Raw genomic sequence first — 53,361 nt, 5'->3', positions numbered from 1 at the left:
CCCGCTGATTAACGACTATGGCTTTGCCATGGAAAAGGCGCGCACGGAGCAGGAACTGCTCAATGCCGCCCAGAAAGCGGGTGTTGCGCTCACTCCGGAATTGCGGGCGCAGATTGCCCAGACTGCAGACCAGTGGGCATTAGCCAGCGCAGAGGCTAACAAGCTTGCCGAGGCGCAGAACCGGATAAAGGAAAGTGCCGAGGATATGGCGGCTTTCCAAAAAGATCTAGTTGGTGGGATTGCTGATGACTTCCTAACCGGCGCAAAGTCCGCCGAGATTTTCGCAAATGCTCTTGGTCGCATTGCACAAAAGCTAATCGATATCGGCCTTGCGAACATCTTTGATACCGACAAAGGCGGCTTCAATATTTTCGGCGCACTGGGCAGCATCTTCCGTAAAAACGGTGGACCGGTAAAGCGTGCTGGCGGTGGCATTGTTCGTGGTCCTGGCGGGCCACGTGGCGACAAAATCCCGGCGATGCTGAGCGATGAGGAATTCGTCGTCAATGCGGCAGCTACAAAGCGCAATCGTGCACTGCTCGAGGCCATCAACAGCGGTCGTGTCATCGGGCTGAAGGATGGCGGCTCACCTTTGCGCGCTCCATCGATGCCGATTCTGCGCTCATCTGCTGCGACGCAGCAAGCGCAATCGGGCATCGCCGACGTTCGTGTCTTTGTGGATCGCGACGGCAACTGGCAGGCCGAAGTCGAACGCATCTCGCAGCGCAACGTAAAGCAAGGTCTGGCTTCCTACGATAAGTCGGGAGCCGTCCGGACCGCGCGTGATCTAAGGCAGGTGAACTCTAGAGGACTGGCAAAGTAATGGCTGAACTACTTCCGACTGGTCTTCGATATCAGCCGACTTTCCCGGTCCTGAATCGCCCGGTTTCCATGTCTCAGTACGGGGATCGGGCGATTTCAGCGATTGAGAACGGCGATCCGTTCTGGACGTGGACTGCGAAAATTACCGACTTGACGAATGCCAAGCGCAATTTGCTCGAGGCGTTCATTGATCGTTGTCGGGGTGGGCAGGTTACGGTGCATTACACACCGAAGCACGTTTGCATACCGCAAGCCTACTGGGGCGACGCGAACAACCCGGCCATTACCGGAACGGCTTCATTGGGCGCCATCAACAGCAACACGCTCACGCTTAACAGCGTGGCAGTCGGTCTTAAGCTGATGAACGGTGATTTGGTTGGCTTTACGATCGGCGACTACAACTTCATCGCCCGCATCGTTGCTGATGCCACAGCAGCCAGCACGAGCGTGCAGGTGAAGATCGAGCCGTTCTTACCGTCATACATCACTGTCGGCGCGACGGTGCGGTTCAAGAACCCAGTAATGAACATGCGGCTAATGCCGAAGACGTGGGAAATTGGCGATGGCAAGTTTCCCGATGCGTCGTTCCAGCTTATCGAGGTGCCGAAGTGAAGGAGAAGATGATGGAAAAGAAAGAAAAGGCGGGTAAGAGCCCGCCAAATGCAGCTAGCGCAGAACAGATTGTTTCTATCGTAGTCGATGCAGATAAAATCCGTTCAACTCAGATCGACTATGACCGATCCACTTTATAAAACGATTCAAGGAACTTCTGTCCTTTTTGTCCTTGCTCGCCTGCCTTTAGCAGTTCGTTCATAGCATTGGCGATTGTCTCCTTCGTCTGCTGCTCTGTAAGAACTCCCGAATTCTTCAGGGTTTCAATCAATTTTCCCAGCAGAACGAATGTTGCCATTGATGCGTCGGCTACGTCGTGAGCCATTTCAAGCCTCCCGTTGTTGACGAGAGCATCAAAGCCGAGTCGCAATCGTAAGTCGATACGCGCCTACCGCTGTCGCCGTGCCCGAATAGCACGAACCCATGTATTGTTGAACATGATGGCCCCGATGACCAACGCGATAGCGCCGAGGACTATCATGCCAATAGCTACGCCTTGGTCTCCGAACTGCTGATACAACCAGCCCGTTTTTTCTACTGCTTGTGCTGGATTTCCAAGGCGAAGAACGCCTTGAATCAAGGCGCCAAATCCGACAATCAACATGCAAACGCTTCTAATCATGCCGGCCAGATATCAGCTGGGAGCGGTTGAATCCAGCCTACTTGCCTATGGCTCGGCTTTTTCTGGTGTGGGTGGGTCAGACTTGAATATGAATGGCACCCGCACCTTACCCACTATCGAAGTCTTGTATGGCTGGCATTTTTGGACGGCCACTATCGCCGCCAACCCAACGATATAATTGGTAAATCCACCAGATTTCACCAACTCAACATCAGTTGCCTTGCCGTCTTTGTGAAGCCTGAACTCAATCACCGCGTTGCCGGTCTGGTTGAGAGGCATCCTAAAACACTTGCGAACTTGATTTGCCAAACGGAAGGCTTCTTCGCGGCTAGGCGGTTCCTTTGCCGTCGAAACACTGGGGGCGAGCGCAATGAGCAATGCGGCGCAGTATTGCAAAATCTTCATACGAAAGTCCCTCGGTGTAGCCAATCGGCGAGCGGACCTTAGCGACTTGACTTTAAAAAGGTAAGGCCATGGCTTTTCCAGCACGTCTACAGCAATTGCTCGACGAGGGCAGGGGCAAGATCGCCTCTGCCGTCAAGTTCGAGTTCGGCACCGGCATCTACGGTTTTTTTTCAGGTAAGGGTAGTGTTGACTATGGCGGCCTGACCTATCACGGCAACACTATCATCGACATTGATGAGCCGATGTACGCGCTCGGCACGGCAGCACAGCCTGTGACGATGCGACTGCCGGCCGCTGCCGACTTCGGCCTGACCCCAGACAAACTCGGCCTAATCGAGCAGGAAGATTACAAGAACCGTCCTGTGACGTTCTACGACTTCTATTTCGATCCGGACAACAACGCTTTCCTTCATGCTGAGCCGACTTGGTACGGCTATGTCGACACGATCGATCACCGGGAGGAAAGCGACGAAGTCTGGCTTGAAGGCCATATTGAGACCGGTGCCGTCGACAATTTCCGCGAGGGCTATCGCTACGCCTCACATGAGGATCAGCAGCTTGTTTCACCCGGCGACATGCTTTTCGAGTACGCAGCAAGGACCAAGAATGAATTCTTCAAAATCAAATTCGGCTAGGGTCCCCGGCTGGGATCGTGCGCTGGAAGACCTTGCGACATCTCACGTGTCAATCTTGCCGGAGTGGGGCATTTCAGACTGTCTGATGACGGCAGCCGACGCGATTGAAGCCGTTACCGGAGAAGACCCGATGGCCGAGTTCCGTGGCAAATACAAAACCGAGGCCGGCGCCGCTCGCAAGATGCGCGCCAATGGCTGCGAGAACGTCAAGGACGTGCTCGAAACTTACCTGCAGTTTGAGCCGGTTAATCGCCTCTCTGCTCGCCGTGGCGACGTCGGCGTTATGCTCATTAATGACGAATATGTCGCCGGATTCATTTGCGGCTCTGGCTTTGCGGTCAAGCAGCCGCACGGGCTCACGTTCTATCCGGTGACCGACATCGAGCAGGCCTACAAGGTCGGCCTGTAACCACTTCGACAATTTGCGCCCTTGAAGGTCCGCCAGCAGCGGGCCTTTTTTGTTGCGCCTGCATGAGGCCTTCGCATGCCATTTTTAGCGCCCATCTTCACTGCTATCGGCGGTATCGTATCGAGCGTGGCCGCATGGGCCGCAGCGAGTCCGATCCTTGCCGGCATCGCGCAGACAGCTTTCGGCATTGCGCTCAAATATGCCGTCAACGCGCTGTTCCCTCCAAAGACGCAAAGCCGCGCTTCGGAGCTGGAAACCCAGTACGGCGCCAATATTCCGCGTTCGGTCATTCTTGGTACCTGTGCGACCGAAGGCCATCACATCTATCGCAACAGCTATGGTAGCGGCGGGCGTTTGATACAGGATGTTTTCGTCCTGTCGAGCTTCCGCATCACTGCTGTGCCGCGTGTTCGCTACAATGGCGAATGGCGTTCGCTCGTGCAGCAAGATTCCGATGGCTACTGGTTGGTGCCGAATGAAGGCACGAGCGGCGACGATCACGACAATGTCCGGGTCAAATTCTATTACGGCACGATGGATCAGCAGGCAGAGCCGACGCTGATCAATAATGCCCGTCCAGCTGGTCGCTGGACAGCGAACCATCGCGGTGCAGGCGTTGCCTATGCCATCGTGTTTTCGGAACTGCGTAAGAACGGCGATGGCCTGACCTCGCCGGCAAAGCTGCTGTTCGAAGTCGTCGGCGCGCCGCTTTACGACTGGCGCAAAGACAGCACGATGGGCGGCGCGGGAACGCATCGCTGGAATGACCAGAGCACGTGGGAATATTCCGATAATCCCCCGGTGCAGATATACAATCTGGAGCGCGGTTTCTTCAACGGAACCCAGCGTATGGTCGGCAAGGCCGTTCGTGCAAGCCGCCTTCCATTGGCAGAATATACCCAGGCAGCGAACATCTGCGATGAAGTCATGTCGGATGGCTCGAAGCGTTATCGCGCTCATGCGATTGCCAAGGATGGCCCCGGCGCTAACCACGATGCGAACCTTTCACCGATCCTCGAAGCCATGTGCGGATCGTGGGTCGAGCGCGTCGACGGCGAGTTTCCGATTGCGGGCGCACCGCAGGCCATTGTTGCGACGATAACCGATGCCGACATCAAACGCGGTGCACCACTGCGTTTCAGCGCGAAACGCAAGCGAACGGAACTGATCAACACGGTTGCGGCCTCTTATGTCTCGCCGGATGACTTCTACGAGACGAAGGACGCGGCTACCCGCATTGATGCTGGCGCACTTGCTGAAGATCGTGAAACGCTTGCCAGCGCCATTCCTTATGCCGCCGTCACTGACGTCAGGCAGGTGGACCGGCTGGCAGACATCGCCATTCGTGGCGCTCGCTATCAGGCGTCGGCAGAGATTGTCGTTCATCCGAAATTCCTCGACACAATCAAGGAAGGCCGGTGGGCTCGCTGGAACAGCGCCAAATACGGCGACCGCACATATCAGGTACTGACCCGGCAGCTTGGCGGGATCAATACGGATGGCGCCCGCGATATCTCGATTGCGCTGCAGCAGATCAGCAATGGGGTGTTTGATCCGACAGCCTACGAAACCAATCCGCCGAATATCATCGTTGTACCGCCGCCACAGTATCTGGCAGAAGTGCAGAACTTCGACGTGATTCCGACCATCGTCAAAGCCGATGGAGCTGGAGAACTGCCGGGTGCGCGATTGCTGTGGGATACGATTGACGACATCTCTGTTGTCGGTGTCGATATCGAGTACTGGCCAGCCAACGATCCAAGCCAGGTATTCAAGCGCTTCGTGACGTGGGACGTGGTGAATGTTCTTCTGGTTGAAGGGCTGACATCGCTGACTGACTGGTTTGTTCGGACGCGCTTGCGTGTCGATAATGGGCGGGCTGTGGCGTGGGCTGCGGCAAAACCGTTTAGGACGCTGAATGCACAGGGCGACCAAAACCCGATCGACTACGAAGGTCTGTCGGATGACCTGAAAGGTTATCTGGGCTGGATCGGGCCGCAGGTGCGCGAACTGATCCGTCTCAGTCAGGAACTGGTGACGCAGATCGCTGACAATCATGCGAATAGCTATGAAGATCGGCAGATGCTTGTTCGTCGGCTTGAAAGCACGTTCGGCAGCGCTCAGGCTCAATGGGAAGAAGCTATCTTCGTTGCCACCGGGCCAAACAGCGCTATCGCTCAGCAGCTGACGACAATCAATGCCCAGCTGTTCGATGTGAACGGTGCCAGCATCATTGAGTTGCTACAGGTGCGGGTCGATGGCGTCGAGGAGGATGTGGAGGCGCAAGCCAATCTCATCACTCAGCTTTCCTCCAATATCGGCGAAGTGTCAGCCAATGCCACCTTCCGGATGGGCACTTACAATGCCCCATCGGGCTGGAATGCGCGTATCGGCATGGAGGTGCGTGGCGGCACGACTGACAGCTACAAGAGTGCTGGACTGTTCCTTGACGTGACCAGCACTCAGGCGCGTATTGCCCTTATTGCCGAACAGATCGTGTTCTCGAACGGAACGGAGTTCTTCAAACCTTTCGTCATCCAGAACAACGTGATGTACGGCGAAGGGTTCGTGATGGATTGGGCGAAGATCGTGAATGTCACGATCGGGTCCGCCCAAATTCAAGACGCGGCAATCACATCAGCCAAAATTGGCAACTTGCAGGTGAAAACCAGCAATCTTGATTTCGGTTCGGTGACTGAAGCCTCGTCGGCTCCGTTCAATCAGCAGGTTATCACCTCCAACCCTCCTGTCGCGGCACTCGTTGTCGCAAATCCGGTCGGCAACAAGATTATTGCCGGTGCTAACCTCTCCATGACGTTCGGCACCGGAGCCGGCGGCGGCACGATCACGCTCAAGCTGTCCATCATCAACAATACGACCGGCAAGGAAATCATTTCCAATACCGGAACAGTAAAAGATGGAACAGCGACGCTTACGCTTTCGGGCAGCAATGTTGATTTCAGCTCAGTCGCCGGAAACAACGTCTATGCCGTGAAGTTGGAAGTTCTGAACAGTAGCGGAACGACCTCCGTGAACAACGTCATTGGTACGGTCCAGGCCCTCGTCTGGAAGCGCTGATCTTCATCAAAATCTAAACGGAAAGAACCGCGTTCACAGCGCGGGGAGGTAAATTCATGGCGACTCTGTCGGACTATACCGATGGCACGATCACCGTCACCAATGGATCGGTCGACTTCACCGGCACGAATACTCTCTGGCGAAGTGCCGCATTTCGGGAGGGTGATACCGTCCTTTTGCAGGGTTTCACCGGAGTGATCGCCGGTACATCGGAGAATGATCCGCTGATCTTGTCCAATACGACAGGGCAATTTACCGAGCCATGGCCCGGTGCAAGCGGTACGTTCTCCTATCGGATGCGCTATCAGCCGGACAATGCCCGGTTTTCGGCTAAGAGCACGGCTCTGATCAATCTTCTCGCGAATGGTATTCTGCGCGGGATTGCCGATGTGGGAGTTGAAAACGGCAAGCTTCTGATCGGCAACGTTGCCGGTCTTTATGACCTGATTGATAAGTCAGAGCTTGGCGTACCGGACCCGAACGGAAATCTTGCCGAGCTGGCCGCGCTGACGCTCGCTGCGAATAAAGCGCTTGTAACAAACAGCAGCGGGGAAATTGCCCCTATAGACCTCGGCACACTAGGCCGTGCATTGCTCGCTCTCGCATCCGGCACGAGCGCGCAATACGTGCAGGGAGATGGCACACTGCAGGCCAAGACCGGACTGCCGGTAAGTTCAGCAACTCAGTCGGCATTGGATGCGAAGGCAAATACAGCTGGCCCGACCTTAACCGGTACGACAACCATCCTGGCGCTACGCGTTGGTCAGGGTTTAACGCCCGGCAAGATACAAATCTGCAATAACAATGGTGTTTATGTTGGGGAAATTGGCGCTGGGACGGGAACGGGAAGCCTAAACAAAGTCGGTTTCTATAACAGCGTAAACGCCGGTTGGTGGTTTAATGGCGATGTGCAGGTCACAGGGGCGTTGTCAAAAGGCTCCGGCACCTTTCTGATCGATCACCCGCTAGACCCGTTCAATAAGAACCTTCGTCATGGCTTCGTGGAAGCTCCACGCTATGACCTGATCTATCGCGGCGCTGTGCAGCTTGTGAATGGCCGCGCCATGGTCGATATCGATGCTTCCAGCAATATGACTTCGGGCACATTTGCCGCTCTCACCACGAACGCTGTTGTAACCAACCTGCAAAATCAGGACGGTTTTGCGCGGCTGAAGCCGGGGGCGATTAACGGCGGTTCGTTCGAAATCATCTGTGAGGATGAGAACTGTACCGATGTTGTGTCGTGGGTCGTGATTGCGGAGCGTAATGACCCGTTCGTCAAATCTGACCTTGATCAGAATACGGATGGCGATGGCCGGTTCATTCCGGAGTTCGACAAGGAGGATGCATAATGCCGAATACAAAAACAGTCGTGGATAATGCGCGGGTCGGCAAAAAGGGGTTCCCGATGCATTATGCAGCACTCAACCTTGAGCCGCCGATGAAAACGGTCCCGGTCGAGAATGGTGCGCCCCAAAGTGATCACCCCGGAATGACGCTGGCGGAATATGCCGCAGCCAAGCGATGGGAACGTGAAGTCAGCGGAACCGTCTGGAATGGTTGGCCAGTCCTGTCTGACCGTGAAAGCCAGAGCAAGATCATTGCCGAAGCTGTAGCCATCGAAAAAGGCGAACGTGCCGACGGCGATCCGTGGAAGTTTGCGGACGGCGAGTTTCGCCCACTTACCAATGAACAAATGGATGGTCTTGCCGCAGCCGTTCGCCTTCATGTGCGCAACAGCTACGGCATTGAGGCGCAAGTGCTGACCGCAATCGAGGCTGGAGCTATCACTACGGAAGCCCAGATAGACGCTGCTTTCGACTAATCGAATTCGCTACATCGACCCATACGGGTCCTAAGATTCAACCAATCTTCTTCTTGTATGGCACTTGCATTTCCATCCAAGACCGCGATGGTTGGTTGATTCCTCGTTCAAAACAAGCGAGCGTGCACATCATGCCATTCGCCTTTTTCGCCCACGTACGTACGATCCTCTTTTCGAACGGACGAGGTAAACAGATCCACGGCATCTTGGAAATTTAACCACACACCTTGGATATCATTTCCAAAAATACCTGTGTTAAGCCCGTTGAATTTCCAGTCAACGTGCCGCCCCTCTAAATCGTTATGTCGGGAATAACACCAATTCTTGTTGCGTTGCGGCAAAACGGCAAAGTTTTTGTAACCTGCTGCCCGTAAGTCGTGAAGAGTATTAACCCCGTACTCCTCGACACTAATAAAAATCGGTTTCATCAACTGGTTTCTAAGGTCCAGCAGTATCAATTTATCGGCGCCTTCGACGTCAATCTTCATATAGCGGGGAATGCCAAAACTGTTGATCAAATCCAGTATAGTAAAGCATTGGATGTCAATGACTTCGAAATTGGTGTTATTTCTGCAACCGTATACTGGATCAAAAGAGCTCCAATGGCTGTTGTCCATATTCTTGTAAAATGGTAGAATCTTTTTTTCATTCCAGAGGCCAATATTAAGTAACGTGTATTGGCCTGACGATATCTCTTCGGAAAACTTACTTGCTACGTCGTATGCGAGGTCAGGGTTGGCCTCGACTCCGATTACACGAAATCCTTTCTTCAAGTAAAAATGGCTATCTAATCCATCGTTCACACCAATATCGAAAATGAGATTCTGGTCTACCTGTTTAATCCAGGCGGTCACTTTCCAGTCTTCAAAGGCATTCTTATTATGGAGTGTGTGTTCAAGCGATGAAATTCTATCAGATAAACCTGAAAGATTCTCTATGGCGTCAGTGTGTTTTTGCTCGTTTTGAATGGTATGGCTTAAGATGCTCTGGGTAAAATCATGTGTGGTATAAATTGTTCTGGTGATGCCTCTTAGTTTAGAAATAATATTCCGCACGTTCACACTCCCTGAAAACGAAATCTCGTTGTTTCTTAGAATTACATGCGAGTCATTTCGCCCCAGAGCCAATAAGGATCCGCTGCGTTGACAAACTTTAAACGAATAAGACGAGTTCTTGTCAACTATGGCGGCCCGCCGCCCGCTGTTGCGGTTTTTTCTTTGCCAGGTAAAGAAAAGGCCCCACTAAGGTTTCACTGAACTGGGGCTGCGCTCTTCGGGCATAAGAAACCCCGGCAACGTGCGGTTACCGAGGCTACACCGACCAACCAGTCAGGTCAGAAGGTTGGACAGTGCGTTTCAATACTACGCGAAAACAAAATTAGAAAAACCCCGGAACGACCCGGGGTTGTTTTTCTCACTTGCCGCCTGGCTTCTGGTCGGCAGCTCGCCCACCGCACGAAGATCCATCACTGGCAGTCTGCCATGAATGATCACAGCTGCCAGCCATTGCACTAGAAGAAACTGCTGCAGCAAGCAGCAGGCCCAGAATAACCTGTTTCATGAGTATCCCCCAAAAGGCGCAGTAGTTGCGCACCTCATAGAAGCACATTTACTTGCACCGAAGAAGTCAAACTTTAGTTGATCTAATCTGGCTCGCTAGGGCCATCTTTCTTTCCAGGACATCTCCATGAACAAAACAACGTTCTTCGCGTATGCGAGGCGCGCGCCTTTTGGCGGGCGTTTGAGCCAGGCGCAGGTCGACGGCACGTCGGCAATTCTGGCTGAAGCTGAGCGCCGAGGCCTGCCTGACGGGCAGACCGCTTATGTGCTCGCAACGGCATTCCACGAGACTGGCGGCAAGATGCAGCCGATCGAAGAAAATCTGAACTACACCAGTGCGGCACGCATCAGACAGGTCTGGCCGTCGCGGTTTGCGTCTGTCGCCGCCGCCCAGCCTTATGTGCGCAATCCGCAGGCCTTGGCTAACAAGGTTTATGGTGGGCGCATGGGCAACGTTGGCGCTAATGATGGCTGGCGGTTCCGTGGGCGCGGACTGGTGCAGATCACCGGACGCGACAATTATAAAAAGTACGGCCTTGGCGATAACCCCGACGCCGCGTTGGAGGACGGCACGGCTGTCCGCATCCTGTTTGACGGAATGATCAACGGCAAGTTCACAGGCAAGAGGCTGGCTGATTACTTTGGCGCCGGTAACGCTAACCCAGAAGGCGCCCGCGCTATCGTCAACGGCAGTGACAAGGCCAGCCTCATCGCTGGCTATTACCGCAACTTCCTCGACAGTCTTGTGGCTGCCCGTGAGATGAAGCCTGCCGTCGCCGAAGACGCCAAGCCTGACGATGTGCCGCTGCTTCATGACAAAACCGTGCAGACGATCGTCGCGGGTACGGGCGGCACACTTGTTACCGGCCTTATCGGCGCGGTGTCGAACCCATGGGCGTTCGCAACTGTCGCGCTCCTGCTGGTCGCAGCAGGCGCGGGCTTCTGGCTCTGGAAAAGCGGTAGGCTCGAACTGAAGAGGGCGGCGGCGTGAGCCTAACAAGGATTGCCATTGAATATGACAGCGACGCGGGAACGGCCACGGTGAGGATCGATAACGGCTCGCAGCAATGGGACAACGCCAAACTCACAGTCTGCGATGCCGTCGAGACGCGCGACGGCTACTTGCTGCCGCTCACAGGGCAGCAGCGCACGCTTATTTTGACGGGAGTGCCAACATGACAAAAGACGAATTTGTGAACTTGATTGCAGACATCGTTGCCAAGGAATTGGAGCGGAACCAGGACATAATCATTCGAAAAATTATGCGATCAATTCAGGACTCAGGGCGCCGCGGACTCCGCCGATGACCTGGCTCCTATCCCTGCGCTCCAAGATCACAGGCAGGGCCGTGGCAATCGCTGCGGCCCTTGCGATTCTGGCGGGTGCTTACCTCAAAGGCAGGGCGGATAGCGCGACGAGCGCAACCGTCGACCGGCTGAAAGCCGCCAACAAAGCAAGGGAAATCGAAGATGAAACCAGCAAGCTTGGCGGCGGTGATGTTGATGCTGCTCTGTCTCGGTGGATGCGTGACAGCCGGTAGCTACTGCGATGTAGCGCGGCCAGTCCGACCGAGCGTCGAGGACAGCCTGACTGACGGCACGAAGCGCCAGATCCTCGCGGAGAATACAAAACTGGAAAAACTATGCGGGGTGAAGCCGTGAGGGCGCAATGGTGGCTGACGTGCCTGTGGCTGGGTGTGGCAGCAAGGGGGATTATCGGATGACCGGCGCTGAAATCATGGCCGTCGTCGGCTTTATCGTGATGCTAATGGGCTTTCTGTTCGGCCTCTGGAAATACGTCGAAAGCCAGATCGCGAAAGCCGAAACGCGCAATGCTGCGAAAGCGGACGCTGCAACGGCTCTTGCCAGCCTGACGCGGCAGGAGCTTTCCGACTACAAGCTGCGGGCGGCGGAGACGTTCGCCACGAAGGCAGGTATGCAGGAACAGACGTCCCAGATCATGCGGGCCATTGAAAGTGTGGCGCACCGTATCGACGGGCTAACCGAGCGGATTGATAACATCATGGCGACGAGGACGACGACGCGGGGAAGGGGTTAATGCACCCACGGGCGTGGGTTTTTAATTCGTCGCCGCTGCCCGCCCAGAATTGCTTGAAGGCTAGAACATTGAGGCAACAACGTTGCATAGTCCTTGAGTCCGGTGAACTCGTCTTTTCGTACAATCGACTTGCCCAGAATGTCGAGCCATTCTGGATTACTATTAAGCAGTTCAATACACCCATCGAGCGTTTCAGCAAAATAGTCGCTAATGCGGCCTTTAGTATTGTGTGAAATTCGAAATGTGCAGGCTAAGTCTAAATCGTTCGCGAAGTCGATTATAGCAAAACGTAAATCGTCGGCGTTATCTTCTTCGTTGGCCTTCAATATAGCACTGGAATGAGAATTTAATTTTTCAAGCAATGAAGTCGTCATTGTTGCATAATTCATCTCAGATGAAAGTGAGAATTGCCTCGCAGTGTATAGCAGTGCTGCAATACTTACAATCAGTGATAGTACAGCAATTAATGGGGAGAGGTAATCAACTTCTCCCCAGTTTATTGTAACGTTTATCATTTCCCATTAGGCTTTGGCGCTGCAGTAGTTGCCGCTGGGGTTGACGACGATGCTGCTTGCATGCGAGATAAATTAGCACCCTTTTCGACCCACTGCCCCTGAGAGGCCGTCTGCAGCTTACTTAGGTTCGCACCATCGAAAACACTTACTCTTTCGACTTTCTTCTCTACCATTATTTCCCCTTTTTCCCTTTGCGCTCGTCTTGGCCGAGTGCGGAAGCGTAAACTGATTTCTGTTCTGCTTTAGTCAATTTGCCACCCGCAAGCCCTTTTGCGGCAAGGGATGACACCTTATCACTCGTGGTTTTTTTGGCCATTCCGTTTCACCTGTGTTGGCTGCCCGATCTGTAACCGTAGGTAGCGATAGCTCGCCACTCAATCAATCTGCTAGAATCACTCGCCATAGTCAATATGTAGTTTTATCGATTGTAGATGACACTAGATTTTGTGTTTTGATTGTGAATAACGGGGATAGTCTTTCCTTAAGACTCTCTGCCATTAACACCACATTTATTGAGACATTCCATACTTCCTTTTGCGCCGCTCACCACGGCTACCAACCAAACACGAGGAGACTGTATGTCCCATGACAGACAGGGCGCTATCTCTTCCGACGGCGGCAGCACGAGCTATTACGAACTACCGCCACAAGCGACCGAACTGAACGATCTCATCGAGCACAAAGGCATGTCCTTCGCGCTCGGCAACATCTTTAAGGCTTGCTATCGGTTCGGGGAAAAAGACGCGGCCAGTCGGATGTATGATCTGAACAAAATCATATATTTCGCGGAGAGGCTTAAGAAAGTGGAGGAGAGGCGGGCGGCCTAAAAAAGAACCCCGCAGCGGAATCGCGCGGGGTGGAAGTCATGTCTCATCGGCATTTGAAATTTTAATCAGACGAGAGGAAAAGTAAAGTCCCGACTTCACGCATTGGTTTAAACAGCGAGCGCTCAGAAGAATGGGGCTCGTTGCACGGCGATTGTAAGGAGTATGGCTGCTGGTAAGGCAACCGACATACCAGCCAGCGCGGTCGATGATGCTGTTCGCAGCGATTTGCTTAAATTTGCGGATGTCATTTTTTACCCTCCTTTGAGGAGATAAAAACACATCGTACCAGGTTCAGTAAACCCGTTTCTAGCAGGGATGAAACTGCAAAAAAAGCCCCGCAGCGTGATCGCGCGGGGCTAGATGGAAGGTGTCATATGCCTGCGGTCAAAATTTTATTCAGACGAGACAAAAAGTAAAGCCCCGACGCTTTCGGCAGGCGTCGGGGCCGCGCTTGGCAAATGAGGTGCATGTCCTTGCCAGCGCTATCGTTCGAGTGCCCTACATCCCGAACGATCTCAATTCCATTGGTTAGGCCGTATAGTCAGCCCCGCTGCTTCGGCGGCTTTGACGAACGACTCTCTGGCTGTATTTGGCAAGCCCTCCATATCGGCCAGGCAAGCCTGCAAGGCTGCTTCGTATTCCGGGCCGTGGGCGTCTTGGGGCCAATCGTTTAGCAAGCATTTCGCTGCCGTCTGCGTATCAGGCACGACACGGTATTTCCCAACACCGTACAGCTCAACGTCAACTGGTTGCTCCCAAGACATGCAAGCCTCCCGAAGAAAAATGCCCTGCCTTAGGGACAAGCCAGGCAGGGCTGCGTCCGCGACGTTTCTAGTGGTGACAGAATTGCGCTGACGCGAGGTGGTATCGATGCATTGCGTGAAACGCCGTCGAAGCAGATTTGTTCCCGCTGTAATCTAGTCTTTGTTGGCTGCCTCCATGTTGGAGTTGGCAGCCGGGAAACTGTCGTTCGGATGGCGGAACTGATATTTTTGATGAGCCAACCGGGCAGCCAGTTCGGTGATGTAGCTGAGGTCGCGAAGCCCGCTCTCATAGAGCATAAGGATTGTGCTAGACAGATCGACGGCAGCATAGTCAAGGTCATCCTCTTCAAGCGTGGCTGCTGCATTCGAATAGCAGCGTCTCATGAAATTCACTTCTTCGAGCGTGTATATACGGCTCGCTTCATTGAAAAACGGCATAGTCAGCCTCCCTCCAGTTGTGAACCAAAGTAAAAGCCGTTACGGCGTTAAATCGTGTGATGGTGGTTAATGCATAAAAGCAGAGAAGGTTTCTGAAAAAATTCCAGCATGCATGAGCACGACTTATTCGACCGGATCGATCGACGTTTCTGTGTCATCGCCCAAGTAGCGACTGCTATTCACGTTGGTTGAAACCCGCCAAGCCTGCAGCTTGTTTTCGTTGGCCGGAACCAAAAGATCCTGACGCGGCTCTGCTAGCCAACGCAGCCAGTTTTCTTCGTCAAGAATGACCGGCATACGGTCATGGATTTCACCCATGAACGTGTTTGCCGAGGTCACGATTATCGTGCAGCTCTGGATATTCTCACCTGTCTTGTCGTCGTGCCAGGTGTCGTAGAGGCCAGCGAAGGTGAGGGGGCGTTTGTCCTTTGCGGAAATGAACCACGGCTTTTTCTGGCCGTCTTCCTCGGTCCATTCAAAGAAACCGCTTGCGGGTATCAGGCAGCGCGTCCGCTTGAATGCATTCCGGAACATCGGTTTTGTGGCGACGGTTTCGGCGCGGGCATTGAATGTGGCCGGAACGCTCTTCAAATCTTTCTTCCACCAATTCGGTACGAGCCACCATCGCATTTCAGAATAGCTGAGATTGTCTCCGTTCTGTGTGACAACGCCAACCTGTTGCGTCGGGCAGATGTTATATCGTGGCTGGAGGTTACGGGGCGTTGCCGGAACAAGATTGTACATCGCGTGGATCTCAGCCCACGTATAGTTCTGGGTAAATCGTCCGCACATGCACGCCTCCTCGTTACGAAGAGAATAGCGCGGTTATTTCCGCCGTCCAGTGAGCGCGTCTTCGCCCTCCTGCTTGTGTGCGCGACAGAACCAGAGTTGGCCATACGTCGTCTTGTAACCGAACGAACCCCATTCCTTGCAGCCTGTTGCGTCGCAAAGATGCACGAACAAGCTGCCAGCCTTGGCAACGTGTGCGTTGTCGTTCTTGTATCCGCTCATTTGTACCAGCACTTCCCATCATTCCACATATATGGTCGCCGAAATTCCAACCGTTTCGTATCCCGCAATTCTTCAAACATCCGCTTCACGAGGCTTACGGCCTCTCCCTTGTCGTCACATATACCATAAGGCAAGTCCTGAAATGGGCTTCGTGTGCAAACCAAGGCCCACTCCCAAGTGCCTGCGCTCGGGCCAAAGTCGCGTCTCAGGATGCGGCAGAACTCACCCCATTCGGTATAGGCGATGAAATCACCGGGGTGCGTCTCCCCGCCGATGAGCGTTCTACGCCATTTAAGTTGCATCATTTCTCAGGCAGTCCGTAGCTGATGAAGTTGCCAGCCTTGTTCCCGCACTTGCTGCAAACCAGTCGAGGCTCGATCTCTTCGAGCGTTACCCACTCCCCGAAACGGGCTGCCATAAGCGGGGCTGTCTTTTCCAGATAATGCCGACAACGCGCACAGCTAAAGCGCACCACATTACGCGGGCGCAGTTCACGCAGTACCGTTCGCATTTCACTTCACGAACACCGTCGGCTTCCAGCCACGTGCAAAGCCCATCGACATAGCCAGACTGGCGTACTCGATTTCCTTCACGAGAAAGTCTCTGTCTTTCAGAAGCGCCTCTATTGCAGCCCGCGCATCGCCCTTGTGGTAGGCGAGAACCAGTTCAATTTCGTCTTCGTATTCATTTTCCTGCGCAACCGCGTTCATTGTTCTGCTCCAGTGAAGCAGACACACACGCCACCTAGCGTGTCTGGATTTCATCAGCGCCGCTCGCTGATGTTCCTAAAATGTTCTCATTTGAAATGAGAGTCAATCGCGATCTTGAAGCTGTGGAAAGCCGGTGGATTGTCTGTGGATTTCCTGTGCACTCTGAAAGCGGAAAACGACGACGTTTGTGAGGTGGACGCGGGCAGGGAAAGGGCTAAGAAAGCGGGGCTTCGGCTCCGCTTTTTTACTGCTGCGACCAATCGGGAGTGATGCCGTTCTTCCCCATGATGCCGTAAGTTCCCCCTGTATTAATGAACCAAACGCTGAAAATTGCGCAAAGGAATAAGAATACGGATGCTGAGACGGTGATACGCGTTTTCCTAGGGCTCCGTCTCAATAAGAGATAGATGCCTACGCCAACGGCAGCGGATGAAACATAGGCGACGATCATATACAACCCTATCGGGAAAAATGCGGAAGCCGAGTAATGCGACGCGAAATTCTTACTCGGCGATTGGTGCTGGGAGGGCGGAAGAAACCCGTCTGCATCTTTCGAAGCCCCAGCTAGTCCACTTGCCAAGTCTTTCCTTCCGGCTTGGCTAAGCGCTTGTCCAAGATACTGACATTAAGGTTCGACATCAACAGCCGTCGCCTTCGGGTGGCGGCTTTCTATTCTGTCGCTAATTCACTTGGATCAATTATGCGGGAGCCTTCGAGCGGGCGATCTCCGATCTGTGCCACGAGAAATGTAGTAGCTACGGACAGCACTACGAACGTGAGAACCGATACAGAAATGCGCGATACTGGTTTCAGTCGCCCGCTAATCACATAAACAATTGCGCCGACTACACCGGCCAAAACATATCCAAAAATCATCAATCAACTCCAATCCGGCCGAGGTTAGCATCTTTCAGGCGGATTGGTTACGTTTTCAGCCCCGCCATCGAGCGGGGTTTTTCATATCGAGGAGATGCCAAGGCCATCAATTAGCTCTGGTCGCCCCAGCGTGTTCAACGCTTCCTCAACCGCTCGGCGTTCGTCTATCGGTCCCTGCTGGATCTCCGCAGCAATGGCTTCCAAGGCTTTCATGTCAGCGTCAGCATCGCTGACTTGGTCTTCGATGTGGCAAATAGCGATAGCCAAAGCGGTGGCGAGATGCTGCATTTCACTGACTTCGCTCGACCGCGAAGCTTGGGGCATCTTCGCCTTTCCCTTCCTGCAGAAAGTCCATCAGTTCGCCCATTAGAACCTCGGCGACCGGCTTTATCATACCAAGCTCAATGACACCCTTATCGGTCTTTATACTGAGAATTCCGAGCAATGGGTCTTGATTTAGAACCTTGTATTTAGCGCCCAGCAGTTTGTCGAATTCATATGGCCCAAACTTAGACATTTAATTTCCCTTCGAATGGCATTTCCCTGCACATCATAACAGGAAGGCGGGACGTCCTTCCTCTCTTTTTTACCCAGCGGCACAACCCGCTGTCACAATTAAAATACAACCAGAAGTAAAGCGTAAGTGAAGTGCGTAGAGTTGGTTTTAGATGCTTCAACTCTACGCAAATGCACGCTGCCTTATCGGTATGCAGCCACCCTACACGGCGATCAATGCCATCGCTCTTTGATAGCTGCAATTCGAGTGAAGATACCATCGGCGCCGTCCCTGAATGGATCGAGGTCTGCGAGGTGCTGTCTTGCCCAATGAAGCCATTCTGAGGCTGGCCGATCGTCTATTTCAATCGACGGGTCGTCCATGCGTCGTTCAATCTCGGCAATAAAGTCAGTCAGAAGATCGTATTGTCGCCAGCCTTTGGCATTCTTTATGAATGTCTGCCAACGCTTGTCATCGATTTCTTTTAGTCTCTGCTGCTCGTATTTCTCATGGCGCTCTCGTTCCCACCGTTCTTCGTCAGCCTTGCATTTTAGTCGCCATTGGCGGGCGGCCTCAACAAGAGGCGGAATATTGGCAACGACATCAGAAATAACTTCACAGAATGTTATGCGATTATCCTCGACCCATTCGGGCTGTTTTCCTGATTTCCACGTTAGCAACTTTACACGTAGAAAATCTGTTGGCTGCAGACCTGGGCGGACATTGTTTCTGATAGCGGTCCAACTTTGATCCTTGAAACCTGGAGATTTCTTCATCTTTTCGACAATGCGAAATTCGAGTTCGATATCATCCAGCCGAGCGTTAATATCACCTTGCAACCATGCCGCAGTCAGCACGCAGCCAGACTTCTCGATTGCGTGACAAAAGGTGCTCATCGCCCTTATGCGCCTTATGTCCATTGCGGTGAAATCAGGATGTGGATTGGGATGCGCAGTCCGCCCCTGTTGAATGTATAGCCATATTTCGCGCAGTCTCTCCGATTGTAAATTGACGTAGTCGTTAAAATTCTCCCTGACTAAAGGATGCAACTTTTTAAGGTCATCCAGACCAGAATCATCCCGGTCTAATGCTACAATCATGGGCTTGATTGGCTTCGATTTGGCTGTTGGATTTTTGCCAGTTAAGCTTTCAGTAGGTCGCGGCAGGGCTATTTTCTTGGCTTTGCAAAACCGGATCAATCGAGGAAGCGTTAATCCAAGCTCTCGAGCAACATCCTCCAAGGGATGATCGGTGACGAGACGCTGCACTTCGTCGGTTGAAACAGAGTACAGCTTGATCGGGTTCTTTTTCATTGCCGCCTCGCTGCTAAGCTGTCTGTAACGGCCTCACAAAGGTTGCGGCACGCTCACCACTCGGACATCAGGAGGGCTAGTTGGTTTCGCAACCTCTGCTGCCTCTCCATTCTCAATGTCAATTACCGCATCATACGGAATACGATATAAGCGCCCCACACGGAAGCATCTCAGCTTTTTACGATTAATGAGATCCCGTATGTGTTGAGCGCTGCATTGCCAGCGTGCGGCCAAAGTTTCGGGCGTAAAGGGGATGTTATCTGTGGCCACAGTGGCTAACTCCGATCCAAGCCGACGCATGATAGCATCATTCTGACCGATCTTCGCCGCTTTCTAACAAGGAAACAATAGTGCCGATCGGTTGCCGTGCCCAATGTGCACACGCCCGCTGGAGCAATTTATTCGAATGTGGTGGAGATAAGGAATTTCAAACTCTTCAATCGGTCGTGCGATTGCTTCGATTTCATCGAACCGTCGTTTTACGTTCCGAAATACCGCATCAATTTTGGAAGGGCTGCGGGCAGCAATAGCCACGTCGGACAGCCTCACTAGGTCAGGATCGCATGTTGCAAGGTGATTGAGAGCAATACGGAGGTTTTCTTCTTCTCGCCCACTGCATGCTTCAATTGCCTCTACAAGAGGCAAGAGCAGTGAAACCTCAATCATGAGGGATCGTCGCGGACGCCAGCCACGGATACTCCACGCGAAGCTCACGAATAGCTGTTTCTAAGCTATCGAATATAGAGCCGCTGTCAGTGAAGGCAGCCCAGTATTCAGCGTGATAGTCGTACTCCGGTACATCATCAATCCAGAATTTTTCCGCGGTGTAGCTGATTGCGCCATCAGACCGCTGGAAAAACACTATTCTTGTTTGTTCGTCTGGACTTAATGCTTGATAGAGGACTGTACGCGTCATGGTTGGCGGTTGCGCAGGCGAACGCCGTAGCCGTTGCCATTCTGGTCAATGAAGATGACACCAGCGGCCTCAAGAGCATTGCGAATCGCGTCCACTGTGCGAGGTTGGGCAGCAAGTTCGCCGCGCTGCGTTTCAAGACGCTTGATCGACGGTAACGACACTCCGCATGCGTCAGCAAGTTCCTTTTGTTCCCACCGCAATAACGCTCTCGCCGCTCGCACTTGTTCACTAGTTAACATTTTTAATACCTCAGGTATTGACGATGCCTCAGGAATCGAATAATACCTAGGGTATCAAATTGGCGCAACGCAAACCGCCGATCATAGTTACCAGATCGTTACCTAGGAGACCACAATGCCACGCACACCAGCGCAGGCAGCCGCTAGAGGCTTGCCTAAAGACCCTTTAGAGGCCGCCAGAGAAGTTTTCTTCGCGCTGGACGACGCTCTCGGACGGATGGAGAGCGCCATTAGGGTAATGGACATGCTGACCGATAGTACGCCGCAAAATCATGGCGTGGCGGCTTTATTCGACAAGCACCGTGAAATCGATGCCATGGTTAGGCAAGCTTGGCCAATCGTCGTGGGCCGTCCGGGTTGTGTGGTGACAGCATGAGCAAAATCCGCGCACTTTACGTTTTGGCATGTGCTTGCAGCGACGAGGCGAAAAGCCAGTCTGATAAGGTAAATGACGAAATCTGGACGGCTGTTTGGCACCTTAAAGAAGCCATCCTCAATCTCCGCGCGCAGTCACGGGCAGACTTGGACGTCAAAATCGCCATTTGGACTGAGCTGGTCGAGGACCCAATGCGCATCCTCGATTCTCATCAGGAGCATTGGCGCGCGATGATGGCTGACTTTTCACTATTCATGCACGCCGCCGAACACCCTGAGCGATATCCAGAATTAAGGGTGGCGTCATGATCGAAGCAGAGCTTAACGCACGAGTTGAAGATGCAAGGTCCGAGCTCTTCATCCTGACGCTCCTTGTCCGAGATGGCATTGAAAATGGCTTCAATAACAATGCTCTTGAGCTGCAAAGCTCGCGCGCTGAAGACGCGCTCGAAGCAGTTAAGGAGATATCGGAATGATCGACCTAGCCTCTTTCGTATTTGGCGTCGTCAGCGGTGTCATAGGCTCTTGGGCTGTCATAGCCGTTATCGTCTACACCGACCCGCACAGGCGGTGACAAGTTTGCCCGCGTATCGGTCCCGCCTTCTAAGCGGGTAGCCGTAATGGATGATGCAGGTTCGATTCCTGCGGCGGGCTCCAATATCCCGGTCACCAGCCGGGAAGGTAATGTGAACTTTTTGCACATTACTGCCACAACACGAGGAGACCCATCCGGCCTCACCAGCCGGGTCAGCAGTATGCATTTTATGCATACTGCTTCCAAAACACGAGGAGACAGACCCCTGCCAAAATTGGGCAGGGGTAGCCCGACCGGCCATGGCGCTGGCGTAAACCATCCGGCGGTCATCGGTCGGGCGAGAATCTAAATGGATCATGCGCCATCCATGTTCCACCGAATCCCCGCCAATGCTGGGAAAACTGCGGAAAACCCCGTAAACGTGGGAAAACGCATGGCGCATGACTTTCTAAGCCTGTGCGTCAGCGCATTGCGCTAGTTCTTTGAATTTGTTGGATGATTTTGGTGCCCCCAGAGAGACTCGAACTCCCGACCCCCTGATTACAAATCAGGTGCTCTACCAACTGAGCTATAAGGGCACTTGCGCCCGATTAGCACAAATGCAGCGCGTGTAAAACGAAAATTCATCGCTAGCAGGTCATGGCAACCGGGTTTTTCATGTGATAGCCAATAGCGGGTTGGGGAAAAAGTGGCAGCCTTGTCAGAGTTGGCCAGATTCGGGACTGTAAATATGGAAGATAAATCGCTCGCGCTGCATTTTCTGTCGTCGGGAACCGAAGAATCACTTGTCGCACAAAAAGAACTCGTTGCCCGCTACGGTCACGTGGCTGCTGAAGATGCCGATATCATCGTTGCGCTTGGCGGCGATGGAACCATGCTTCAGGCGCTTCGCGATTTCATGAACAGCGGCACGCCGATCTATGGCATGAATCGCGGCTCTGTTGGCTTCCTGATGAACGAATTCAGCGTGGATGACCTGCCGGAGCGCATTCTGGCCGCGCAGATGGAAACCATTCGCCCGCTTGTCATGGTCGCCGAAACAGAATCCGACCAATCATTCGAGGCTTTGGCGATCAACGAAGTTTCCCTTTTCCGTCAGTCCTATCAGGCTGCGAAGATTCGGATAACGATTGACGGCAAGGTGCGTCTGGACGAACTCGTCTGCGATGGTGTGATGGTCGCGACGCCTGCAGGTTCCACCGCCTACAATCTTTCAGCACAAGGTCCCATTCTGCCACTTGAAGCGCCACTTCTGGCGCTGACTCCGGTGAGTCCCTTCCGTCCGCGCCGTTGGGGTGGGGCGCTATTGCCGAAGCACGTAACCGTTCGCATGGATTTGTTGGAAACCGAAAAACGCCCGGTCAATGCGGTCGCGGACAATAATGAGGTCAAATCGGTCAGGGCTGTTACCGTGCGGGAAGCACCGAACAGCCAGGTGGCCATCCTCTTTGATCGAAATCATTCCTGGGACGAGCGCATCCTGACAGAACAGTTCAGGCATTAGTTTCAGCGTATAAGTGGCGCGCAAATTCAGCTGTGCAAATGCTCTTTAGCTTTTGATAATTTGAGTAAATTTGTTCAAGTTCCGCTTTGATTTCGATTGTTGCAGCACAATTAAAGCAATTTGATATCTTTCGATGGTATTTTAGTTGACTTTTGCAAGCTGTGGACGTAGGCGATGCTGCAAGAAAACGCATATTGCGTTGCAGACGCCTTATTCTGCCTTGGTTCCTGCGCCCGATGACGCGGCTGCAATGACAGGATGGGTGGAAATCATTTCCAAACCAAGAGAGCTGCGCCTCCATTGACGACATTTGCCGAACTCGGTCTTTCCCCGAAAGTGCTCGCTGCTGTAGAAGCGGCGGGATATTCTGCGCCTACACCCATTCAGGCAGGAGCCATTCCTCCAGCCCTTGAACGCAAGGACGTTCTCGGGATCGCGCAGACGGGAACCGGAAAGACGGCTTCTTTTGTTCTGCCGATGCTTACGCTTCTGGAAAAGGGCAGGGCACGGGCTCGTATGCCGCGTACGCTCATTCTGGAACCGACCCGTGAACTCGCAGCTCAGGTTGAGGAAAACTTCACCAAATATGGTGTCAATCATCGGTTGAACGTTGCTCTTCTAATCGGCGGTGTTTCGTTCGATGAACAGGAGCGCAAGCTGGAGCGCGGTGCCGATGTTCTCATCGCAACCCCCGGTCGCCTGCTCGATCATTTCGAGCGCGGCAAGCTACTCCTAACCGGTGTTGAAATTCTCGTCATCGATGAAGCCGACCGCATGCTCGACATGGGCTTCATCCCGGACATCGAGCGTATCTGCAAGCTCATCCCGTTTACGCGTCAGACGCTGTTCTTCTCGGCCACCATGCCGCCGGAAATCACCAAGCTGACCGAACAATTCCTGCATTCGCCAACGCGCATTGAAGTTGCAAAGGCCTCGTCTACGGCCAAGACTGTGGCCCAGCGTCTGGTGAAATCCAGCAAGAAGGATTGGGACAAGCGCGCGGTTCTGCGTGATCTCATCCGCGCTGAAGGTGATACGCTCAAGAATGCAATCATCTTCTGCAACCGCAAGAAGGACGTGTCTGAGCTTTTCCGCTCCTTGACGCGGCATGAGTTCAATGCGGGTGCCTTGCATGGTGACATGGATCAGCGTGCACGCATGACCATGCTGGCGAATTTCAAGGAAGGCAAACTGCAACTGCTGGTCGCTTCCGATGTGGCAGCGCGCGGCCTCGATATTCCTGATGTGAGCCACGTTTTCAATTTTGATGTTCCTATCCATTCAGAAGATTATGTTCACCGCATCGGCCGTACCGGTCGTGCGGGACGTTCCGGTAAGGCATTCACCATCGTAACGCCTTCGGACACGAAATATCTGGCCGCTATCGAGAATATGATCGGCGAAAATATCGAATGGCTCGATGGCGATCTGTCGACACTGCCGGCTTCTGATGAGGCAGACGATCAGCGCAAGGGCAGGAACGCGCGCGGCAAGGGCAAGGATGCCAAGGGTAAGGAAAAGCCGAAAGACAAGGTAAAGGCAAAGCCTGCCGAAACTCTTGATCCTGCCGAACAGCCGCAGCCTGTGATCGAAGCCACCGAACGCCGCGATGCGATCCGCGCTTCCAATGACGAGCGCCGCGGCAAGCCGCAGCACGAACAGAAGCGCCGTCGCGATCGTGACGATGACGGCCCGGCGCCTGTTGGTTTCGGCAACGACATTCCGGCCTTCATGCTGATTCCGACCGGGATCTGACAGAAGCGGTAGGGCAATGACCAATCGGCTACGAAGCTAACGCTTCGTAGCCGATTTCTTTTTGGGCTTGGTTTTTTCGCTTCGTAGCGCCGCATCATATGCAAGGCGCGCCCAGTGCGTCATAATTTCGGGATCGTCGAAAGCCTCGCTTGGAACGCTCCAGTATGGCATTGCGATGGGATCGCCGCCCTTGCGACCTTCATAGGTCCACTGGGTTGCGCCTGCGTCGATAAAATCCGGGATAGTTATTTCGTCAGCCTTGAAGAGCAACTCGTCGCGAACGACGAGCGCAAAGATCAGGCCCTGATGATAAATGCCCTTGCCCCCAAACATGCGGCGGATACTGATGGGGCCGAAGTTCTGCAACAAATCGCGAAGAGCTTCGTCATCCATTAGCTGGCGGACCTTGTCTTGAGTTAGGCTGCGCCCTGCATCTGGCGAAGGCTCTCTGGGGAGGCAGCCTTGATTTCGACGGATTCGCCACAGCCGCAAGCCGATGTCTGGTTCGGGTTGTTGAAGACAAAACCCGTCCGCAGCGTCGTTACTTCAAAATCCATCTGGGTGCCGAGCAGGAAAAGAACGGCTTCAGGCGCGATGAAGACTTTCGCGCCATCCTTCTCGATCACATCGTCGCCTGCCTTGGCTTCGGTAACGAGATCGATGGTGTATTCCATTCCGGCGCAGCCACCTTTTTTCACACCCACCCGGATACCAAGAGCGCCGTCCCGCGATGCGATGATCTCGCGAACGCGATCAGCTGCCTTGTCAGTTAGCGTCATGACTGCGAAACGGCCCATTTTCTCTCTTCCGGTATCGTGCTGGCATATGGACGAAGAATCGTCCAATCGTGTCGCAACAGGCTGAGTTTCCTCTGCGCCTGCCACGTTTTCACTATAGTTAGTGTTGTAACATCATTACTGCAATACACCAAATCGGGAGCGCCCCCGACGCGCTCCGCAAAAACTTTGCTGGGAAGAGGAGAAGCGAATGTCGAATGACCGGATGAAACCTCTGATGCTGGCTGCTGTGATCGGCTTTCTGGGCACGGGGTTGGCTGGCTTTTCGGACGGAAGCGCTCTGGCGCAAAATCGGCCGAAGGCCGCGCCCGAAGAAACGCCGAGAAACGTTCAGGAAAAGCATGACAACGCTTCCAAGCCTGTGGAGGAAACCGAGCCTTCCGAGCAGACGCAGGATGCTGCCGGAGGCGTGACAGTTCCGGATTATCGCGACGATCGCTCGACGCCACAGGCTCTGATTGAGTCCTATTACAATGCGATCAACCGCAAGGAATATACCCGAGCCTACGGTTATTATTCCGAGGAAGGGCGTGAGCCGGACTTCAAGACCTTTGTTAAAGGCTATGAGAATACCAAGAGCGTGCAGGTCGCGCTGCGCAAGACTGATCCCGATCCAGGCGCCGGACAGATCTACTGGAGCCAGCCACTGGCCATCGAAGCCGAAACGGCGGATGGCAAGAAGGAAGTCTTTACAGGCTGCTACACGATTCACCTCACAAATCCGAGCATGCAGGAAGAGCCGCCATTCAAGCCGATGCAGATCATGACAGGGTCTTTGACCAAGTCACCTCTGGAATTGGAAAAGAGCGTGCCAGAGACCTGCGAAGCGCCATAAGAAGAAAGGTAGAAAAGCCCTTGACCTTACCATGATGGGAAGCCTCATCTTATGTTCAGTCTGAAAGGAGTGACTGAGTTGATGAAGTTTTCCATTCCCAAGATGAAGTGCGGCGGTTGTGCCGATAACATTACCGTCGCACTGCGCAAGCTCGATACAACTGCGCCAATCGAAATCGATCTCGACAACAAAGAGGTTGAATTCGACAGCACGGTTTCACAGGATGCTGTGCTTTCTGCACTGGCGGCAGCCGGTTATCCGGCATCGAACGCTCAATAATGTGATTTCAGAGGTGCTTGTTTCAAAGCGCTGCGAGCGATAGAGCCCGTCCCGAAAAGTGTGAAACGGTTTCGGGCAGGCTATGTGTTAAAACAGACGCAGAGATGCCGGGAAGCGGAAAGTTTTCCGGCATTCTCATATCCAGATGCCGACGACTGTAGTGGGTATCAGTGAGCATAAATGCCGCAAATGCTGTGTTTCATTGACTGGACCCGCGATTTTTGCCACATCAACGGCAAATCTCGTTTATGGTGCTCTTTGTGCGTCCAAAAGGATGCACGGGGCTCCAATGGCATGAAACATCGCATTCCGCGACAAGGAAGGGTTTAGGGCTATGGCAGCCGATTTCCAGGATCTTCGCACAAAGATGGTCGACAACCAGATCCGTACGACGGACGTAACCGATCTGGCGGTTATCGATGCTTTCCTGACCGTCCCGCGCGAGGCTTTCGTTCCCGCAGCCCGTCAGGTTCTCGCCTATATCGATGAAGACCAGCTTCTTGAAAGCGAAGGCAAGCAGCCGCGCTATCTCATGGAACCTTCGCCTTTCGCCAAGCTCGTGCAACTCGCACGCATCAAGAACACCGACGTGGTTCTCGATGTCGGCTGCGGCACCGGATATTCGGCAGCCATCCTTTCCCAGCTCGCTGGTTCGGTGATCGGTCTGGAAAGTGATTCCTTATTGTTGGCTGCTGCGACTGCCCGTCTTGCTGAATTCGGCTATGACAATGTTGTGATCGTTTCAGGCGAACTGCAGACAGGTTATCCGTCAGAAGCCCCTTACGATGTGATCGTTATTGAAGGCGCAGTCGATTTCGTTCCGGACGCACTTCTCAGCCAGTTGAAGGACGGCGGACGCCTCGTTGCCGTTGAAGGCAGGGGGAATGCCGGAGTTGCGCGGATTTACGTTAAAGAAAATGGTGTTGCATCGGGACGTGGTGTGTTCAACACTGCGGTTCGTCTGCTGCCGGGATTCGAGCGCGTTGCGCAGTTCGAATTTTAATTTTAGTGGATGATACAATTCTGCAACGCTGCGGAATTTGTTTGTGCAAGCTCTGGCGGGGGCAATGGAAATAACCGATTTTAGAGGTTATTAGGATTTGCCCGAACCGATCGGTTCGATAGTTGGATTCGTTTGTTCTTAATATGAGGTACCCGGTGTTCAAAACGTGCAAAGGACTGGTAGCGGCCGCAGCATTGTTGTCTGGCACCATTTTAACGGGGCAGGCGGCGTTCTCGGAGACGTTAACCGGCGCTCTCGTGAAGGCCTACAAGAACAATGCTAACCTGAACTACTCCCGCGCAGGCGTCCGCGTCACGGATGAAGGTGTGGCCATTGCCAAGTCCGGTTATCGTCCGCAGATTACCGGTTCTTATAACGTAGGGCGTGGCAAGACACCTTCAAGTCAGGGTTATCGCACAACAGGCACGTTCGGCATAGAGCTGAACCAGATGCTGTTCGATGGGTTTCAGACCAAGAACAATGTCGCCGCCGCAGAAACGCAGGTCTTCGCCCAGCGCGAAAACCTGCGTAACGAAGAGCAAAACAGACTCTATGAGGCGGTAACGGCCTATATGGATGTCTATCAGGCTCGCCAGATCGCTGTTCTGCGTGAACGCAACCTTGCAGCCCTGAACGAGCAGGTTCGTGCGGCCCGTGCCCGTCTCGACGTAGGTGAAGGTACGCGTACCGACGTTGCGCAGGCAGATGCCAGCCGTTCGACGGCTGTAGCGGCGTTGAATTCTGCCCGTGCGGATGTCAAGTCGGCAGAAGCAACCTATGTGCAGGTTATCGGCGTTCAGCCGGACAGGCTTGCGACTGCAGCCGCAGCCAAGAACCTGCCGAGCTCGCCAAATCAGGCTTTCTCCATTGCGACTGCCGGACACCCAGGCATTCTTGCCACCCAATATGCCGTTAATGCCGCTGGATATAACGTGAAGGCCAAGGAAGGCGCTCTGCTTCCGTCCGTCGGCCTTACGGCAAGCGCCAGCCACCTTGATACTTATTCCGGCGAGGGCGGCTCGCAGACCGATGGCAACTCGGCGTCCATCGGCGTCGGTGTCAGTATCCCTATCTATACCGGTGGCCGTAGTTCGGCTCAGGTTCGCCAGTCCAAGGAACAGCTCGGTCAGGCTCGCATTGAAGTTGACGTCGTTCGCGATCAGGTTCGTCAGGCTATCGGCTCTGCATGGTCGCAGCTTGAAGCAGCCCGCGCATCGGTCAAGGCAAATCGTGACGGCATTTCCGCCGCACAGCTTGCTCTCGACGGTGTCATCGAAGAGCGCAAGGTTGGACAGCGCACGACGCTGGACGTTTTGAATTCGCAAAACGATCTGATCAATGCACAGATCGCCCTGGTCGAATCCGAGCGTAACGTTGTTGTCGCCAGCTATGCTCTTCTCAATGCGACCGGTCGCATGACTGCCAGCCAGATGGGCTTGCAGGTCGCTCAGTACAAGCCGGAAGAACATTACGAAGCCGTCAAGGACAAGTGGTTCGGTCTGCGCACGCCGGACGGTCGGTAATTGCTTGCAAGCATAGTGAGAATTGAAAAGGCGCCTTCGGGTGCCTTTTTGTTTACTCTCGATTCGTTTTTTGCGACGTCAGCAATTCTTAACAAATCCATAAAGCTGTGAGTTTGATCCAGCTTGCCTTGGCCGGGGATTCTCAAACGGATGATCGTCCGCTACCCTTAATCCATTGATTCTCTGTCTTTTGCAGACAATGTCGCAATACAGGAAAGCGGATAGTAGCCATGGCACAGACATCCAGCGCAGCGCGTGAACCATCGATGGAAGAGATTCTCGCTTCCATCCGCAGGATCATTGAAGATAGCGATGTCACCCGCCAGCCAGCGCCGGTGGCAACGGCATCTCCGGCTCGTGGAGAGGTTGCCGAATTCCGCCGTCCAGTCACCGAGCTGCCCGTTGCACAGCCTGAAAAGCCTGCAATGATGCGCAACGTGTTCCAGGACGAACCGACGTTGCGCGGTCCGATTGGCGAACCGGCGCAGGCAGCACCAGAGCCTGAAATCGAAGCCGATGACGAGGATGAAGTTGTCCTCAATGCGGAGAACGATGATCATTCCGACGCCAAGGCTACGTCATCCTTGGAACTGCCTGCCGAGGCGGAGATATCTCTGGAGGAAATCGACTTTTCCGTCGAGGCGGAAATTGCCGAAGCAGTCGATGCGTTGCTCGAACCTGAACTCGATACGGACATGGAGCAGGAGCCTGCAGATATAGCCGAGCCGGAAATCCCGGTTCAGCCCGAGGCGGTAGCGCCAGTTACTGAGCCCGTTGCAAAGATGCAGCCTGCTGCTCATATGCTGTCGCAGATTGCCGAACGTCAGGTAGCTGCCGCATTTCAGGATTTGAACCATGCGGTTCGGGCCGAGCCGCGCCGTTCATTCGATGATATTGCTGCGGAACTGTTGCGCCCTATGCTGCAGGATTGGCTCGACAATAATCTGCCGACGCTTGTTGAGCGGCTTGTCCGGGAAGAAATCGAACGTGTGGTGCGTGGCGACCGATAAACGGTATCGAGCTGATCCATTGAAATGTTCCCGTCTGTGCAGCAGGCGGGTTTTCACTTTAAAAGTGACCGAAAGTGGCGCTGTCACTTTTAAAGTGATTTGTCAGCTGTTAGTTGCTATTGAGCCTTCAATCCATTCATCGCGCATAAAGACCGGATAATTCCATGCTTGAGAAGACCTATGACGCCGCGGCGATAGAGCCGAAAATTGCTGAACGCTGGGAAGAAGCGGGTGCATTCAAGGCGGGTGCAGGCGCGAAGCCGGGAGCCGATCCGTTCGCTGTGGTTATTCCTCCGCCGAACGTTACCGGATCGCTGCATATGGGCCACGCGCTCAACAACACGATCCAGGACATTATGGTTCGCTTCGAGCGTATGCGCGGCAAGAACGTGCTGTGGCAGCCTGGCATGGACCACGCGGGCATTGCAACGCAGATGGTTGTCGAACGCCAGCTGGCTGAACGGCAGGAGCCAAATCGTCATGCCATGGGCCGCGAGAAGTTCATTGAGCGTGTCTGGCAGTGGAAAGCCGAATCCGGCGGGATGATTTCCAACCAGTTGCGCCGTCTCGGCGCCTCGTGCGACTGGTCACGCGAGCGCTTCACCATGGACGAAGGACTGTCGCGCGCGGTTCTGGAAGTTTTCGTCTCGCTGTACAAGCAAGGTCTCATCTATCGCGACAAGCGTCTGGTCAACTGGGACCCGAAGCTGCTGACGGCAATTTCCGACATCGAAGTCGAGTCGCGCGAAACGAAAGGTCATCTCTGGCATTTCCGTTACCCGCTTGAGAACGTTCCATTCGATCCAGAGAATCCGCATACCTACATCGTCGTTGCGACGACGCGACCGGAAACCATGCTTGGCGATACCGGCGTTGCGGTCAATCCGAAGGACGAGCGCTACCACGCTCTGGTTGGCAACGATGTTGTGCTGCCGCTTGTTGGTCGCCATATCCCGATTGTTGCAGACGATTACGCTGATCCGGAAGCCGGTTCGGGCGCGGTCAAGATTACGCCCGCGCACGATTTCAACGATTTCGAAGTGGGCAAGCGGAATGAGCTGCGCGCTATCAACATTCTGACGACGAATGCGTCGATAACGATCAAAGACAATGTTGATTTCCTCGAAGGGTTGCAGCTGACGCCGGAATTGAAGGCGCTGATCCACGAACTTGAGGGACAGGACCGTTTTGCAGCCCGCAAGCGCATCGTCGAGCTGATGGACGAGCGCGGTTATCTGGAAAAGATCGAGGATCATACGCACGCCGTCCCACATGGTGATCGCGGTGGCGTTCCGATCGAGCCTTATCTGACTGACCAGTGGTATGTAAACGCTGGCGAACTGGCCAAGCCAGCAATGGCAGCGGTGCGCGAGGGCAAGACAAAGATCGTCCCGGCGAATTGGGAAAAGACCTATTTCGACTGGATGGAAAACATTCAGCCATGGGCGGTTTCACGCCAGCTCTGGTGGGGACACCAGATACCGGCTTGGTACGGTCCGGATGGCCAATACTTTGTCGAAAAGAGCGAAGAGGAAGCGAAAGCCGCCGCACGCGCTCACTATGGCGAAGACGTTGCGCTTGAGCGCGACACTGATGTTCTCGATACGTGGTTCTCGTCGGCGCTTTGGCCGTTTTCGACGCTCGGCTGGCCGGACAAGACACCGGAACTCGCAACCTATTATCCCACCAGTGTTCTGGTTACGGGTTTCGACATTCTGTTCTTCTGGGTTGCCCGCATGATGATGATGGGCCTCCATTTCATGGAGGAAATCCCGTTCCATACCGTCTATCTGCATGCTCTCGTTCGTGACAAGCACGGCGCGAAGATGTCGAAGTCCAAGGGCAACGTCATAGATCCGCTGGAGCTGATGGATGAATATGGCGCCGACGCGCTGCGGTTCACCCTTGCGATCATGGCGGCTCAGGGCCGCGATGTTAAGCTCGACCCGGCGCGAATTGCGGGCTATCGCAATTTCGGCACCAAGCTCTGGAACGCAACGCGTTTCGCCCAGATGAATGGCGTGAAGCGTGATGCCGGTTTCAAACCGGAAAACGCCAAACTTGTCGTCAATCGCTGGATTCTGACGGAACTGACCAACGCAACGCGGGCCGTGACGGAAGGTATCGACACCTATCGCTTCAATGAGGCTGCAGGTGCTGCCTATCGCTTTGTCTGGAACCAGTTCTGCGATTGGTATCTGGAACTTCTGAAACCGATCTTCATGGGCGACGATGAAGCTGCGAAGGCAGAAGCGCAAGCCACGGCAGCCTATTGTCTGGACCAGGTCTACAAGCTCCTGCATCCGTTCATGCCTTTCATGACCGAAGAGCTCTGGACCCTGACTGCAGGCGAGGGACAGAAGCGCGATACAGTGCTGGCGCTGGCTGCCTGGCCGGAACTGTCGTTCGAGGACGAGGAAGCTGCGGCTGACATCAACTGGCTTGTTGATCTCGTCACCGGCATTCGTTCTGTTCGTGCGGAAATGAATGTGCCTGCCGGTGCTATTGCCCCGGTTGTCGTGCTGGATGCCAATGCGACAAGCACAGAACGGTTTGCCCGTCACGACGCTGCCGTCAAACGCCTTGCCCGTGTGGAGAGCGTCTCGTTCGAAGCACAGGCTCCCAAGGGGTCGGCCCAGATGCTGCTCGGTGAGACGACAATCTGCATCCCGCTTGGCAAGCTGATCGATCTCAAAGCTGAAGCTGCACGTCTCGCCAAGGAAGCTGGCAAGATTGCAGCTGAAATGGATCGTATCGAGAAGAAGCTTTCCAACGAAAAATTTGTCGTGAACGCGCGCGAGGAAGTTGTTGAAGCGGAGCGTGAGCGGTTGGCTGAACTGAAGGAATCGGCGCAGCGTGTGGCAACTGCTGAATCACGCATCCGTGATGCAGGCTGATTTGACCTGACGTAAGAAAACGATTCTCTATCGAATCAAACGCCCGGCAGCGCATTTCACTGTCGGGCGTTTTTATGCGCTCTGATAGGGTTTAGGCTCGTTTCAAGGGTTGGAACGGCAGATCGAACTCTGGTTTCGATTGTTTTCGACCAATGTTGCGCTTTCGCAACAAGGCGAAAAAGAGGCCGAAAATTGGCCAATTTGGACCTGTTTTGCCATGTGTCGGGCGATTTCTGCTAATGAAGCGACACGATATTTGATGTTTTAGCCATTTTTGACGAATGCTTCGAAAGTACGAGGAAGCTAATCCAAATTAATGTATCTTGCGGCCTGAATCCTTCCTGAATTACGTTTCCGTCAACGTTAATACCGTTGCTGTGTGGGAGGACATAATGAGTGTACAGCGCGTAAAAATGGCAGGAACAGTCGCGGCTCTCCTCGGAAGCGCGGTTGCTGCCAATGCAGGTGGCTTTGAGCGTAGCTCGCAGGATTTCGACATTCTCTTCGAAAAGGGCAATGCTGTCGAAGCTGGTGGAACTTTTGTGGCGCCGCAGCGTAAGCTGAAGAACATCCGTGGTTCGCGGGTAGGTGCAGCCACCGGCGGTATCAATCCGATCACGAGACAGCCTTATGAAACAAGCGTCGATGAAGCAAAGAGCTATTGGGTTCCCAAGGCTTCGGCAAAGTTCGACCTGACCGACGACCTTGCCTGTGCAGCGCAGTATCGTCAGCCTTGGGGAATTCATACCGACGTTGGCGTTGATACGGTTCGTATGTTCACCGCAATCGATCAGAAGATTTCTTCGAACGATTACGGCGTGAACTGTTCGTATCGTTTTGCAGCTGGTGAAAAAAGCTATTTCCGTATCCTCGGCGGCGTGAGCTATCAGGAGCTCAAAGGCGAGCAGACCAAGATGATACCTCCTGGTTCCGCATTCGGTGGCACCTTCCGTATCGGTTCTCTGGATGTTGAGGATGAGGCAGTGGGCTGGCGTCTGGGCGCTGCCTATGAAATTCCAGAGTATGCGATGCGCGCGACGTTGGTTTATCAGTCCAAGCTCAAGTATAATCTTGAAGGCACGATTGACAATCTGGCGATTGTCGGCGGTCGTGGTATCCCGATCAATGTTGAAAGCGATGTTGATACACCACAGTCGGTCGAATTCAAATTCCAGACCGGTATCGCTCCAGACTGGCTTGCTTTTGGCTCGGTCAAGTGGACAGATTGGTCATCCATAACACAGGTGGATTTCAACGCATCTGACAACAATGTCACTCGCAAGGGTACCACGATCACCAGTCTGAATCTGTATTATCAGGACGGCTGGACGGTTAGCGGTGGCGTTGGCCACAAGTTTAATGATCAATGGTCGGTGGCCGGTACTGTTACCTGGGATCGCGGAACCAGCACGGGCCTGACCTCGCAGACCGACGTCTGGCTGTTTGGCCTTGGTACCAACTACAAGCCGAACGAACAGTTCGAAGTTCGTCTGGCGGGTGCCGCCGGTTGGCTGTCTTCGGGTGAACTCGACGATACGGTCGTCAACGGTAAGCCAAACCTAACTGGCTCCAAAGGCGAGTTCGGTAACGACTTCGTCGGTGGTCTTTCGCTTACTGCAAAGGTCAAGTTCTAAGCTCGACAGATAACAAACGAAAAGCCCGGCATTGCCGGGCTTTTTTGTTGGGACCTGCTTGTCTCAGGACTGTTCCAGCCGCGCGAGCAACGATGATGTGTCCCAGCGGTTGCCACCGATCTTCTGTACTTCCTTATAGAATTGGTCCACCAGTGCTGTAAGCGGCAAAAGTGCTCCATTACGGTCAGCTTCCTCAAGGCAGATGCCAAGGTCTTTGCGCATCCAGTCGACGGCAAAGCCGAAATCATATTTGCCCTCGTTCATGGTGCCGGACCGGTTTTCCATCTGCCAGGAGCCAGCCGCGCCTTTCGAGATTACCGAAATCAGCTTTTCAATATCGAGGCCAGCCTTCTTGCCGAAATGGATACCTTCTGCCAACCCCTGAACGAGACCAGCAATGCAGATCTGGTTGACCATCTTGGCAAGCTGGCCTGAGCCGACCGGCCCCATGAGGCCGACCATACGTGCATAAGCATCGATAACAGGCTTTGCGCGCTCGAAAACGGCCTCAGGTGCGCCGACCATGACAGTTAGTACACCGTTTTCAGCGCCGGCCTGACCACCAGAAACGGGCGCATCAATGAAATGAAAGGCGCGCTTTTGTGCTTCGATATCCAGTTCACGAGCAACCTCAGCAGAGGCTGTCGTGTTGTCGATGAATATCGCGTTCTTCTTCATGGTTGAGAAAGCGCCGTCCGGGCCGATGGTCACGCAACGAAGGTCATCATCGTTGCCGACGCAGGCAAAAACAAAATCCGCATCGCGCACGGCTTCGGCTGGTGTTGCGGCAAAGCTACCACCGAATTCCTTGGCCCATTTTTCGGCCTTTGCTGTCGTGCGGTTATAAACCGTGACGTCGTGACCGCCCTTGTTCTTGAGGTGAGCTGCCATGGGATACCCCATGACGCCCAAGCCCAGAAAGGCGACTTTAGCGGGTGTCGTCATTCGTTTATTCCTCTGGATAATTCTAGAAATCAGGTGAGAGGCGTCATAACAGCCGCCTGATAGGCCGGACGCTGTTTGAGGCGGCCATACCAGTCTTCAAGGTGCGGGAGAGAGGGGCGCTCAATCGGAAACTCAAACCAGGCATAGGCGTAGCAACCGGTGGGAATGTCGCCGATGCCAAAATTCTCGCCCGAGAACCAAGGCGTTTCCTTGAGACCTTTATCGGCAATCTGCATCGAATGCGCAAGACCCTGAAGACTATGTTCCAGAATGACTGGATCGCGTTCGGCTTCCGGCAGCCGGATCAGATGCTTCATGACGTTGCTAAAATTGGTGTAGAAGGATGCAGAAGCCCAATCCATCCATTTTTCGGCCTGTGCACGCTTGGCCGGATCTTCGATCCATAGCGTGCCTTTGCCGTAAGCTGCCGCGAGATACCGCGTGATGGTATTGGATTCCCATAACACTGTGTCGCCGTCTTCCAGCAGTGGGATCAGCCCATTCGGATTGCGTGCGAGGTAAGCCGGATCTTTCAATCCACCGAACTGGCCTCCTAAGTCTATCTGTTCATAGTCGAGATTGAGTTCGCGCGCCGTCCAGAGCGCCTTCTTCACATTCGTGGAATTGATACGACCCCAGATTTTCAGCATGACTCAACCTGTTACATTACTGTGTGAAGCTGCATTCTAAACAGATCGCCCCCGGAAGCTGCAAGGCTGCCGGGGGCGATATTTTTGTTTTTTGCCGGTTTAGTGATCTCTAGCGAATGAGATGGCGGGTCAGCCTTCGTTCGAGGAAATCCCAAACGTGCCGCAGGCATTCGACGATAAACAGATAAATGACTGCAGCCCAGAGATAAGTCTGGAAATCGAATGTCCGCGAATAGGCGCGGCGCGTCTCACCCATCAGGTCAAGCACGGTAATGATAGCTACAATCGCCGAGCCCTTGATCATCAGGATGATTTCGTTGCCGTAAGGACGCAACGCCACAATGAGCGCCTGCGGAAGAATAACTTTCCAGAACGTCACACGCTTCGAAATGCCGAGTGCCGCAGCGCCTTCCCATTGGCCCAGCGCCACGCTCTGGATAGCGCCGCGGAGGATTTCAGCCTGATAGGCCGCTGTGTTGAGCGAAAACGCCAGAATGGCGCAATTCCACGCATCGCGAAAAAACACCCAGAGCCCGATGCTTTCAAGAAAAGGACGGAACGTGCCGAAGCCGTAATAGATAAGGAATGTCTGCGCCAGCAGCGGCGTGCCGCGGAAGAAATAGACATAGCCGAAAGCAATTCCCCGCAGCCACCGACTGTTGGACATGCGCGCGACAGTGATCGGCAGCGAGAGCAGGGCGCCTATGACAATCGATACGGCAACCAGTTTCAGCGTTATCAGAAGCCCGGACCAGTAGCGTGGCCCATAGGTTTCAAACAGATCGATACGCCATGCATTGTAGAGATAGATCGCAAGGCCGGCGAAAAGAAGGAACCAGAACGCAACGATGATATGGCCGGCAATGCGCATCCGCGTCCATTGCTTGACAACGGGTGGCGGAGCCATCGCGGGAATTGTCGTAGTGGAAACAGTCTGGCTCATATTATGCACCTCGCGACCGGTTGGCGCCCGCATCAGCCCAGCGGGCAATGCGATTGATGAAGTAGGACGAGATGATTGCGAGAACCAGATAGAGCAGGCAGGCTATACCGAAGAACAGAAATGGTTCTTTGGTTACGCGTGCTGCAATGGAGGTTTGCCGCAGAATATCGGACAATGTGATGACCGAAACCAGGGATGTGTCCTTGAGCAGTACCAGCCACAGATTGGCGAGGCCGGGCAGGGCGATGCGGATCAACTGCGGCAGGATGACCTTGCGCATGGTCTGCCAGTGCGACAGGCCAACTGCATAACCGCCTTCATACTGCCCGTGCGGAATTGCGCGAAACGCCGAAAGGAAGACTTCGCTCGAATAGGAGGAGAAGACGAAGCCCAGCGCAACCATACCGGCGCCGAACGCATTGATTTCCACATTCGCTTCGATGCCGAACAGACTGAGAAGCCGTTGCAACCCGAGAGAGGCGCCGAAATAAACTAGAAAGAGGGTTAGAAGCTCAGGCAAACCACGAAAGATTGTCGTGTATATGTTTGAAGCGAGCCGGATCGATGGTTCGGTGGACTGCTTACCGACAGCAACCAGAAATCCGAGTGCGAGACCAACCGGGAGTGTTGCGAGAGCCAGCGAGACGGTTACCAGAAGCCCCCAGGCAATACTGGCACCCCATCCGTCGGGGCCGAAACTCAACAAAGTGGCGTAGTGTTCCATGCGCCTATTCTTTTTCCTAAAGGCATTTGCCTATGTTTTTATCGCCTGCGAGGTTTTGCCCAGCGAGGCTTGTGCGGCATGCCCATACAAATGTTTTGCGCCGATCTGCGGAAAGCGAACCGGCGCATAGGTGTCAGTTTTGATTAATTTTCGGCGCCATAAGCATCGAAGTCAAAGTACTTGTCGTTGACTTCCTTGTACTTGCCGTTTGCTCGGATCGCCTTGATGGCTGCGTTGAATTTTTCAACCAGCTCCGGACGGCCCTTCTTGAAGGCAACGCCAGCGCCCGGACCATGGATCTCGATAACCGGCGGGAAAGTGCCGACCATCTTGCAGCAGGCGCCATCCGGCGACTTCAGCCATTCGGCCAGTGTCACGCTATCGTCGTTGACGGCATCGAGACGACCATTGGCGAGATCGAGACGGTATTCCTCAGCAGTCGGATAGGCCTTGATCGTGCTGTCGGTAAAGGTCTTTTCCGAGTAGTTGGAGTGCGTGGTGGAAACCTGAACGCCAATGGTCTTGCCGGCGAGGTCTTCCTTGGTCACGCCCTTGATGTCGGTATCCTTGGGAGCTGCGATGCCGGGAGGTGTGTTGTAATATTTGTTGGAGAAGTCGACCTGCTTCTTGCGCTCGTCCGTGATGGACATGGAGGCGATGAAGGCATCGAACTTGCCAGCCTGAAGGGCAGGAATAGCGCCGTCCCATTCCTGGGTGACGAATTCGCACTGCGCCTTCATTTCTTCGCAAAGCGCCTTGGCGATATCGACGTCAAAGCCCGAGAGGGTGCCGTCTGGCTTGATGAAGTTGAATGGAGGATAGGCGCCTTCGGTGCCAATCTTGAGCTTGAGTGGCTCTTCTGCATTTGCAACACCGGCAGTCATGCTGCCGATCGTAATTGCCAGCGCCGCAACAGATGCCGCAGCAGCGATACGCTTCAATACGCGCATTTTTAGTCCTCTCGTTTTGTTCTGGCTGGTTCCCTGATTATTTCTTCTGGTTCAGCCGCTTAAGGGGTAGTCACGACCGTGAAACTTTAAATTGCACGTTTGGTAGCGGATTCCCCCGGCCACTACCAATAGATGGTTGAGCCGATTATGCGCAATATTTTTTCGCGCTTCCGTCCCAGCATCAGATGTGCAAACAATATTCCCACCATTTTGAGACGGTTGGCAAGATGGTCTGCGTAATTAAATTGTGTGTCCAAGGGGGGAATTCCTCGGCGTTTTCTGCATGCCTCCACCGAAAAGCGGTGAATTGTGTCGTAAAAGGGGGTGATTATAGAGAGTCTCTCAAAGACCCATCTCACCTTCGATGAAATCGGCTATTTGCGCTATATCATCGATACCGAACACCGGCACTTTTTCGCCGGGTTGCGGCTGGTTGCTGGCGATGGCGACGATAGCGGGATCGTCAGCGGAAAGAGCTGGCCCGGCGTGGCCAGATTCACGACGCAGTTCGATTTTCTTGTGCGTCTCGCGCTTGTAGCCTTCGACCAGAATCAGATCGCAAGGCGCCAGCTTGGCCGCAATCTCCCATAGAGAAGGTTCTTCTTCGCCCAGGCCTTCATGCATGATCGCGTAGCGCTGCGACGAGACGATAGCCACTTCCGCTGCTCCGGCCTTTCGATGACGCCAGGAATCGGTGCCCTCATGATCGATATCGAAATTATGATGGGCGTGCTTGATGGTGGCGATACGGTATCCGCGTGCCGTCAGGCATGCGACCAGACGCTCGGTCATTGTCGTCTTGCCGGAATTTTTCCAGCCGGTAATACCGAAAAGCTTCTGGTTCATTCCATCGCCTCAACCAGTTTTCGGGCGACGAAAAGATCGTCGGGCCGATTGATATTGAAGAACGGATCATATGTTTCCGGGCTATCACCAACGAAGGCAAGCGGAAAATCGACTGTCTCAAATCCGATATGTTCGGCGAACGCGAAGACGCTGGCCCTGCTGGTATTGGCGAGCCAGGTGACGAGTTCATCAGTCAGCCCGGTTTCCCACAATCCAAAAATAGGATGGACCCGTTGAAGAGAACTGGCGAGAACGACCCGCGCCCCGGTTTGATTCCGACGCTCAAGAAGGCGGTCCGCGAGGTCGTGAGGCAGGAAAGGTGTATCCGCTGCTGTCGTCAGCAGGAGCGAAGATGCGCTTGCCTGCATAAGAGCAGTCATAATGCCGACCAACGGGCCACCGTGCTTCGCGGGTAGGTCCTTGATCACCAATACCCCCAGATCAGTCAGGCGGGGGTCACCACTATTCGCGTTGATGACAAGCGTTTCGACTTGCGTTTCGATCCGCCTGACGACATGGGAAATGATGGTGCCGGTCTTGCCGAGCGGCTGAAGGAACTTGTCGCCAGCAACGCCGCCCTGCTGCATGCGGCTGGAGAGCCCGCCAGCGATGATTGCGCCTGCCATCATGAGGGTTCCACGCCGGTCGGGATCGTCGCCAATGTGCTTTTGTTGTGCTCCCGCTTCTTCAACACGTTCTCACGATAGACCATATAGATGCCACTTCCGACCACCAGAACCGATCCTATGATCGTATATATGTCGGGCGCTTCGCCAAAAATCAAAGTGCTGAGGCCGATTGCCCAAAGCAGGCTGGAATAACGGAACGGGGAAACAAACGATACTTCACCTTCACGCATGGCTAGAATGATGAAGTGATATCCGACAAGGAGAAGAACAGCAGCGATGACCATGGCGCCGACTGCTGTAATTCCAACGGGCTGCCATCCGCCCATTGGAACGGTCAGCGCGCCGCCGGTCAATGTTATCGCGCCTGCGGTCAATGTCGAAAGATAGAGGGTCGGTACATGCGCGGGCACGCGGCGCGTGGCGATATCTCGCGTGGCTGCAAAACATACGCTGGCAAGAAGTACTGCGACGGCCGCGAGGCTTGCAGCGCCGTCAGTTCCGGGCCGGATGATGATGAGGACCCCCACAAGGCCGACAAGGATACAGGACCAGCGACGCCAGCCCACTTTCTCCTTCAGGAAGAGTGCTGCTCCAAGCGTTACGACAAGCGGCGTCGCCTGAAAGACTGCAGAGCAGAATGCCTGCGAGAGGTGGCCGAGGGAATAAATATAGGTGATGGTGGCGACAACTTCGCCTACGACGCGCAGGATTGTCATCTTTTCAAGCGACAGATTGCGCAATGCACCGTGGCGCCAAGCGAGCAGGCCGATCAGCACCGTGGCGAATATGCCTCGGATCAGCATGTACTGTCCGCTGTTCATCTCGGTCAGGAGGTATTTTGTGATCGTATCGCCAATGGTGAATGTGCCCATGGCGAGAAGCATGAAAATACTTGCGCGAAAATTTGCTGACTGCGGCACGATACAGAATCCAGTTTAAGATTGCATACCGTTTTAAAGTCGATCTCGCGACAATTATTTCAGGTCGTTTGCTCTTTTGAAGTATAAACAGCTCAGCCGCCGGTAAGACTCATGTGACGCGCCACTGCCGGGCGATTGTGATCGCGGTCGATGATGAAATCATGCCCTTTCGGCTTGCGCGAAATAGCTTCATCAATCGCCTGATTGAGCAGCAGGTCGCTTTCGCTTTGCCGCAACGCCTTGCGCAGATCGGCATCGTCGTTCTGGCCGAGGCACATATAGAGCATACCGGTGCAGGTGAGCCGGACGCGGTTGCAGCTTTCGCAGAAATTATGCGTCATCGGCGTGATAAAGCCGAGCCGTCCGCCAGTTTCCTCAATCGTCACATAACGGGCAGGGCCGCCTGTACGGTAAGGAATATCTGAAAGCGTGAATTGCTGCGACAGATCCTCGCGCAACTGCGAGAGCGGCAGATATTGGTCCGTACGGTCGAACTCGATCTCGCCCATGGGCATTGTTTCGATGAGCGTCATGTCCATGCCGCGGCCATGGGCCCAGCGGATCAGTTCAGGAATTTCGTGATCGTTGAAATCCTTCAACGCGACCGCATTGATCTTGACGCGGATACCGGCACGTTGTGCGGCTTCAATACCCTCAAGAACCCGAGGAAGGTCACCCCAACGGGTAATCTGATGGAATTTTTCAGGATCAAGCGTATCCAGCGAGACATTGATACGGCGTATGCCGCATTCCGTCAGCTCGTCGGCAAAGCGTGAAAGCTGCGATCCGTTCGTGGTCAGCGTCAATTCATCCAGCGCACCTGATTTCAGATGGCGCGACAGCTGCCGGATCAGGTGCATGATGTTTTTGCGCACCAAAGGCTCGCCACCGGTCAGGCGCAGTTTCCTGACACCCTTTTCGATAAAGGCGGTGCAAAGCCGGTCCAGTTCCTCAAGCGTCAGCAAATCCTTCTTGGGCAAGAACGTCATGTGTTCCGCCATGCAATAGGTGCAACGGAAATCACAGCGGTCCGTCACTGAAACGCGAAGGTAGGTGATGGCACGCCCGAAAGGATCAATCATGGATCCAGTCGGGGAAACAAGTGGCCGAGCTTGGTTTGTGTACATCATTAAGCCGTTGTTTCCACAGGAAACGGAGGAAAATCCGCGTTGTCTACCTAGAAATAGGATCTGCGAGCCTCAATGTCCAGTTTCACGCACGCGAAGCTCTTTCAATAATGACCGCGACTATTGCGATATTTTAACGCGGGGCCTATCAAAAGCTGGCAAAGAACCAAGCTGGAGAACGGTGATGAGTGAGGTCTGGCCGACAGAATTGCGTGTTTCGCACGACCGCAAACTGCTGACTGTGGCGTTCGATGATGGCCAGAAATTCGAGCTGACCGCCGAGTTGTTGCGTGTCCTGTCGCCTTCGGCAGAAGTGCAGGGACATTCACCGGCGCAGCGCATCACAGTTGGTGGCAAGCGGGCCGTCGAAATCATGAAAATGGAGCCGGTCGGTAATTACGCCGTCCGTATAACGTTCGATGATATGCACGATACCGGCCTGTTTTCGTGGACCTATCTCCACAAGCTCGGCACGGAGAAGGGCACCTTATGGCAGACCTACCTTGATGAGCTTGCCGAAAAAGGTATGAAGCGGGATCGCTGATCCCGCCTACCGATCAGTCTTTCTCCAGCATTTCTGATATGCGCCGCATCACATCGCCCATCGCGTTGCACTGCGCATTTGTCGATTGCGCCATGACGCGGTCAATCAGGTCGGTATAGACCGTCAGCGCATATCCCAGAAGCTTTTCGCCCTTGGCAGTTAGTGTCAGTCGTATCACACGCTTGTCTGCCGGATCGCCCTCGCGCACCAGCAAGCCTCGCTTTTCGAGCTTCGGCAGCAGCATGGTGATGTTCGACCGCCCGACGAGAATGCGGCGTGCAAGATCGTGCTGGGATTCGCCGGGATGGCGATAAATATTCATCAGCACATCGAGATCGGCGATCTTGAGATCGAAAGCCGACAGCCCCTGGGCGAGGGCGCGTTCCACCGCTTTGCCGGCACGCGCAACAGCAATCCAGTTCTTGAAGCGCGGATTGTCCCACGGCATTTTTTGAGTCTTGTCTTGCATTTTGTTCATTCTTGTACAATTATTTGTTCAGGATTGAACATAATTGAGGCCCTGTCATGACGTCGTTTTCTTTGCAGGTTACGCGATTCGGTCTGGGTCTGCTTGGCCGCATTGATGCCGACAAGGCAGGTCGCGCCGCGTTCAGGATTTTCTGTCGAACGCCAAGCCGCAAGCCGAAGACCAAGGCCTATGCCGCGCGGCTTGAGCAGGCGAGCAATGAACTCAGCCAGGCAAAGCGGCTCGATCTGATTATCGATCGCGGGCTTATCGCAACCTATCTGTTCGAACCCGATATTTATGTGGGAAGAACGTCGCTCGTCGTCCATGGCTGGGGATCGCGCACAGCGGATATGATCACGATCATTCGCGAGCTTGTTGCATGTGGCGAACGGGTTGTTTCCATCGACCTGCCGGGGCATGGTGCATCGGCAGGCCGCACCCTCAACATGATACAGGCAATTGCCGCCGTCGATGTTGCGTGGCGCCAGTATGGACCGTTCGATGCGATGATCGGCCACTCATTCGGCGGTGCGGTCATCGTCAATGCCGCTGCAGGCTCTCTCGGTTGCTACCGGTCACATCGTCCGGCAAAGTTGGTGACCATTGCTTCCCCGCACTCCATGGCAAGCGTCTTTGACGGTTTCGGCAAAATGCTTGGGCTCGGTCGTGATGTGCGCATCGCAATGAAGGAACAAGTCCGTTACATCGCGGCGCACCCGATCACGGATTTCGACACCGATGTTCATTTGCGGCGCATGACGATCCCGACACTGGTCATCCACGCGCATGACGACAAGGAAGTGCCCGCCATCTGTGCTGAAATGGCTGGCAAAGCTGGCCCTCATGTCAAGGTGCACTGGGCGAATGGCCTTGGGCATCGCCGCATCATTGCGAGCGCTGAAGTGGCGTCCTTGGTGGCTGATTATCTTGATGACGGCCCGCGATTAAGGCTGGTTGCCTGATGATGTTTCGGTGAGGACAAGCTTCTCCCAACCGGCCATAGCGCCCAATGCCGTTGCGGTGAGATCGTGCCGCGTTCCGCCATCGCGCGCGAGAATGGACATGCCGTTCTGGACTGTCGCGTAAAAAATCGCGACTGCTTCGCAATTGACCGATGCGGGAATATCGCCGTCACGAATGCCACGTTCGAGCCGCTTTTTCAGGGTTTCGATATTGATCTGGCGGTGATTGCGCAGCACGTCACAGACTTTGTCGCTTGAATGCGTCCGATGCAGCGCATCCAAGGCAATCATGCAGCCCCGTGGCACGGATTCCTCGCAATAGGCATCTATCGTAGCAAGCAGAAAACGCTCAAAAGCCGCACGAACATTCGCCGTTTCATCCAGTGTCGACCAGATTTCAATGCCTACTTCACCCGCATAAAGGGTGAGGGCTTGAAGATAGAGCTCTTCCTTGCTTCCGAATGCCGCATAGAGGCTTGGCGCATTGATGCCCATTGCCGTCGTCAGATCGGCCAGCGACGATCCGTCGAAGCCTTTTTCCCAGAATATAAGCATCGCAGCACGAAGCGCTGTTTCGCAGTCGAAGCTGCGGGGGCGTCCTTTTTCTGCCACGTCCGAACCTTTCTGTATCGATCATTAAATAAATCGCTTGACGGTTCTGCGCAAGCCTGTCAGCAATTATGTATCAATCGATACAGAAAGGAAATGGCATGTCGGCGGAAGCTTTGAACGGAAAGGTTGCCTTCATCACCGGTGGAAGTCGCGGCATCGGTGCAGCGATTGCACGACGGCTCGCGAAAGATGGTGCGGCAGTTGTCGTCACTTATGTGAACGGCAAGGAAAAAGCTGAAGCCGTGGTTTCCGAAATCGTAGCCAATGGTGGCAAGGCTCTGGCGCTGAAAGCCGACAATCGCGACGCGAGCCAGATTACGGCGGCAATCGAGAACGCGGTCAAGGATTTCGGTCGTCTCGATATACTGGTCAACAGCGCTGGCATCTGGCATGCGGCCCCACTGGAAGAAGTCACACTTGCCGACTTCGATGAAGTGATGGCTGTGAACTTCCGGGCTGTCTTTGCCGCCGTTTCAGCGGCCACACCACACCTCGGTGCTGGCGGACGCGTCATCACTATTGGCTCGAACCTCGCCGAAAGCGTGCCGTGGCCGGGCATCAGCCTTTATGCGGCAAGCAAGGCGGCGCTGATCGGTTTGACGAAAGGTCTGGCGCGTGACCTCGGTCCAAAGGGCGTCACGGTCAATGTCGTTCAGCCCGGCTCCACTGATACGGATATGAACCCTGCTGCTGGGGAGCATGCTGAACAGCAACGTGAGCTTATCGCAACCGGCAGTTTCGGTTCGCCTGACGATATTGCAAGTCTGGTGGCCTGGCTTGCCAGCGCCGAAGGGCGTTTCGTATCCGGAGCTACGCTCACCATCGATGGCGGCACCAACGCCTGAAACAGAAAGGGCAGCTTGCGCTGCCCTTTTATTTGCTTAGAGCTCAGATATGATTGTATCAGATTTGTGCTCTAAGCGTTTGTTTCGTCGCATTATCCTACGCAAAACCGCTTCGCACTTTTGCTGGAAATGCTTTAACCCAGATTGAGTTCCTTGAAGAAATCGTTGCCCTTGTCATCGATGACGATGAAGGCCGGGAAATCTTCCACTTCGATACGCCAGATCGCTTCCATGCCGAGTTCCGGATATTCGACGACCTCGACCTTCTTGATGCAATCCTGTGCCAGACGGGCAGCTGGGCCGCCGATGGAGCCCAGATAGAACCCGCCGTGCTGGCCGCAGGCTTCGCGCACCTGACGCGAACGGTTGCCCTTGGCGAGCATCACCATTGAGCCGCCAAAGGACTGGAACTGGTCCACATAAGAATCCATGCGGCCTGCCGTGGTTGGCCCGAATGAGCCGGAGGCATAACCGGCAGGCGTCTTGGCCGGGCCTGCATAATAGATAGGGTGGTTCTTGAAATAATCCGGCATGGCTTCACCGTTTTCAAGCCGCTCGCGAATTTTGGCATGAGCCAGATCGCGTGCCACGATGATGGGACCGGAGAGCGACAGACGCGTCTTGACCGGGTGTTGCGACAATTCCTTGAGAATGGCCTGCATCGGCTGGTTGAGGTCAATCTTGACCACATGCGACGACAGTTTTTCCTCATCGATATCCGGCATGTATTTGGCCGGGTTGGTTTCCAGTTTTTCCAGAAAGATGCCGTCCTTGGTGATCTTGCCCTTGGCTTGACGGTCGGCCGAGCAGGAAACACCGATGCCGATTGGCAGCGAAGCGCCATGGCGCGGCAGGCGAATGACGCGGACGTCATGGCAGAAATACTTGCCGCCGAACTGAGCGCCGACGCCGAGAGATTGTGTCAGCTTATGGATTTCAGCTTCCATTTCGAGGTCGCGGAACGCATGTCCGGTTTCGGAACCCTTGGTCGGCAAGCTGTCCAGATAGCGTGTCGAGGAAAGCTTGACCGTCTTCAGGTTCATCTCAGCTGAAGTGCCGCCAATGACAATCGCCAGATGGTATGGCGGGCAGGCGGCAGTGCCTAGGCTCAGGATCTTGTCCTTGAGGAAGTCGATCATGCGGTCATACGTCAGTAGTGACGGTGTTCCCTGATAGAGGAACGTCTTGTTCGCCGAACCGCCGCCCTTGGCAACAAAAAGGAACTTGTAGGCATCTTCGCCTTCTTCATAGATATCGATCTGAGCAGGCAGATTGTTTTTGGTGTTCTTTTCCTCGAACATCGAAAGAGGCGCCAGCTGCGAATAACGCAGGTTCTTCTTGTTGTAGGCGTCCAGTACACCGGCACCAAGTGCGTCAGCGTCACCGCCCTCGGTCCAGACGCGACGGCCCTTCTTGCCCATGATGATGGCCGTGCCGGTATCCTGACACATGGGGAGCACGCCGCCAGCGGCGATATTGGCATTCTTCAGAAGATCGTAGGCAACGAAACGGTCATTGTCCGTTGCTTCCGGGTCTTCGAGAATATGGGCAAGCTGCTGCAGGTGGCCGGGACGAAGCAGATGGTTTATATCGGCGAAAGCCGTTTCCGAAAGCAGGCGAAGCCCTTCCGGATCGACAGTCAGGACTTCCTGTCCCTTGAATGTATCGACAGAGACATGATCGGAAGTCAGCTTGCGATAAGGGGTGTCGTCTTCACCAAGAGGAAAAAGATCGGCGGCGCTTGCTTCTGCCATCGCGGTACCTCGCTTGCTTGCCAGTTGCGCCAGCCGGAGGTCGTCATCGTTTCCGGCTAGCGCGATATGTGTTGATCGAAGTTCCGAAGAAGAGCTTCGGAACCATAGTCTGTGGGGCTTTTAGCGCGATGCGGGGTGGATGCCACTGCGTCACTTTGTTCATTAAGGCATTCCGGGTTCGTCTCCCGAGAAGAAGCCTCAAACAATTGTGATGAACGCAAAACGGAAAATTGCTTCAGGAAACAATAGCGTTAAAAGTTTCTATACGAGATTGGTAAATTCTACGGGTGAGATTCGGACGGATTCGCTTTTGAGCGAACGCATTAACTTTGGCGGTTTGAAATGCAGTTTTCCAGACACTCGCAGATGGATGAAAAGAGCAGCGCCGCACGCGGACAAAATATCCGCCGCGCAGCCGCGATAGCTCTGGCAGCTTCGGTGTTTTTCCCCACGACACAGGCCCAGGCCGCAAATTCCCTGTTGGAGCTTTTCCAGCAGCGTCGCCAGCAGCAGGTACAGCCTGTTCAGCCGCAAGTCGCTCCTCGTGCGCCTGTAGCGCCGAATACCGCCTCTGCCCCTCGTGCTGCCGTGCGCAGCCTTCCGCCAGTCCAGCGCGTGACCGTCAAAGGGCCGCAGATTTACGACTATAAGCCCTATTCTTTGGTCAATATCGATTTCAGCGCGCTCGATATGCAGGTAACTGCAGCAACCGAACCAGTGACTGTCGATCCACTGACATCAGGCATGTCGCCGATCCGTCCGCAGGTTCGCGAAGAAACGCCAGGTCAGCGCGCTTTCGATGCAGCGACGAATTATCTAAAATCCGTTAACGTCAAAGCTGAAAAAGAAATCGCACAGGCGATCGTCGACTATTATTCAAGTCAGCGCTCTTTCATGTGGTCGGCCGACGATAAAGTGCTCGACCGCGCCAAGAATGTCGCGGCGTTCTTTGCTCGTGCCGATGAAGACGGGCTCAATCCTGATGAATACGCAGTTACGATCCCCGCTGACAATTTCGATGCCGCTGCTGAAGCCGACCGCCAGCAGAAGCTTGCCGAGTTTGAAATTCACATGTCTGCCCGTGCGCTGCGCTATGCCATCGATGCAGGCGAGGGACGCGTAATCGCGGACCGCCTCAGCGGTTTCCACGATCTGCCGCGTGACCGTGTCGATCCGAAAGCCGTTCTCGAAAAGCTGGCATCGGAAAGCGATCCAGCTGCCTATCTGCATGGTTTTCAGCCGAGCAATGAGCAATATGCGGCATTGAAACGCGAGTTGGCGAATACCGAGCCGACATCTGCCGAACCAATCCGCGTCTCGCTGAATGGCATCATCAAACCGGGCGATACCAACGACCAGCTCAGCAAGGTGGTTGCGCTGATTTCGAGACATGCGCCTGCTGGCTATCTGGCCGAGCACAAGCAGGTGCTGGACACGCATGCGAGCGGCGACGTCTATGATCCGGAACTGGTTTCTGCAATCAAGGACTATCAGAAGCTTTCGGGCAGCACGCCGGACGGCATTATCGGTCGCAATACGCTTTCAGCCCTTCAGGGCGAGCAATCTTCCATCAAACGCGACCGTATCCTTTATTCCATGGAGCGCCTGCGCTGGCTGCCGCATGATTTTGGCACGCGTTACGTGATGGTCAATCAGCCGGCTTACCGTGCGGAATATTTCGAGGACCGAAAAGAAAAGCTGGCCATGAATGTGGTTATCGGCTCTCCAACCCATCAGACCTACTTCTTCTACAACAAGGTCCAGACGGTGGTTTTCAATCCGTCTTGGGGCGTGCCGCGCTCGATCATCCTGAACGAGATGCTGCCCAAGGTCATGCGTGATACGAGCTATCTCGACCGCAATGGTTACGAGGTTTATGCAGGTGGCAAGAAGGTTTCCGCCAGCGCCGTCAACTGGAGTGCAGTTGCTGCGGGCAAAGCCCATGTCGGCATTCGCCAGAAGCCGAGCCTCGACAATGCGCTGGGTGAGCTCAAGATTCTGTTCCCGAACGCGCATGATATCTACATGCACGACACACCGGCCAAATCCTATTTCAGTCGCGACATGCGTGCCCTGAGCCATGGCTGCATTCGTCTGGAACGCCCACGCGATATGGCGGCGGCGGTTCTGGGAACATCGGTGACGGATCTCGAAAAATATTTCGGAAAGAATGAGCGCGGCATCAAGGTCAAGGAGCCTGTGCCTGTCTTTATTTCCTATTTCACTGCATGGCCGGAAGCGGATGGAAAAATCCATTATTACGGCGATGTTTACGACCGTGATTCCGGGTTGCAGAAAGCTTTCGACAAGACCGAGAGCTCTCGTCTCGCAGCGCTCTGAAATCTCTCCCATATCAAAACAGAACGGTAATCATCGACGGGTGGTTGCCGTTTTTCTTTCAAGGCGAGAGCTATCATGGGAAAGATAGAAATCTCTATGGAAACAAGCTTGTGAGACGCTTGACTTATGCAGCCGCTGGCCAGTATATCCGCACCACCTTGATTGAGCTTGGCTCATCGGGCGTGTAGCTCAGCGGGAGAGCATTCGCTTCACACGCGAAGGGTCACAGGTTCAATCCCTGTCACGCCCACCATTCACTTCATTGAAATTAAAGAAAAATCCCTATTCATCAAATCTCATAATTCGACAAACACTGGAAATCTGCACTGCCTGGTTTTTCAAAGTGCCATTGGTGCAAAAAAGAAGATGCTGAAGCTGCAGTTCTGAGGTAATGCTCCTCGCGATTGATAGCTGTATGGAAATATTCAGAAGATGGAATGGATTCCGATATTCTTCGTGGTGTTCAAGGTACTCGTGTTAGGCGCGGCGATGTTCTTCGCCATTAAGTGGCATTACAACGAAGATAAAAAGAAAAAGAATAACGAAATGAGCGAACCGTAAGAGCCCAGCGCATCACGCACGGCACCGCACTTATTGCCTGAACAAAACCCGCCGAAGCGGGGCAATGACTGCTGATCCCGCGTCAACAGAGCTGGATCGGTTTTCTTCTGCGCCTCAATGGCGATGTGTCTACGCCAAAACCAGTTGTGAAGGCGAATATCAATTCCAGAACAGGTAACGGTCCTGCCAGACAACTCGGCACTGAGTTTCTATTTCAGCAGCGGATCGATGCGGGAATTCGTCGTGGAGACGTTCGGCAATCGGATTCAGCGAGAGGGTCTTGGGCATAATCAATTCGGCCCGGTCGGCCTGGGCGCTAATAGCATTCAGCAACAGAGCGTCTTCTGATCTCATCATAGAATATCCTTATGGTAATAGGCATAAGCCAGTCTTGAAAAATGCAAAGCAGGAAATGTTCGCAAAGGGATTGGCTGAAGTTCTGACAGCGGACGGGCATATCAGCGAGCCGGATTTGAGCCTAACCTTGGCAACAAAATACGCCTGAAAGCAAATGAAAACATTTTGAAGCGAATTGATGAAATACGCGCCAGAGTGACTGAAATGGCCGAATGGAAGGCCGTAGACAGGTTGCGCATGTACGCTGACATTGACGAAAAAGCGAAGACGAAAGCTCCACGTGTCGCCGTATCTGCAATTGCGGAAGCGAAACGAAATGCAGGGTAATCAACCGAAGCGGGTCAGGTTGTTATTGGATTCGACTGTTGAAGTTCGTCGGTCGCTACGCCCACTCTCAGTGGCAAATTTCAGGGACGTTCATATCTCCAAAGCATGATGCACGCCGCTATTACTACCGCAGACGTCAGCACGCCTATGACAATAGAGAATAGAACCATTGCATTACCCCTGCTGCCTTCGTTTTCTTTATTGAGCGGGAGAATGACTGAGGAAAACCACTTCGTCAGGTCCACAATGACGAATCAACATTCCATGCCTTTGAATTGACGAGTCGCGGTTTTCAGCTTTCCAGCCTGAACTGGACAATACCGGCAATCGTCTGTCTTGCGACGTATATTTCTTGTTGCTGTTATAAAACTTTCACCGTTGCCGGATAGGCGAGGGCGTCCGCTCGGTAGCGGATCGGAAGGGCATAAGGGGCAGAATAAAATTATCGCTGATATGATGGATTCGTTGCGTGCTGCGATGATGACAGGAATTATTGCGTCGTAATTCTTACGTAATAAAGTCTACGTAATACATATGAAGTAAATTTTATATCATATATAAATAATTCACAAAAATTACATTGATTAAAGAATACTCAAATCATTGTGGATAAATATATCGATTGCGTCTAACTCATCTATTGGAGACGCATTTATGAGTATCAGAACAATTCTAATCGGTTCAGCAGCATCGCTCGTAGCGATTTCTGGCGCGCAAGCAGCCGATGCAATCGTGACGACTGAGCCGGAAGCCGTGGAATAGTCCGCGTATGCGATGCATACGGTGCTGGCTATTTCTACATTCCGGGAACGGAAACCTGCCTTCGCATTCATGGTTATGTTCGCTACGACGCAAGCGGCGGCGACAACAATTATGCTCGCACCCCCGCACAGCTGGAGCGCGACACCTGGAACAAGCTGGCTCGCGTCAGCCTTCGTTTCTCGACCGCTTCCGAAATGGAACTCGGCACGCTCAAGACTTATAGCGAGCTGCATTACAACTGGAACGGCGACGGCAACGGCAAGGCTAACAACTACAATGGTGGCCTCCACCAGCGCCCCGCTGCGTTACGCATATATCCAGCGTGGCGGTCTGCGCATCGGTCTGGATGAATCGGCTTTCGTCACCTTCACCGGCTAACTCGGCAACGTCATCAGCGACGACGTGATCCTTGCTGGCGGCTACCGCACCAACCTTATCAGCTATACTTTCAAGGGCGGGAACGGTTTCTCGGCCATTGTCTCCTTTGAAGAAGGTGGCAACACCGACTCGAACGAAGACGTCACCATCAAGGATTACATGTCGCATGTGGTCGGTGGCCTGAAATACGAGCAGAGCTGGGGCAAGATCGCCGGTGTCGTCGCCTATGACGCCCGTAACGAAGAATGGGCTGGTAAGGTCCGCGGCGATGTCAACATCACCGATCAGTTCTCGGTCTGGTTGCAGGGCGCTTACGAGTCCAACGACGATCATTACGGCACGTCGGGCGGTTATCGCGTTCGTATCGTCGACTCGTTCTACGGTACCTGGGGCGGTGACTGGGCAGTCTGGGGCTGTGCAACCTACAAGGCAACCGGCAAGGGGACCTTCAATGTACGGCAAAGACGCCTGGCCGGGCAAGATCCGCTTCCAGCGCTCGTTCTAATACTCTAGCTGATAGTGCCAGATTCGGCACACGCATTGTCGTAGAACTATGATGACCTCCAGTCCATGTTTCTAGCGACAGAGGCGGCGCCCATTCGGTCGCCGCCTTTTTGTGTTTTATAGTGAAACACACTATTTCGCGCTACGGCCTGTCGACTGAAAAGCTGTTCGAACTCGGCCAGATACGGCAAGCTTGGCTTGCTGTGACAGTTCTCTTCACTATCTATAATTCAAAAGGGAGCTTAGATGACGGTGAGAATGATGAGTGTGGATGCCTATAGTTCGATGACAGAAAAGACGCCTTTTTCGGTTCCTGCCAATGAAGTCGAGCGACTTGAAAGCGTCCGCACCCTCGTTTCTGTGACCAGCCTTGGACTGCCTGAGCTCGATACACTCGTATCGCTTGTGAAAGACGTTTTTGACGTCAGCACATCTGCTCTCAACATCATCGATGAGGACTGGCAGCGTGTTGCTGCCAATGCTGGCGAAAAAGTCAGCAGTTGTCCACGCGAGTTGACCGCCTGCACCTTCGTGGTGGAAAGCGGCGAGCTATTTGTGATCGAAGATTTGGTAGAGAACGATTTCTTTTGCAGCATGCCGTATGTGACTGGAGAACCGCGTTTTCGCTTTTATGCTGGTGCACCGGTGTCTGTCGATGCTGGATTGACGGTTGGCTCCCTGTGTATTGTCGATAGCAAGCCGCGAAAGATTTCCGATATGGAACGCGCCAAGCTTGAGGATTTTGCCCACATTGCGAGTGGATTGCTGCGGCTGCAAAGGACCAACAAATTCCTCAGCGACGATTCCACCGCTCTCAAGCGCCTCGCACTGACCGACCGCCTGACCAAACTTTATAACCGCGGGGCTCTCACCGAACTTGCCATTCCGATGATCGAAAAAGCCTTGCAGCAGGGCAAGCCGATTGGTGCGCTGCT

63 protein-coding genes, 3 tRNA genes and 1 pseudogene (2 of these 67 running past the window's edge) are annotated in these 53,361 nt (G+C 54.0%); 32 read left to right on the top strand and 35 right to left on the bottom strand.

Annotation, left to right across the window (positions count from 1 at the left end):
- Together AAE521_RS03895 and AAE521_RS03890 are read left to right on the top strand one after the other, a co-directional pair.
- Positions 1 to 823, top strand: the 3' portion of a protein-coding gene (locus AAE521_RS03895; RefSeq protein WP_342060516.1) for a tape measure protein. 1,634 nt of this gene lie to the left of the window's left edge; 823 of the gene's 2,457 nt are visible here — the last part of the coding sequence; its start codon lies beyond the left edge, outside the window; it ends in the stop codon at positions 821 to 823.
- Positions 823 to 1,434 carry a hypothetical protein gene (locus AAE521_RS03890; RefSeq protein WP_342060515.1) on the top strand — a complete coding sequence of 204 codons (612 nt, stop codon included), beginning with the start codon at positions 823 to 825 and terminating at the stop codon, positions 1,432 to 1,434. The genes AAE521_RS03895 and AAE521_RS03890 overlap by 1 nt, the downstream gene beginning before the upstream one ends.
- Before the next feature lie 118 nt (positions 1,435 to 1,552).
- On the opposite strand, the gene AAE521_RS03885 is transcribed toward AAE521_RS03890, so the two are convergent.
- The 3 genes from AAE521_RS03885 to AAE521_RS03875 form a co-directional block, all read right to left on the bottom strand.
- A complete protein-coding gene (locus AAE521_RS03885) occupies positions 1,553 to 1,759 on the bottom strand; it encodes a hypothetical protein (RefSeq protein ID WP_342060514.1) in 207 nt (68 codons plus the stop codon).
- Between the two features lie 63 nt (positions 1,760 to 1,822).
- On the bottom strand, positions 1,823 to 2,038 hold the full coding sequence (locus AAE521_RS03880; RefSeq protein WP_342060513.1) for a hypothetical protein: 216 nt from the start codon (positions 2,036 to 2,038) through the stop codon (positions 1,823 to 1,825).
- Positions 2,039 to 2,101: 63 nt separating this feature from the next.
- On the bottom strand, positions 2,102 to 2,461 hold the full coding sequence (locus AAE521_RS03875; protein ID WP_342060512.1) for an energy transducer TonB family protein: 360 nt from the start codon (positions 2,459 to 2,461) through the stop codon (positions 2,102 to 2,104).
- Between the two features lie 68 nt (positions 2,462 to 2,529).
- On the opposite strand from AAE521_RS03875, the gene AAE521_RS03870 reads away from it, so the two are divergent.
- From AAE521_RS03870 to AAE521_RS03850, 5 genes are all read left to right on the top strand, one after another.
- Entirely contained in the window at positions 2,530 to 3,096 is a 567-nt protein-coding gene (locus tag AAE521_RS03870) for a hypothetical protein (protein WP_342060511.1), read from the top strand.
- Positions 3,005 to 3,505 (top strand): DUF6950 family protein, encoded by a 501-nt coding sequence (locus tag AAE521_RS26720; RefSeq protein WP_374864434.1) that lies wholly within the window; start codon positions 3,005 to 3,007, stop codon positions 3,503 to 3,505. The genes AAE521_RS03870 and AAE521_RS26720 overlap by 92 nt, the downstream gene beginning before the upstream one ends.
- A gap of 75 nt (positions 3,506 to 3,580) precedes the next feature.
- Positions 3,581 to 6,583 (top strand): phage tail protein, encoded by a 3,003-nt coding sequence (locus AAE521_RS03860; RefSeq protein WP_342060509.1) that lies wholly within the window; start codon positions 3,581 to 3,583, stop codon positions 6,581 to 6,583.
- A gap of 56 nt (positions 6,584 to 6,639) precedes the next feature.
- Positions 6,640 to 7,935 carry a hypothetical protein gene (locus AAE521_RS03855; RefSeq protein WP_342060508.1) on the top strand — a complete coding sequence of 432 codons (1,296 nt, stop codon included), beginning with the start codon at positions 6,640 to 6,642 and terminating at the stop codon, positions 7,933 to 7,935.
- Entirely contained in the window at positions 7,935 to 8,408 is a 474-nt protein-coding gene (locus tag AAE521_RS03850) for a DUF4376 domain-containing protein (RefSeq protein ID WP_342060507.1), read from the top strand. Before AAE521_RS03855 ends, AAE521_RS03850 begins: the two co-directional genes overlap by 1 nt.
- Before the next feature lie 107 nt (positions 8,409 to 8,515).
- On the opposite strand, the gene AAE521_RS03845 is transcribed toward AAE521_RS03850, so the two are convergent.
- Both AAE521_RS03845 and AAE521_RS03840 read right to left on the bottom strand, forming a co-directional pair.
- On the bottom strand, positions 8,516 to 9,463 hold the full coding sequence (locus AAE521_RS03845) for an FkbM family methyltransferase (RefSeq protein WP_342060506.1): 948 nt from the start codon (positions 9,461 to 9,463) through the stop codon (positions 8,516 to 8,518).
- Positions 9,464 to 9,821: 358 nt separating this feature from the next.
- Positions 9,822 to 9,968 carry a hypothetical protein gene (locus AAE521_RS03840; RefSeq protein WP_342060505.1) on the bottom strand — a complete coding sequence of 49 codons (147 nt, stop codon included), beginning with the start codon at positions 9,966 to 9,968 and terminating at the stop codon, positions 9,822 to 9,824.
- 126 nt (positions 9,969 to 10,094) lie between these two features.
- Here AAE521_RS03840 and AAE521_RS03835 point away from each other — a divergent pair, with 126 nt between their 5' ends.
- The 4 genes from AAE521_RS03835 (at position 10,095) to AAE521_RS03820 (ending at position 12,025) form a co-directional block, all read left to right on the top strand.
- The gene (locus AAE521_RS03835; protein WP_342060504.1) at positions 10,095 to 10,958 is read left to right on the top strand and encodes a chitinase; all 864 of its coding nucleotides are present in this window, start codon (positions 10,095 to 10,097) and stop codon (positions 10,956 to 10,958) included.
- Positions 10,955 to 11,146: a hypothetical protein gene (locus tag AAE521_RS03830; protein WP_342060503.1), complete on the top strand. Its 192-nt coding sequence runs from the start codon at positions 10,955 to 10,957 to the stop codon at positions 11,144 to 11,146. The genes AAE521_RS03835 and AAE521_RS03830 overlap by 4 nt, the downstream gene beginning before the upstream one ends.
- A gap of 124 nt (positions 11,147 to 11,270) precedes the next feature.
- Positions 11,271 to 11,507, top strand: coding sequence for a hypothetical protein (locus tag AAE521_RS03825; RefSeq protein ID WP_342060502.1), 237 nt, complete (start codon positions 11,271 to 11,273; stop codon positions 11,505 to 11,507).
- Positions 11,508 to 11,686: 179 nt separating this feature from the next.
- Positions 11,687 to 12,025 (top strand): hypothetical protein, encoded by a 339-nt coding sequence (locus AAE521_RS03820; RefSeq protein ID WP_043062918.1) that lies wholly within the window; start codon positions 11,687 to 11,689, stop codon positions 12,023 to 12,025.
- Here the strand turns inward: AAE521_RS03820 and AAE521_RS03815 are convergent.
- Positions 12,022 to 12,540: a hypothetical protein gene (locus AAE521_RS03815; RefSeq protein ID WP_342060501.1), complete on the bottom strand. Its 519-nt coding sequence runs from the start codon at positions 12,538 to 12,540 to the stop codon at positions 12,022 to 12,024. The two genes, AAE521_RS03820 and AAE521_RS03815, sit on opposite strands and share 4 nt — an antisense overlap.
- A 172-nt stretch (positions 12,541 to 12,712) precedes the next feature.
- Positions 12,713 to 12,856 (bottom strand): hypothetical protein, encoded by a 144-nt coding sequence (locus tag AAE521_RS03810; protein WP_342060500.1) that lies wholly within the window; start codon positions 12,854 to 12,856, stop codon positions 12,713 to 12,715.
- A gap of 262 nt (positions 12,857 to 13,118) precedes the next feature.
- On the opposite strand from AAE521_RS03810, the gene AAE521_RS03805 reads away from it, so the two are divergent.
- On the top strand, positions 13,119 to 13,367 hold the full coding sequence (locus tag AAE521_RS03805; protein ID WP_342060499.1) for a hypothetical protein: 249 nt from the start codon (positions 13,119 to 13,121) through the stop codon (positions 13,365 to 13,367).
- 515 nt (positions 13,368 to 13,882) lie between these two features.
- On the opposite strand, the gene AAE521_RS03800 is transcribed toward AAE521_RS03805, so the two are convergent.
- From AAE521_RS03800 to AAE521_RS03750, 12 genes are all read right to left on the bottom strand, one after another.
- On the bottom strand, positions 13,883 to 14,131 hold the full coding sequence (locus tag AAE521_RS03800) for a DUF982 domain-containing protein (protein ID WP_342060498.1): 249 nt from the start codon (positions 14,129 to 14,131) through the stop codon (positions 13,883 to 13,885).
- Between the two features lie 153 nt (positions 14,132 to 14,284).
- A complete protein-coding gene (locus AAE521_RS03795) occupies positions 14,285 to 14,569 on the bottom strand; it encodes a hypothetical protein (RefSeq protein WP_342060497.1) in 285 nt (94 codons plus the stop codon).
- A gap of 123 nt (positions 14,570 to 14,692) precedes the next feature.
- A complete protein-coding gene (locus AAE521_RS03790; RefSeq protein WP_342060496.1) occupies positions 14,693 to 15,361 on the bottom strand; it encodes an SOS response-associated peptidase in 669 nt (222 codons plus the stop codon).
- 33 nt (positions 15,362 to 15,394) lie between these two features.
- Positions 15,395 to 15,580: a hypothetical protein gene (locus AAE521_RS03785; protein ID WP_342060495.1), complete on the bottom strand. Its 186-nt coding sequence runs from the start codon at positions 15,578 to 15,580 to the stop codon at positions 15,395 to 15,397.
- Positions 15,581 to 15,881: 301 nt separating this feature from the next.
- Positions 15,882 to 16,091, bottom strand: coding sequence for a hypothetical protein (locus AAE521_RS03780; protein ID WP_342060494.1), 210 nt, complete (start codon positions 16,089 to 16,091; stop codon positions 15,882 to 15,884).
- A gap of 1 nt (position 16,092) precedes the next feature.
- Positions 16,093 to 16,290 carry a hypothetical protein gene (locus AAE521_RS03775; RefSeq protein WP_182505955.1) on the bottom strand — a complete coding sequence of 66 codons (198 nt, stop codon included), beginning with the start codon at positions 16,288 to 16,290 and terminating at the stop codon, positions 16,093 to 16,095.
- 957 nt (positions 16,291 to 17,247) lie between these two features.
- Positions 17,248 to 17,490 carry a hypothetical protein gene (locus AAE521_RS03770; RefSeq protein ID WP_342060493.1) on the bottom strand — a complete coding sequence of 81 codons (243 nt, stop codon included), beginning with the start codon at positions 17,488 to 17,490 and terminating at the stop codon, positions 17,248 to 17,250.
- Positions 17,456 to 17,683, bottom strand: a complete 228-nt coding sequence (locus AAE521_RS03765) for a hypothetical protein (RefSeq protein ID WP_342060492.1) — start codon at positions 17,681 to 17,683, stop codon at positions 17,456 to 17,458. The genes AAE521_RS03770 and AAE521_RS03765 overlap by 35 nt, the downstream gene beginning before the upstream one ends.
- A gap of 212 nt (positions 17,684 to 17,895) precedes the next feature.
- Positions 17,896 to 18,975: a hypothetical protein gene (locus tag AAE521_RS03760; protein ID WP_342060491.1), complete on the bottom strand. Its 1,080-nt coding sequence runs from the start codon at positions 18,973 to 18,975 to the stop codon at positions 17,896 to 17,898.
- A 33-nt stretch (positions 18,976 to 19,008) separates the two neighbouring features.
- Entirely contained in the window at positions 19,009 to 19,275 is a 267-nt protein-coding gene (locus AAE521_RS26715) for an excisionase family DNA-binding protein (RefSeq protein WP_374864433.1), read from the bottom strand.
- Positions 19,276 to 19,633: 358 nt separating this feature from the next.
- Positions 19,634 to 19,891, bottom strand: a complete 258-nt coding sequence (locus AAE521_RS03755) for a hypothetical protein (protein ID WP_342060490.1) — start codon at positions 19,889 to 19,891, stop codon at positions 19,634 to 19,636.
- On the bottom strand, positions 19,888 to 20,130 hold the full coding sequence (locus tag AAE521_RS03750; protein WP_342060489.1) for a helix-turn-helix domain-containing protein: 243 nt from the start codon (positions 20,128 to 20,130) through the stop codon (positions 19,888 to 19,890). The genes AAE521_RS03755 and AAE521_RS03750 overlap by 4 nt, the downstream gene beginning before the upstream one ends.
- Before the next feature lie 115 nt (positions 20,131 to 20,245).
- Here AAE521_RS03750 and AAE521_RS03745 point away from each other — a divergent pair, with 115 nt between their 5' ends.
- From AAE521_RS03745 to AAE521_RS03730, 4 genes are all read left to right on the top strand, one after another.
- Positions 20,246 to 20,506, top strand: coding sequence for a hypothetical protein (locus AAE521_RS03745; protein ID WP_342060488.1), 261 nt, complete (start codon positions 20,246 to 20,248; stop codon positions 20,504 to 20,506).
- Positions 20,503 to 20,814 carry a hypothetical protein gene (locus AAE521_RS03740; protein WP_342060487.1) on the top strand — a complete coding sequence of 104 codons (312 nt, stop codon included), beginning with the start codon at positions 20,503 to 20,505 and terminating at the stop codon, positions 20,812 to 20,814. Before AAE521_RS03745 ends, AAE521_RS03740 begins: the two co-directional genes overlap by 4 nt.
- Positions 20,811 to 20,981 (top strand): hypothetical protein, encoded by a 171-nt coding sequence (locus AAE521_RS03735; protein WP_342060486.1) that lies wholly within the window; start codon positions 20,811 to 20,813, stop codon positions 20,979 to 20,981. Before AAE521_RS03740 ends, AAE521_RS03735 begins: the two co-directional genes overlap by 4 nt.
- A gap of 105 nt (positions 20,982 to 21,086) precedes the next feature.
- Positions 21,087 to 21,162, top strand: a tRNA-OTHER gene (locus AAE521_RS03730).
- A gap of 380 nt (positions 21,163 to 21,542) precedes the next feature.
- Here AAE521_RS03730 and AAE521_RS03725 read toward each other — a convergent pair.
- Positions 21,543 to 21,618 (bottom strand) — tRNA-Thr (locus AAE521_RS03725).
- 152 nt (positions 21,619 to 21,770) lie between these two features.
- Here AAE521_RS03725 and AAE521_RS03720 point away from each other — a divergent pair.
- Both AAE521_RS03720 and AAE521_RS03715 read left to right on the top strand, forming a co-directional pair.
- Positions 21,771 to 22,544, top strand: coding sequence for an NAD kinase (locus AAE521_RS03720; protein WP_071632782.1), 774 nt, complete (start codon positions 21,771 to 21,773; stop codon positions 22,542 to 22,544).
- A 300-nt stretch (positions 22,545 to 22,844) separates the two neighbouring features.
- Positions 22,845 to 24,299: a DEAD/DEAH box helicase gene (locus AAE521_RS03715; RefSeq protein WP_071632783.1), complete on the top strand. Its 1,455-nt coding sequence runs from the start codon at positions 22,845 to 22,847 to the stop codon at positions 24,297 to 24,299.
- Between the two features lie 36 nt (positions 24,300 to 24,335).
- On the opposite strand, the gene AAE521_RS03710 is transcribed toward AAE521_RS03715, so the two are convergent.
- Together AAE521_RS03710 and sufA are read right to left on the bottom strand one after the other, a co-directional pair.
- Positions 24,336 to 24,692 (bottom strand): TfoX/Sxy family protein, encoded by a 357-nt coding sequence (locus tag AAE521_RS03710; RefSeq protein ID WP_342060485.1) that lies wholly within the window; start codon positions 24,690 to 24,692, stop codon positions 24,336 to 24,338.
- A gap of 23 nt (positions 24,693 to 24,715) precedes the next feature.
- Positions 24,716 to 25,096 carry a Fe-S cluster assembly scaffold SufA gene (gene sufA, locus AAE521_RS03705; RefSeq protein WP_071632785.1) on the bottom strand — a complete coding sequence of 127 codons (381 nt, stop codon included), beginning with the start codon at positions 25,094 to 25,096 and terminating at the stop codon, positions 24,716 to 24,718.
- 190 nt (positions 25,097 to 25,286) lie between these two features.
- On the opposite strand from sufA, the gene AAE521_RS03700 reads away from it, so the two are divergent.
- The 7 genes from AAE521_RS03700 (at position 25,287) to AAE521_RS03670 (ending at position 34,277) form a co-directional block, all read left to right on the top strand.
- Positions 25,287 to 25,931 carry a hypothetical protein gene (locus AAE521_RS03700; protein WP_071632786.1) on the top strand — a complete coding sequence of 215 codons (645 nt, stop codon included), beginning with the start codon at positions 25,287 to 25,289 and terminating at the stop codon, positions 25,929 to 25,931.
- A 78-nt stretch (positions 25,932 to 26,009) separates the two neighbouring features.
- Positions 26,010 to 26,210, top strand: a complete 201-nt coding sequence (locus tag AAE521_RS03695; RefSeq protein WP_084094318.1) for a heavy-metal-associated domain-containing protein — start codon at positions 26,010 to 26,012, stop codon at positions 26,208 to 26,210.
- Between the two features lie 334 nt (positions 26,211 to 26,544).
- A complete protein-coding gene (locus tag AAE521_RS03690; protein ID WP_071632787.1) occupies positions 26,545 to 27,213 on the top strand; it encodes a protein-L-isoaspartate O-methyltransferase family protein in 669 nt (222 codons plus the stop codon).
- A gap of 143 nt (positions 27,214 to 27,356) precedes the next feature.
- Positions 27,357 to 28,736 (top strand): TolC family outer membrane protein, encoded by a 1,380-nt coding sequence (locus AAE521_RS03685; RefSeq protein ID WP_071632788.1) that lies wholly within the window; start codon positions 27,357 to 27,359, stop codon positions 28,734 to 28,736.
- Positions 28,737 to 28,966: 230 nt separating this feature from the next.
- A complete protein-coding gene (locus AAE521_RS03680) occupies positions 28,967 to 29,746 on the top strand; it encodes a PopZ family protein (RefSeq protein ID WP_342060484.1) in 780 nt (259 codons plus the stop codon).
- 164 nt (positions 29,747 to 29,910) lie between these two features.
- A complete protein-coding gene (locus AAE521_RS03675; protein ID WP_342060483.1) occupies positions 29,911 to 32,643 on the top strand; it encodes a valine--tRNA ligase in 2,733 nt (910 codons plus the stop codon).
- Positions 32,644 to 33,035: 392 nt separating this feature from the next.
- A complete protein-coding gene (locus tag AAE521_RS03670) occupies positions 33,036 to 34,277 on the top strand; it encodes an OmpP1/FadL family transporter (protein WP_167375554.1) in 1,242 nt (413 codons plus the stop codon).
- Between the two features lie 63 nt (positions 34,278 to 34,340).
- Here the strand turns inward: AAE521_RS03670 and AAE521_RS03665 are convergent, their stop codons facing one another.
- The 9 genes from AAE521_RS03665 to moaA form a co-directional block, all read right to left on the bottom strand.
- The gene (locus AAE521_RS03665; protein ID WP_342060482.1) at positions 34,341 to 35,222 is read right to left on the bottom strand and encodes an NAD(P)-dependent oxidoreductase; all 882 of its coding nucleotides are present in this window, start codon (positions 35,220 to 35,222) and stop codon (positions 34,341 to 34,343) included.
- Between the two features lie 29 nt (positions 35,223 to 35,251).
- Positions 35,252 to 35,872 (bottom strand): glutathione S-transferase family protein, encoded by a 621-nt coding sequence (locus AAE521_RS03660; RefSeq protein WP_342060481.1) that lies wholly within the window; start codon positions 35,870 to 35,872, stop codon positions 35,252 to 35,254.
- A gap of 109 nt (positions 35,873 to 35,981) precedes the next feature.
- Positions 35,982 to 36,815, bottom strand: a complete 834-nt coding sequence (locus tag AAE521_RS03655; protein WP_071632793.1) for an ABC transporter permease — start codon at positions 36,813 to 36,815, stop codon at positions 35,982 to 35,984.
- Between the two features lies 1 nt (position 36,816).
- Positions 36,817 to 37,539 (bottom strand): ABC transporter permease, encoded by a 723-nt coding sequence (locus AAE521_RS03650; RefSeq protein ID WP_071632794.1) that lies wholly within the window; start codon positions 37,537 to 37,539, stop codon positions 36,817 to 36,819.
- A 143-nt stretch (positions 37,540 to 37,682) separates the two neighbouring features.
- Positions 37,683 to 38,489: an ABC transporter substrate-binding protein gene (locus AAE521_RS03645; RefSeq protein ID WP_010661304.1), complete on the bottom strand. Its 807-nt coding sequence runs from the start codon at positions 38,487 to 38,489 to the stop codon at positions 37,683 to 37,685.
- A 342-nt stretch (positions 38,490 to 38,831) separates the two neighbouring features.
- Complete coding sequence (gene mobB / locus AAE521_RS03640) at positions 38,832 to 39,335, bottom strand: molybdopterin-guanine dinucleotide biosynthesis protein B (protein WP_071632795.1); 504 nt, start codon at positions 39,333 to 39,335, stop codon at positions 38,832 to 38,834.
- Positions 39,332 to 39,964, bottom strand: coding sequence for a molybdenum cofactor guanylyltransferase (mobA, locus tag AAE521_RS03635; protein ID WP_071632796.1), 633 nt, complete (start codon positions 39,962 to 39,964; stop codon positions 39,332 to 39,334). The genes mobB and mobA overlap by 4 nt, the downstream gene beginning before the upstream one ends.
- Positions 39,961 to 40,848, bottom strand: a complete 888-nt coding sequence (locus AAE521_RS03630; protein WP_071632797.1) for a DMT family transporter — start codon at positions 40,846 to 40,848, stop codon at positions 39,961 to 39,963. The genes mobA and AAE521_RS03630 overlap by 4 nt, the downstream gene beginning before the upstream one ends.
- Positions 40,849 to 40,976: 128 nt before the next feature.
- Positions 40,977 to 41,966 (bottom strand): GTP 3',8-cyclase MoaA, encoded by a 990-nt coding sequence (gene moaA / locus AAE521_RS03625; RefSeq protein ID WP_235817678.1) that lies wholly within the window; start codon positions 41,964 to 41,966, stop codon positions 40,977 to 40,979.
- A gap of 229 nt (positions 41,967 to 42,195) precedes the next feature.
- Between moaA and AAE521_RS03620 the strand changes: the two genes are divergently transcribed.
- Entirely contained in the window at positions 42,196 to 42,555 is a 360-nt protein-coding gene (locus AAE521_RS03620; protein ID WP_071632799.1) for a gamma-butyrobetaine hydroxylase family protein, read from the top strand.
- Between the two features lie 13 nt (positions 42,556 to 42,568).
- Here the strand turns inward: AAE521_RS03620 and AAE521_RS03615 are convergent, their stop codons facing one another.
- Complete coding sequence (locus tag AAE521_RS03615) at positions 42,569 to 43,033, bottom strand: MarR family winged helix-turn-helix transcriptional regulator (RefSeq protein WP_071632800.1); 465 nt, start codon at positions 43,031 to 43,033, stop codon at positions 42,569 to 42,571.
- A 47-nt stretch (positions 43,034 to 43,080) separates the two neighbouring features.
- On the opposite strand from AAE521_RS03615, the gene AAE521_RS03610 reads away from it, so the two are divergent.
- Positions 43,081 to 43,986 carry an alpha/beta fold hydrolase gene (locus AAE521_RS03610; RefSeq protein ID WP_342060480.1) on the top strand — a complete coding sequence of 302 codons (906 nt, stop codon included), beginning with the start codon at positions 43,081 to 43,083 and terminating at the stop codon, positions 43,984 to 43,986.
- Here AAE521_RS03610 and AAE521_RS03605 read toward each other — a convergent pair.
- On the bottom strand, positions 43,969 to 44,598 hold the full coding sequence (locus AAE521_RS03605) for a TetR/AcrR family transcriptional regulator (RefSeq protein WP_071632802.1): 630 nt from the start codon (positions 44,596 to 44,598) through the stop codon (positions 43,969 to 43,971). The two genes, AAE521_RS03610 and AAE521_RS03605, sit on opposite strands and share 18 nt — an antisense overlap.
- 98 nt (positions 44,599 to 44,696) lie before the next feature.
- Here AAE521_RS03605 and AAE521_RS03600 point away from each other — a divergent pair, with 98 nt between their 5' ends.
- Positions 44,697 to 45,443 carry an SDR family NAD(P)-dependent oxidoreductase gene (locus AAE521_RS03600; RefSeq protein WP_071632803.1) on the top strand — a complete coding sequence of 249 codons (747 nt, stop codon included), beginning with the start codon at positions 44,697 to 44,699 and terminating at the stop codon, positions 45,441 to 45,443.
- A gap of 134 nt (positions 45,444 to 45,577) precedes the next feature.
- Here the strand turns inward: AAE521_RS03600 and AAE521_RS03595 are convergent, their stop codons facing one another.
- Positions 45,578 to 47,197 carry a fumarate hydratase gene (locus AAE521_RS03595; protein ID WP_342060479.1) on the bottom strand — a complete coding sequence of 540 codons (1,620 nt, stop codon included), beginning with the start codon at positions 47,195 to 47,197 and terminating at the stop codon, positions 45,578 to 45,580.
- A gap of 366 nt (positions 47,198 to 47,563) precedes the next feature.
- Here AAE521_RS03595 and AAE521_RS03590 point away from each other — a divergent pair, with 366 nt between their 5' ends.
- Complete coding sequence (locus tag AAE521_RS03590; protein WP_374864439.1) at positions 47,564 to 49,537, top strand: L,D-transpeptidase family protein; 1,974 nt, start codon at positions 47,564 to 47,566, stop codon at positions 49,535 to 49,537.
- A 178-nt stretch (positions 49,538 to 49,715) separates the two neighbouring features.
- Positions 49,716 to 49,790: transfer RNA gene (locus tag AAE521_RS03585), tRNA-Val, on the top strand.
- Positions 49,791 to 50,257: 467 nt separating this feature from the next.
- Here AAE521_RS03585 and AAE521_RS03580 read toward each other — a convergent pair.
- On the bottom strand, positions 50,258 to 50,455 hold the full coding sequence (locus tag AAE521_RS03580; RefSeq protein WP_071632806.1) for a hypothetical protein: 198 nt from the start codon (positions 50,453 to 50,455) through the stop codon (positions 50,258 to 50,260).
- Positions 50,456 to 51,436: 981 nt separating this feature from the next.
- On the opposite strand from AAE521_RS03580, the pseudogene AAE521_RS03575 reads away from it, so the two are divergent.
- Both AAE521_RS03575 and AAE521_RS03570 read left to right on the top strand, forming a co-directional pair.
- A pseudogene (locus AAE521_RS03575) lies at positions 51,437 to 52,381 on the top strand (porin); the annotation flags it as partial.
- A 291-nt stretch (positions 52,382 to 52,672) separates the two neighbouring features.
- A protein-coding gene (locus tag AAE521_RS03570) for a sensor domain-containing diguanylate cyclase (RefSeq protein WP_342060477.1) crosses the window boundary here: on the top strand, positions 52,673 to 53,361 show its 5' portion. It continues 388 nt past the right edge of the window; the window shows 689 of its 1,077 coding nt (coding positions 1-689); it begins with the start codon at positions 52,673 to 52,675; its stop codon lies off the right edge, out of view.

Origin of the sequence: Brucella cytisi, from assembly GCF_038433355.1 — a bacterium.
In the GTDB taxonomy this organism is placed as follows: Bacteria; Pseudomonadota; Alphaproteobacteria; order Rhizobiales; family Rhizobiaceae; genus Brucella; species Brucella cytisi.
Note: the sequence above shows the minus strand (reverse complement) of the source record. Positions and strands in the feature narration are given on the sequence as shown.

Excerpts from the sequence above, each read along its gene's own strand:
- AAE521_RS03805 (WP_342060499.1), top strand. The coding sequence starts at position 13,119 with ATGTCCCATGACAGACAGGGCGCTATCTCTTCCGACGGCGGCAGCACG.
- AAE521_RS03840 (WP_342060505.1), bottom strand. The coding sequence starts at position 9,968 with ATGAAACAGGTTATTCTGGGCCTGCTGCTTGCTGCAGCAGTTTCTTCT.
- AAE521_RS03660 (WP_342060481.1), bottom strand. The coding sequence starts at position 35,872 with ATGCTGAAAATCTGGGGTCGTATCAATTCCACGAATGTGAAGAAGGCG.
- AAE521_RS03735 (WP_342060486.1), top strand. The coding sequence starts at position 20,811 with ATGATCGAAGCAGAGCTTAACGCACGAGTTGAAGATGCAAGGTCCGAG.
- AAE521_RS03740 (WP_342060487.1), top strand. The coding sequence starts at position 20,503 with ATGAGCAAAATCCGCGCACTTTACGTTTTGGCATGTGCTTGCAGCGAC.
- AAE521_RS03785 (WP_342060495.1), bottom strand. The coding sequence starts at position 15,580 with ATGAGCGGATACAAGAACGACAACGCACACGTTGCCAAGGCTGGCAGC.
- AAE521_RS03685 (WP_071632788.1), top strand. The coding sequence starts at position 27,357 with ATGAGGTACCCGGTGTTCAAAACGTGCAAAGGACTGGTAGCGGCCGCA.
- AAE521_RS03600 (WP_071632803.1), top strand. The coding sequence starts at position 44,697 with ATGTCGGCGGAAGCTTTGAACGGAAAGGTTGCCTTCATCACCGGTGGA.
- AAE521_RS03880 (WP_342060513.1), bottom strand. The coding sequence starts at position 2,038 with ATGTTGATTGTCGGATTTGGCGCCTTGATTCAAGGCGTTCTTCGCCTT.
- mobB (WP_071632795.1), bottom strand. The coding sequence starts at position 39,335 with ATGAACCAGAAGCTTTTCGGTATTACCGGCTGGAAAAATTCCGGCAAG.
- AAE521_RS03775 (WP_182505955.1), bottom strand. The coding sequence starts at position 16,290 with ATGAACGCGGTTGCGCAGGAAAATGAATACGAAGACGAAATTGAACTG.
- AAE521_RS03620 (WP_071632799.1), top strand. The coding sequence starts at position 42,196 with ATGAGTGAGGTCTGGCCGACAGAATTGCGTGTTTCGCACGACCGCAAA.
- AAE521_RS03790 (WP_342060496.1), bottom strand. The coding sequence starts at position 15,361 with ATGTGCGGACGATTTACCCAGAACTATACGTGGGCTGAGATCCACGCG.
- AAE521_RS03800 (WP_342060498.1), bottom strand. The coding sequence starts at position 14,131 with ATGTCTTGGGAGCAACCAGTTGACGTTGAGCTGTACGGTGTTGGGAAA.
- AAE521_RS03630 (WP_071632797.1), bottom strand. The coding sequence starts at position 40,848 with ATGCTTCTCGCCATGGGCACATTCACCATTGGCGATACGATCACAAAA.
- AAE521_RS03720 (WP_071632782.1), top strand. The coding sequence starts at position 21,771 with ATGGAAGATAAATCGCTCGCGCTGCATTTTCTGTCGTCGGGAACCGAA.
- AAE521_RS03700 (WP_071632786.1), top strand. The coding sequence starts at position 25,287 with ATGTCGAATGACCGGATGAAACCTCTGATGCTGGCTGCTGTGATCGGC.
- AAE521_RS03870 (WP_342060511.1), top strand. The coding sequence starts at position 2,530 with ATGGCTTTTCCAGCACGTCTACAGCAATTGCTCGACGAGGGCAGGGGC.
- AAE521_RS03875 (WP_342060512.1), bottom strand. The coding sequence starts at position 2,461 with ATGAAGATTTTGCAATACTGCGCCGCATTGCTCATTGCGCTCGCCCCC.
- AAE521_RS03580 (WP_071632806.1), bottom strand. The coding sequence starts at position 50,455 with ATGATGAGATCAGAAGACGCTCTGTTGCTGAATGCTATTAGCGCCCAG.
- AAE521_RS03690 (WP_071632787.1), top strand. The coding sequence starts at position 26,545 with ATGGCAGCCGATTTCCAGGATCTTCGCACAAAGATGGTCGACAACCAG.
- AAE521_RS03755 (WP_342060490.1), bottom strand. The coding sequence starts at position 19,891 with ATGACGCGTACAGTCCTCTATCAAGCATTAAGTCCAGACGAACAAACA.
- AAE521_RS03615 (WP_071632800.1), bottom strand. The coding sequence starts at position 43,033 with ATGAACAAAATGCAAGACAAGACTCAAAAAATGCCGTGGGACAATCCG.
- moaA (WP_235817678.1), bottom strand. The coding sequence starts at position 41,966 with ATGATTGATCCTTTCGGGCGTGCCATCACCTACCTTCGCGTTTCAGTG.
- AAE521_RS03650 (WP_071632794.1), bottom strand. The coding sequence starts at position 37,539 with ATGGAACACTACGCCACTTTGTTGAGTTTCGGCCCCGACGGATGGGGT.
- AAE521_RS03885 (WP_342060514.1), bottom strand. The coding sequence starts at position 1,759 with ATGGCTCACGACGTAGCCGACGCATCAATGGCAACATTCGTTCTGCTG.
- AAE521_RS03860 (WP_342060509.1), top strand. The coding sequence starts at position 3,581 with ATGCCATTTTTAGCGCCCATCTTCACTGCTATCGGCGGTATCGTATCG.
- AAE521_RS03590 (WP_374864439.1), top strand. The coding sequence starts at position 47,564 with ATGGATGAAAAGAGCAGCGCCGCACGCGGACAAAATATCCGCCGCGCA.
- AAE521_RS03780 (WP_342060494.1), bottom strand. The coding sequence starts at position 16,091 with ATGCGAACGGTACTGCGTGAACTGCGCCCGCGTAATGTGGTGCGCTTT.
- AAE521_RS03820 (WP_043062918.1), top strand. The coding sequence starts at position 11,687 with ATGACCGGCGCTGAAATCATGGCCGTCGTCGGCTTTATCGTGATGCTA.
- AAE521_RS03855 (WP_342060508.1), top strand. The coding sequence starts at position 6,640 with ATGGCGACTCTGTCGGACTATACCGATGGCACGATCACCGTCACCAAT.
- AAE521_RS03795 (WP_342060497.1), bottom strand. The coding sequence starts at position 14,569 with ATGCCGTTTTTCAATGAAGCGAGCCGTATATACACGCTCGAAGAAGTG.
- AAE521_RS03645 (WP_010661304.1), bottom strand. The coding sequence starts at position 38,489 with ATGCGCGTATTGAAGCGTATCGCTGCTGCGGCATCTGTTGCGGCGCTG.
- AAE521_RS03750 (WP_342060489.1), bottom strand. The coding sequence starts at position 20,130 with ATGTTAACTAGTGAACAAGTGCGAGCGGCGAGAGCGTTATTGCGGTGG.
- AAE521_RS03765 (WP_342060492.1), bottom strand. The coding sequence starts at position 17,683 with ATGTCTAAGTTTGGGCCATATGAATTCGACAAACTGCTGGGCGCTAAA.
- AAE521_RS03675 (WP_342060483.1), top strand. The coding sequence starts at position 29,911 with ATGCTTGAGAAGACCTATGACGCCGCGGCGATAGAGCCGAAAATTGCT.
- sufA (WP_071632785.1), bottom strand. The coding sequence starts at position 25,096 with ATGGGCCGTTTCGCAGTCATGACGCTAACTGACAAGGCAGCTGATCGC.
- AAE521_RS03595 (WP_342060479.1), bottom strand. The coding sequence starts at position 47,197 with ATGGCAGAAGCAAGCGCCGCCGATCTTTTTCCTCTTGGTGAAGACGAC.
- AAE521_RS03770 (WP_342060493.1), bottom strand. The coding sequence starts at position 17,490 with ATGCCCCAAGCTTCGCGGTCGAGCGAAGTCAGTGAAATGCAGCATCTC.
- AAE521_RS03890 (WP_342060515.1), top strand. The coding sequence starts at position 823 with ATGGCTGAACTACTTCCGACTGGTCTTCGATATCAGCCGACTTTCCCG.
- AAE521_RS03745 (WP_342060488.1), top strand. The coding sequence starts at position 20,246 with ATGCCACGCACACCAGCGCAGGCAGCCGCTAGAGGCTTGCCTAAAGAC.
- AAE521_RS03710 (WP_342060485.1), bottom strand. The coding sequence starts at position 24,692 with ATGGATGACGAAGCTCTTCGCGATTTGTTGCAGAACTTCGGCCCCATC.
- mobA (WP_071632796.1), bottom strand. The coding sequence starts at position 39,964 with ATGATGGCAGGCGCAATCATCGCTGGCGGGCTCTCCAGCCGCATGCAG.
- AAE521_RS03610 (WP_342060480.1), top strand. The coding sequence starts at position 43,081 with ATGACGTCGTTTTCTTTGCAGGTTACGCGATTCGGTCTGGGTCTGCTT.
- AAE521_RS03850 (WP_342060507.1), top strand. The coding sequence starts at position 7,935 with ATGCCGAATACAAAAACAGTCGTGGATAATGCGCGGGTCGGCAAAAAG.
- AAE521_RS03680 (WP_342060484.1), top strand. The coding sequence starts at position 28,967 with ATGGCACAGACATCCAGCGCAGCGCGTGAACCATCGATGGAAGAGATT.
- AAE521_RS03825 (WP_342060502.1), top strand. The coding sequence starts at position 11,271 with ATGACCTGGCTCCTATCCCTGCGCTCCAAGATCACAGGCAGGGCCGTG.
- AAE521_RS03655 (WP_071632793.1), bottom strand. The coding sequence starts at position 36,815 with ATGAGCCAGACTGTTTCCACTACGACAATTCCCGCGATGGCTCCGCCA.
- AAE521_RS26720 (WP_374864434.1), top strand. The coding sequence starts at position 3,005 with ATGAGGATCAGCAGCTTGTTTCACCCGGCGACATGCTTTTCGAGTACG.
- AAE521_RS03665 (WP_342060482.1), bottom strand. The coding sequence starts at position 35,222 with ATGACGACACCCGCTAAAGTCGCCTTTCTGGGCTTGGGCGTCATGGGG.
- AAE521_RS03810 (WP_342060500.1), bottom strand. The coding sequence starts at position 12,856 with ATGGCCAAAAAAACCACGAGTGATAAGGTGTCATCCCTTGCCGCAAAA.
- AAE521_RS26715 (WP_374864433.1), bottom strand. The coding sequence starts at position 19,275 with ATGCGTCGGCTTGGATCGGAGTTAGCCACTGTGGCCACAGATAACATC.
- AAE521_RS03760 (WP_342060491.1), bottom strand. The coding sequence starts at position 18,975 with ATGAAAAAGAACCCGATCAAGCTGTACTCTGTTTCAACCGACGAAGTG.
- AAE521_RS03835 (WP_342060504.1), top strand. The coding sequence starts at position 10,095 with ATGAACAAAACAACGTTCTTCGCGTATGCGAGGCGCGCGCCTTTTGGC.
- AAE521_RS03815 (WP_342060501.1), bottom strand. The coding sequence starts at position 12,540 with ATGATAAACGTTACAATAAACTGGGGAGAAGTTGATTACCTCTCCCCA.
- AAE521_RS03670 (WP_167375554.1), top strand. The coding sequence starts at position 33,036 with ATGAGTGTACAGCGCGTAAAAATGGCAGGAACAGTCGCGGCTCTCCTC.